A 43,155-nucleotide genomic window follows, 5' to 3' on the forward strand; every position below is an offset into this window, starting at 1 on the left:
GGAGAGGGGCCGGGGGTGAGGGCTATCTCTTTGGGAGAGGGGCCGGGGGTGAGGGCTATCTCTTTGGGAGAGGGGCCGGGGGTGAGGGTCATCCCTTTGGGAGAGGGGCTGGGGGTGAGGGGTTTCGGCTAAGCTTGGCGCTGCAGGAGCAGAGGGGGGTCAGCCGTCTGCAAAGGGCGAATGGCAAAGAAACTTTCGTAGATGCAATCGCCAACGTAATTCATTTGCAATTGCAACTTGTCGAGAAATTCGTGTAAGCCCTGCTCCATAATATCGTCAATGGTGAGATAATCCAGCTCAGAGCGCAGCCGTCCCAAAGCCCGCTCACTGGGATCCCGCCAAGTATCAGCAGGGGTTCCAGTAATCTGGTGTAGGGAGCGATCGGCGTGAATGAGACAAAACTGAATGGAGCGGGGAAATTGCCGATCCAAAATCAGGAAAGAGGCCACCTCTCTAGGGTTAATGCGGTGTTGGCGGCTGTATTTTCGATACATTTCATAAGCGCTGGCCGACTTTAGGAGAGCAATCCACTGCAATTCATCCAGGGGCGTGCCCACATCCTGTACAGAAGGCAGCAAAATAAAATACTTAACATCCAGAATGCGAGCCGTTTTGTCGGCCCGTTCCAAAAGGCGGCCGATTTGTCCAAAGTGCCACCCCTCCCCGTGGGTCATGGTGGCATCCATCACCCCAGCAAAGAGATGGCTGGCCAGCTTGACTTCCGTGAAGAAATCGTGGAGCTGGCTCAGATGCGGCCACTGTTGAGCAGCTTCCTTCACCATTAAGTAGAAGCGATTCACCCGCTCCCACATTTCCGAAGAAATGATCTCCCGCACAGAGCGGGCATTTTCCCGTGCCAGCCGCAAGCAGGAAAAAATCGAGTTGGGATAATCCCTATCAAAAGCCAGAAACTGGATCACCGTTTCCTGGGTCGCCTGGCCGTAGCGCTGGTAAAACAGCTCCTGATCCCCAGTGGTGGAGATGATGGGATCCCATTGCTGAGCTGTGCCACTAGGTGAGTCGAGGATGAGGTTTAGGTTGACATCGATAAAACGGGCAATGTTCTCGGCCCGCTCCACGTAGCGGTTGAGCCAGTAGATGGAATCGGCCACGCGACTCAACATGGTGTTGCCTCCTCTGTTGTCCTCAACCCCAACAGACGGAGCAGCCGCCGCAGCTCCACCAGCAGCACTCCTGCCACGCCGGTCAGGATCCAGCCCAGCCAGTCCGCCGCCGTGCCCAAGTAGCGCACCTCCACGCGGTGCTCCCCCGGCGGGATCCGCACTTGCAACAGCCCTGGCCCGTTGTATTCAGCAGCTCTGAACCGTCCATCAATTTGTACCCGCCAGGCGGGGTAGTAAAACGTGCGCAAGACTACAGCTTGCTCCTGACCGGTGGGGTTAAGCGCCCGAAAGCGACGGTAGCCGTAGCGCCACTCTTCCACCTGGAGCCGCGCCGCCGGATCCTCTACCTCGCCTTGCCACTGCAGCAGCGGATCCACCTGTGGGGGCGGCATGGGCAGCGTCGCCTGGCGGGGCCGGTATTCCAGCGCATCCACCAGCGCCAGCCCATCGGGAAAGCGCCAGTGCATGTGCAAGAAAGCAATGCCCGGCCGCTCTTGGGGCTCGTTGGGGAACTGCTTGGCTGCAGCGAGTTCTTGAAAAGTTTGGACAAGCGGCGGATCAAAGCCGGCTTTGGACACCAGTTGCAAGCCCTGCCAGGTTTGGACTGCCATGGCCAGGCCGAGCCCCACCAGCAAAGGGAGCCGCCAGCGCTTGTGCCCCCATCCCCACCCAGCTAGAGATCCCACTAGCCAAGGCACGGTTACCGCCGTCACCGCCATCCAGCGCCAGGAGAACTGAATCCGCCGCAGGGGCAAAACCCACTCGTAGAGCCAAGCCAGCAGATCCGTCATCATCAGCAGCGCCACCAGGCTGGCTCCCAAGCTGTAGAGCAGGGTGGCTCTGGCAAGAGATTCGGCAGCACCACTTTCCTGGCAGGAGAAACTCCTCCCCGACCGGCGGGCCAGCCAAAAAACCAGGATCCCAACCCCTCCCAGAACCGCCGCCATCCAAACCCAGTACCCCACCAGGTTGCTCTCAAACCAGTGCTCTGTCCAGCGCGGCTGCAGCTGCATGAGCCCGCTCACCATCAGGCGATGGTGGGGCGTATACTCCTCGGTAAAGTTGACAAAATCCACCTGGACATGCCGCTGATCCCAGAAGGCCGGCAGCAGATAAAACGCCGTCCACCCCAGCCCCAGCCCAAACCCCAGGTAGCAGCGCCCCACCCTGGGCCAGAAGGGATCCCTTCCCCCCAACACCCAAGGCAGAGGCAGCCAAATCAGGGTCAACACCAGCAAGGTGGGCAGGTGGGACAGCGCCAGCAGGCCGTAGCTCAGGGCTAAAGCCGCAACCGGCCAAAGGGCCTGCAACCGGCAGATCGTCTGCAGCGAGGCCCAGAAAACCCAGGGGGAGACGGCAATGGCCCACACTTCCCCTATGGCTCCCCTTTGGTAGATATCCACCAGCCAATAGGGGCCGGCCATGCTCAGCAGGGCCAAGACCAACGCCAAAGCCCAAGGAAGCACCTGCCGCAGCAGAAGGTACAGCCCCAGACCCAAGACCGCCATCGCTAGGCCCATGCTGGCCACCAGAGAGCCGAGCATGTCCAGCCCCAGGGCTCGAAAGGGCAAGGTGGCCACCATACACAGGGGCGGATAGAAGGCAAAGGTGGGGTTGCCATAGCCAAAGTTGGAATACTCCAGCCAGCGGGGGTAAAACTGCCCGCCGAAAAACTGGCGCTGATACTGGAAGGCCCAATTGAGATTGAAGTGGGTGGAATGGGTGATGGGGTAGCCCCGCTGCAGCATTGGCCAGAGCAGTGCCAGCACCCCGGCCAGCAGCGCGATCCCGATAAGCCCTCCCGGTTGGTGCAACCTCTTCAACATCTCACTGGGACAGGCTATTCTGATCAAACCCAGAAGGCCCGGAACTTCCCCCATACTTGCGCAACAGGCGGATATTCTCGATCACCATCGCCTTTTCCAAGGCCTTGGCCATGTCGTACAGGGTTAGGGCAGCCACTGCAACCGCCGTCAAAGCCTCCATCTCTACTCCGGTGGTGATGCTGGTCAAGGGGAGAGGATGACACAGCGGGATCAGATCGGGGGTGCGCTTGGCGGCCATGATCCCGGCCAGCCGAGCCGCTTCCACCACATTCCCTTTGGGCCCTTGACCGGCCAAAATGACCTCTAAAGTCCTTTCTGACATGCGTACCTGCCCTTGGGCAGTGGCCAAACGGGCAGCCAGGGGCTTGTGTCCCACTTCCACCCTCTGTACCCGACCGGAAGCGTCCAGGTGGGTGAGGGTTGGGCCAACATCAGAGGTCAAATCCGACGGCCACCCCAGCCTCCTGCAATCCTTGAAAGCTGCAACAGCCGGCTCAGGCTCCAGTGAAGTCGTCAAATCAGCAACCAAGCCCTCAACTTGAGAACTGTTAGTAGCGAATCCAAGCATAGGCGGCATCGGAGAGCACCGGCACCTCGGCATAGTGACCGCGCACGTTCTGCACCCAAGCATAAAGGGTGACAGCGATTACCCCAAGCAGGGCAGTGGTGGCCAAAATGCTAACAAGCGCTGCCAAACCAAGGCTGCCAAAGAGCATAGCGAACACCTGCATCAACACTTGCACCAAAAACAGGGCAATGTTGAGCAGCAGCGCCTGCATCGTGTTGAAGCGAACAAAATGGGCGACGCGGCCGTTGCGGATTACGAAAAAGAGTAGGGCAAAAAACAGCCCCATGCCCAGCCAGCCCGTGGCCAGAGGCAGCAAACGCAGCAGCGGACTAAAAATGGGGATCAAACCTGGCAGAGATTGAAACAAGCCAGAGGGCACAAAGCCGAAGGGCAGAGCCGCTACCAACGGCAAAAGGTAGGGAAGGGATCCCCAGAGCCGATCGATGGGAGTGATGTTGCCGCGCCAGGTCATAATCCGTCGATCCCCTTAGTGCAGTGGCCATTGAAGCAAGTTTGCCGGTCGGTGCGCTCTCGGAATCCCTAGATGGGAAGAAGAAAGCGACACCCGAGCTTTGGGCCTATTGTAGTCGATGGATTTTGGCGACTCAACACGCTCGACCGCAAGCCGGCCTCAGCTTTCGAGTGAGCAGAACAAATAATTATTGAGTGGGCAAGTGTTCACGGTGAGCATCCTCCTTCATCCGGGCTGGTATAATCGCTGGCAATTCCTTTCTCCATCACCGGTCTTTTGGGTTCTTTAAGTCTTTTTTCGGCTTCGACCATGAAGATTTCCTCCTTTCCTGTTGCCCGCCTTGTGGGAGCTTTCCTCTGGCAAGCTTGGTCTGGTCTCATCGGCTTTTTCAACGACCGCCTGTTGCCGGAGCGCTACCATGTTCGGCCCGAAGCTTTGCCGGAGGGGCTGGCCCAGCTTTGGGCCCGTTATCTGCGCTACCGGCAAGCATCTCGTCCAGGGGCAATCCAGTTTCGCGGCCTGACGGTGGAGCCTGGACGGGATCTGCACTCGGCTCGTCTTGAAGCTCGTCCGCTCCGCTACCGCGGCTGCCCTGTGGAGACGGTTGCCCGCTGCGGGGATCCCTCTCCTGCCGGCCAACTTCTCACTGAAAAAGCTTTTGTGCCTCCCTACTGGAGACTGCTCAATACATTGCGCTTGAAGTTGAGCCTGGCCGATATCGATCGCTATTCGGTCACCCCGGCTCTGCAGCGGGTTTACCGTGGCCAAGTGTTCTAGCGGTTTATCTCCCTACGGGTGGCTGACCCCACGGTTGAGGCGCTGCCGCTGGTAGATGTTGGGTTGACCAGCTTGTTTCTCCTGAGCAGCGGGGGGAGGAGCTCCAGATACCCGCCACCTTTAGCTAAAAGCCGCAGGAGCCCCGCTCCCTACCGCCTAGCGGTCGGAGTTGGGTAGTTTACAAGTCCTTGAGCTGCAAACAAAAAGGCTCTGAAAGACCAAGAAAAAGCTAAGGTGGTGCGGCAACGCGCCCGCATCGCGAACAGCCGGGGAGATTTTCTGCACCACCTTAGGACTCGATGGGTGCGTGAAAGCCGAGCCATCGAGGTGGAAGAGCAGGCGGTCGGCAATGGGCAGGCATCCCAAGCGGGCTCAATCCATGTTTTTCGGTCGATGCTCGAGCCAATTTTAATCGGGTTGAGCGCTGTGCTCTGGGGCGGTCTCTGGGGCTACGCCACGCTGCTGATCGTGTTGGTGAACTTCAAGGAGCAGGGATCGGTTTACGCCTACCCCATGCAAGTGGTGTTGGATCGCTTTGTGGAATCTTTGGGGCTGGACTGGCTCAAAGCTTTGCATGCCATGCAACTGAAGCCGCTGCGCCAGATCAGCTATGCCCTGTTTGGCGCTGTCACCTTAGGGGTGGTCTGGATGCTTTGGGTGTTGGGGTGAGGCAATGAACGCTGCTCAACTGGTCGCCATTCTCTCTACTGCCATTGCCACCGCTACACCGTTGGTCTTCGCCAGTGTAGGAGAAACCATCACCGAGCGAGCAGGGGTGATCAATCTCTCCGCAGAGGGGACGATCATGCTGGCTGCCATGGTTGGGTTCGCCGTGGCCAAGCTGACGGGAAGCCTGGTGTTGGGCTTTTGGGCTGCCGCTGCTGGGGCCACTTCTGTTCCGAAGGGATCTGCTGCTGTATGCCAGCTATGCGCTGATTGGGGGAACTTGGTTCTTTAGTTTTATCGCACCCGGCCTGGCCTGATGCTGCGGGCCATGGGAGAACAGCCGGCAGCAGCCTTTGCCCGTGGCACCGATGTCATTTTCTGGCGCTATGTCTACAGGATCCCTACTGGGCTTGGCAGGAGCCGCTTTTTCGCTGGATTTCAAGGCCGGCTGGAGCCACCGACACACAGCAGGTTACGGCTGGATTGCTTTGGCCATCGTCATCTTCGGCGGCTGGAACCCCTTGGGGGCCTACCTGTTCGGCATTTTGCAGTCCTTTGCCGGGGTTGCCCAGACCACCATCCGCGCCGTGCCTGCCCAAGTTTTTACGGTGGCTCCCTTTGTGTTGATGATTTTGGTGTTGGTGTTCACCTCCGGGGAATGGTGGGAGTACGGTCTGCGCGGGATCCCACCTCGGCTGCGGCGCTGGATTCAGCAGGCGGCGCGAGCCACTCCGCCGGCAGCCCTGGGACAGCCATTTGAACAAGGCTAGAGACCCGGCTCGGGGAGTCTCTGGTCAACCGGCTCAATTAAGAGAAAATCTAAGGGTGCATCCTAGAAAATAGCGTGCAGCTTTTTGAGACAGGCCTGGATCTCCGCCAGCTCGGAGGGATCCAACTTTTGGAAGCGCTCTTTCAAGTAGGCGATGTGGGCCGGAAAAATTTCCTCAAACAGTTTCTCCCCCGCCTCTGTCAGCACGACCCTGAAGCAGCGGCGGTTCTCTGGCGGCACTTGCCGGCGCACCAGCCCCTTCTGTTCCAGACGATCCACAATGCCGGTCAGTGTCCCTTTGGTAACCAGGGTTTTTTGGGCCAAGACATTCATGGTCATGCCGGGAGTGTTGCCGAGGGTCACCAACACATCAAATTGGGGGGCGGTCAGCCCCATTTGCCGAATGTGAACCCCGGCATAATTTTCAAAGGCTTGGTAGGCCCGCACCAGATCCCGCACCACCCCCAAAAAAGGCTCACGGGCCGCCAGAATTGTTCGCGTCGACGGGACGGAGGAGTCTTCAGGCTTGCGAACCTCGCTTTCCGGAACGTCAGGCAGGGCAGGGTCGACAGGAGTGGGCATAGTTGAAGATCGCTGAAGGGGACTCACCCCCAGAGGAAAGTCTCGGCTCCATGATAGCCGACTGTAGTATAGTTCTAACGCAAATTAACGATGCTTCCGGCAGCAGCTCCAACCGTATCCGCATCCAGGGGCAGGACTGAGCGAGGGTGGAGGCTTTTCCGGCGGGGAGGGTCTCGACGACCTGTCGCTCACAAGGGAGCTGCTGCTGCAGAACCCAGAACTTCGTCCCACTAGCATAAGTAAAAACAGCCTAAACTGCGAGCAGCCCCCATTGATTCTGACTTTGCTATGAGAGGTGTATGACCAGGATCCCACCAAGCCCCAGAGCTGACCGGCAGTTGGCTCAAGCTGCCTACCTGGATCTGCAACTCTTTCGACTTCGGGATCCGGCCTTGTTGGGGAGATTGAGATCCCGGCAGGGTTGCAACCTGCCACAGACTGTCTGGCACCGGCCCTCTAGCTGCTGCGACCGCGGAAGCTGGATACTGATCGCGTAAGCGGGACGAAATGAACGACTTAGCAACCGGATGGCTCGAGCGCAGCAAGCGAGGTGCCCATGTTAAATGCCGCCATCACCCTCACGATCTTCCTTGGCTTTTGGGGAGTCGTGGTCAAGCGCAATCTCATTATGAAGATCCTGGCCATGGATGTCATGAGCACCGGGGTCATCGCCTTCTTCGTGATCTGGGCCGCCCGCAGCGGTGTGTTCACCCCTATCTACAAGCCCTGGCGCGAGCTGGACTATGCCGACCCCGTACCTCAGGGGATCATCCTCACGGCCATCGTCATCGGTCTGTCGGTACAAGCCCTGATGTTGGTGGGGGTGATGAAGTTGTCCCGCAACCATCCCACCCTCGAAGTGGAGAGCATCGAACAGGCGGTCGCGTCAGCGGGACGGAGCACTTTTACCGATGACTGAGCTGACGCTGGTCTGGGTGGCGCTACCCTTTTTGTTTGCCTTTGCCACCTACTTGATGCCCGCCTTGACCCGTCCCAGCTTGGTGGGGATGGCCGCGCTGACGGTGGCCTATGCAGTGTACCAGGGGGGGTTGCCGGGAACAACTGCGGCGCCGTTAGAGCTTCAGTTGCTGGATCACTTCGGGGTGACGCTGCGGATCGACGCCAACGCAGCAGCCATGCTCTTGGCCCATGGACTGATAACGCTGGGGGTGGCGCTGTATCTGGATCGGCGCTTTGTGGGCAGCCGCTTTCTGGCCATGCAGTTGCTGATCGTCCACGGCAGCGCCAACGCCGTCGTCATCAGCGCCGACCTGATCAGTGTCTATGTTGCCCTAGAGGTGCTCAGCATTGGTGTGTTTTTGCTGCTCACCTACGGGCGCCGGGCTGAGTCCCAGCCGACGGCAGGGGATCATCGCGACCGCCAGCTTTGGGTGGGGCTGCGCTACCTGTTCATGAGCAATGTGGCCATGCTCTTCTACTTGATGGGCGCAATCCTGGTCTACGTGCGCACCGGATCCCTGGCGATGAGCAGCTTGGCCATGGCCGCCCCCACGGCTTTGGCGCTGATTGCCGTGGGTCTTTTGGCCAAGGGGGCGGTCTTCGTCGCCGGCCTGTGGCTGCCCCTCACCTACATCACCGCGGATCCCGTTATCGCGGCGGTGCTCAGCGGCTTTACGACCAAAGCAGGTGCCATGGCCTTGGTGCACTGCAGCGAGGCTTCGCCGGCCTTGGCCCAGGGGTTGTCCTACTTGAGCGCCGGCTCAGCCGTTTTTGGGATCCTCCTGGCTTTGATGGCCAGCACGCCCCAGCGCCTTTTGGCCTGGAGCTCGGTCTCGCAGATGGGATTTGTAATTGCCGCCCCTCAGTGGGCAGGTTTGTACGGCCTGGCCCATGGGTTGGCAAAGCCTCTGTTGTTTGTGGGGACGGCGATAACGAGTCGCTGGCGCTGGCCGATGTTGATCTTGGGGGCGGCCTCTCTGGCAGGGGTGCCCGGCAGTTTGGGGTATGCAGCCAAGGCCCTCACCTTGTCGGCTCTGGATCCCTGGCACGAGTGGCTGCTGGTTGGGGTTACCATCGGCACCACCTGTGTGGCTGTGCGAGTGCTGCGGTCGTCTCCTTCTCAAATCAGCGGGAACATCCCCTCCAGTTGGCAAGACCAGGCGGCCTTGGCCCTTTGGGGCGGCGGCTTGCTCTGGGGCTGGCTGCCGGCGGCCTACGACGTCGATAATCTCCTTAAGGCACTGCTCAGCTTGGGTGCCGGGATCCCCCTGGGCTGGTTTTGGGAGCGGATCCCTTGGCAGAGAAGGTCGGTGAATGAGGGGCTGGAGGCTGTGGTGGGCGGCTTGAGTGTGGTGTTGGTGTTGGTTTGGGTTTTGTTAGCTGGGTGGAATTATGGGACGCTACCCTGAGTTGGGCTTACTGGAAATTGGCCTGCGGCTTTTGATTTGGTTCCTGCTGACGGGCAATCTGAGCTGGGACAATGTGGCCATCGGGGTGGCGGCGACGCTGCTGCTGCCTCGTCAGGCCTCTGCGCCGGTGCGGTGGCGGGATTGGGGACGGGTGCTCAAGGAGATTGTTTTCGCCGTTCCGAAAGCTTACTGGGAGGCCTTTGAGATGATCCTCAGGCCCCACACCGTAGAGGAGGTTGTATACAAACAAACTCTCCCCAATCGTTCGGCGGGGCTGGTGTTTCTCGATATCTTTTTGATTACTTTTACGCCCAAAACCATTGTGCTCAATTGCGATGCCCAAGGCACCTACGAAGTGCATCTGCTCAAACCACGGGAGGAGGCGTGAACCTACTGCTGTTTCTGCTGACTTTGACCCTATGCCTGCCGCTGTATGCCGCCTGGCTGAAGGAGGATATTTGGCAGACGATGCTGGCTTTTGCCAGCTTATCCACCAAGACGGCCATCCTGGTTTTGGTGGTATCCGTGGTGCGGGATGACTGGATGATCGGGATCGTGGGGGTCTTGATTTTGTCGGTGGGTAACGCGGCCCTGATGCTGCTGGCCCACGTGCTCAAGCGCTTGGAAATGCTCTAAAGATATTCTTAGTCTGGGGAATATGGAAATCTTAATGGAAGCTCTCAGCTATCTTCTGTTTGGGATCGGGGTGCTGTTTTGGCTGTGGGGAACGGCGCCGCTCCTTGGGGATCGCTCGATTTTGTTTAAGCTGCACGGCCTTTCGGTGTCCGACACCCTGGGATCCATGAGCATCATACTGGGGCTGTTGCTGCGGATCCCAAGGGAGTGGCCTCTGCTGGTGTTGGCGCTGATTTCCTTGGCCATTTGGAACACCATCTTGGGCTATGTGCTGGCGTTTTGCTCGCAGCGCAAGTCCCTATAGGAGGACAGGATGGAAGAGACCTTGTTGCTGGTGATCGCCCTGCTGCTGCCCTTGACGGCAGGCTTGGTGGTGACCCAGACCAATCCCTATCATGCCTTGGTGATGCGCGGCATTCTGGGATCCATCGCTGCTCTGATCTATGCCTTGTTTGGGGCGGCGGATGTGGCGCTCACCGAGGCGCTGGTGGGCACCATGCTTTCCATTACGCTCTATGCCATCGCGGTGCGTTCCTCGTTGAGTATGCGCTTGGGCGTTCTCGAAGGCAGTCCTGTGTTGGAGGCCGGTACCTCAGCAGCACAGCAGTTGTTACAGCAGATGCGCCAAGCACTACAGCGGTACCACATGCGTTTGGAGTTGGCCGTCTATGGGAGTTCAGAGGCCTTGTTGGCTGCCCTTCACAGCCGAGAGGTGCACACCATTGCCCTTGAGCCCGATGAGGAGGTGGCAGAGTATCGCTTGGTAACGCGCGTGCCCCGCCTGCAGGCCATCTTGGCGCAACAAGCCCTGCTTTCTGAGGTCTTCTTGCCATGAGGTGGTTGTATGGGGTGGCGGTGCTGCTGGCAGCATTGCAGCTCGTGGTCGCCGATGCAGGAGCTGTTTTGCCTGCTGTTGAACCTGTATCGACTCTAGCCGGAGAAAGCGGCGTGCCCAATACGGTGACAGGTTTGATCTTGCGCAACCGCCTTTACGACACGGTTTTCGAAGTAGTTGTATTTTCCGCGGCAATTCTGGGCGCGCAATACCTGCTGGCGGATGAGCGACCGACGGCCAATGTAGCTCAATTTACCGACATTCCCTCGATCGTGCTGGCGCGGGTGGGAGCCACCATTTCTGCCCTGATTGGGGTGGAGCTGGCCATTCGGGGTCACCTGACGCCGGGTGGGGGGTTTGCCGCCGGCGTGGCGGGAGGAACGGCAATTGGCTTGGTGGCGATCACCGCCTCTTCGACCTGGATGGAGGCCATCTACAAGCGGTGGCAAGCCGCGATGTGGGAGAAGCTGTCGGTGGTGACGTTTATCGGCGTGGCTGTCATCGCCCTGGCCGGTTGGGAGCTGCCCAAGGGCGAGCTGGGATCCCTTTTCAGCGGTGGCTGGATCCCGATTCTCAATATTTTGGTGGCGATCAAGGTGGCGCTGGGATCCTGGGCGGCAATCTTAATTTTTATTCGCTACCGCGGCTTGCTATAAGAGGGGTTGATGAGAGACACCCCTATCCCGTCACCGACATTGCAGATGAGGATCCAATGTGCCCCACAAGCCTTCCCCCTCTACCAAGACGCAAAAAAAGGGATCCCCTAGCCAAGGGATCCCTTCCAGTTAGTGGTTAGTTATTCAACTTCGCTAGCCAGACTGGGAGGCTGTCGAGGCGATGACAAAGGCCGCGTAGGTCAGTACGTAACCCACCGTGAAGTGGGCCAGACCCACCAACCGACCCTGCACAATCGACATAGCCACCGGCTTATCTTTCCAGCGGATCAGCTTGGCCAAGGGGGTGCGCTCGTGCGCCCAGACCAGGGTCTCGATCAGCTCTTGCCAGTAGCCGCGCCAGGAGATCAAGAACATGAACCCAGTCGCCCAGACCAAGTGGCCGAACAGGAACATCCAGGCCCAAACCGCCAGGTTATTCATTCCGTAGGGGTTGTAGCCGTTGATCAACTGAGCCGAGTTGGCCCAGAGATAATCCCGCAGCCAGCCCATCAGGTAGGTGGAGTTCTCGTTGAACTGGGCGGTGTTGCCGCTCCAGATCCCCAGGTGCTTCCAGTGCCAGTAGAAGGTCACCCAGCCAATGGTGTTCAGCATCCAGAACATGGCCAGGTAGAAGGCATCCCAGGCGGAGATGTCGCAGGTGCCGCCCCGACCCGGCCCGTCGCAGGGGAAGCTGTAGCCGAAGTCTTTTTTGTCCGGCATCAGCTTAGAGCCGCGGGCATCCAACGCCCCTTTGACCAGGATCAACGTCGTGGTGTGCAGGCCGAGAGCAATGGCGTGGTGCACCAGGAAGTCGCCAGGGCCAATGGGCAGGAAGAGGAACCCGTTGGGGTCGTTAATGGCTTGCAGCCAGCCGGGCAGCCACACGTTGCCGTAGTTGGGCCAAGCCGTAGAGGCAATGCTGTTGGGATCGGACAACAGCACGTCCATGCCGTAGATCATCTTGCCGTGGGAAGCTTGAATGAACTGAGCAAACACCGGCTCGATCAGGATCTGCTTCTCCGGCGTGCCAAAGGCTTGCATGACATCGTTGTGGACGTACAGCCCCAGCGTGTGGAAGCCCAAGAACAGCGATACCCAGCTCAGGTGGGAGATGATCGCCTCCTTGTGATCCAGCACCCGCGCCAGCACGTTGTTCTTGTTGGCTTCGGGATCGTAGTCCCGCACCAGGAAGATGGCCCCATGGGCAAAAGCCCCCACCATCAAGAACCCAGCAATGTACTGGTGATGGGTGTAGAGAGCCGCCTCCGTGGTGTGATCCATGGACATGAACACGTAGGGGTTGAGGGCGTACATGTGCTGCGCCACCAGCGAGGTCACCACCCCCAAGCAGGCCAGCGCCAACGCCAACTGGAAGTGCAGGGAGTTGTTGACCGTGTCGTAGAGGCCCTTGTGCCCTTCGCCCAGCAGGCCCCCGAAGGGAGTGCCCTTGGGCGGGTTGTGGGCGCCCAGGATCTCGCGGATGCTGTGGCCGATACCCCAGTTGGTGCGGTACATGTGGCCGGCGACGATGAAGATGACCGCAATGGCCAGGTGGTGGTGGGCCATGTCCGTCAGCCACAGGGACTGCGTGTTGGGGTTAAAGCCGCCCAAGAAGGTGAGGATGGCCGTGCCCGCCCCTTCTGCCGTGCCCCAGACATGGTTGGCCGTATCTGGGTTCTGGGCATACACCCCCCAGTTGAGGGTGAAGAAGGGCTTCAGGCCCGCCGGGTGGGGCAGCGTGGTGAGGAAGTTGTCCCAGCCCACGTGCTGACCGCGCGACTCGGGGATGGCCACGTGCACCAGGTGGCCCGTCCAGGCCAGCGAGCTGACGCCGAACAAGCCGGCCAGGTGGTGGTTGAGGCGGGCTTCAGCGTTCTTGAACCAGCTCAGGCTGGGCCGGAAGCGGGGCTGCAGGTGCAGCCAGCCGGCAAACAGGAACACCGCCGCCAACAACAGCAGGCCGATGGCACCGGTGTAGAGATCGCCGTTGGTGCGCAGGCCGATGGTGTTGAACCAGTAGTAGAGGCCGGAGTAGGCCGCGTTGACAGGGCCACCGCCCCCAGGTTGGGTGAAGGCTTCCACCGCCGCCTTGCCGAACTGGGGATCCCAGATAGCGTGGGCGATGGGGGTGACGCCGGTGGGGTTGGCCACCCATTGCTCGTAGTTGCCTTGCCAGGCGATGTGGAAGACGTTGCCCGAGGCCCACAGGAAGATGATCGCCAGATGGCCGAAGTGGGTGGCAAACAGCTTTTGGTAAAGCCGCTCCTCCGTCATGCCATCGTGGGTCTCGAAGTCATGGGCGGTGGCAATGCCATACCACAGACGTCGAGTGGTGGGATCACTGGCCAGGTCTTGGCTGAATTGCGGAAAACGAGTTGCAGTTGTCATGATTCTCTCTTCCTCCTTGCCTTAGCCGAGTGCGGCAAACCGTGCCAGGAAGAACGCCCACGTGGTGACGATCCCACCCAGCAGGTAGTGGGCCACACCGACCGCCCGACCCTGGATGATGCTCAGGGCGCGGGGTTGAATGGCCGGAGCGACTTTTAGTTTGTTGTGGGCCCAAACGATCGACTCAATCAGCTCCTGCCAGTAGCCACGGCCGCTGAACAGGAACATCAAGCTGAAGGCCCAGACGAAGTGGGCGCCCAAGAAGAGCAGCCCATAGGCCGACAGCGCCGAGCCGTAGGAGTTGATCACCTGCACCGATTGCGCCCACAGGAAGTCCCGCAACCAGCCGTTGATGTTGACGGCGCTGGCTGCAAAGTTGCCGCCCGTGATGTGCTCAATCGTGCCGTCCGGGTTGACGGTGCCCCAGATGTCGCTTTGCATCTTCCAACTGAAGTGGAAGATCACAATCGAGATGGCGTTGTACATCCAGAACAGCCCCAGGAAGACGTGATCCCAGCCGGAGACCTGGCAGGTGCCGCCGCGGCCTGGCCCGTCGCAGGGGAAGCGGAAGCCCAGCTTGGCCTTATCGGGGATCAGTCGGGAAGAGCGGGCAAAGAGCACCCCCTTGAGCAGGATCAACACCGTGATGTGGATGGTCATGGCGTGGATGTGGTGCACCATGAAGTCCGCCGTGCCCAGCACCATCGGCATCATGGACACCTTGCCGCCCACGGCCACCACGTCGCCGCCGAAGATGGGGCTTACCGAAGCGCCCACGTAGGGAGCGGTGCTGGCGATGGCGTTGGTGTGCAGGGATTGAATCCACTGGGCAAAAATGGGCTGCAGTTGGATACCGGTGTCCGAGAACATGTCCTGCGGACGGCCCAGCGCCTGCATGGTGTCGTTGTGGACGTAGAAGCCGAAGGCGTGGAAGCCCAGGAACAGACACACCCAGTTCAGGTGGCTGATGATGGCGTCGCGGTGGCGGATTACCCGATCCAGCACGTTGTTGCGGTTCACCGCCGGGTCATAGTCCCGCACCATGTAGATGGCCCCGTGGGCAGCGCCGCCAACAATGAACAGCCCCCCTATCCACATGTGGTGGGTAAAGAGGGAGATCTGCGTAGCGTAGTCGATGCCCATGTAGGGGTAGGGGTTCATGGCGTACATGTGCTGGGCCACGATGATGCTCAGGGATCCCACCATGGCCAGGTTGATGGCCAGTTGGGCATGCCAGGAGCTGGTCAGCACTTCGTAGAGACCCTTGTGGCCTTCGCCGGTGAAGGGGCCCTTGTGGGCTTCCAGGATCTCTTTAATGGAGTGGCCGATGCCCCAGTTGGTGCGGTACATGTGGCCCGCCACGATAAACAGCACGGCAATGGCCAGGTGGTGGTGGGCCTGATCCGTCAGCCAGAGGGCGCCGGTTTGCGGATCCAAGCCCCCCTTGAAGGTGAGGAACTCCGCGTACTTGCCCCAGTCCAACGTAAAGAAAGGCACCACCCCGCTGAAGAAGCCCCAATCCACACTGGGGAACATCTCCTTCATCAGGGCCGGCTTGAGGATGAACTCGTGGGGCAGAGGGATCTGAGCCGCCGGCACGCCCGCATCCAACATCTTGTTGATGGGGATGGCCACATGAATTTGGTGACCGGCCCAGGCCAGAGAGCCCAGCCCCAGCAGGCCCGCCAGGTGGTGGTTGAGCATCGACTCCACGTTCTGGAACCACTCCAGCTTGGGAGCCCGCTTGTGGTAGTGGAACCAGCCGGCAAACAGGCAGAGGCCAGCCATCACCAAGCCACCAATAGCGGTGCAGAGGAGTTGAAACTCATTGGTGATGCCGGCAGCCCGCCAGAGGTGAAATAGGCCCGACGTGATGCGGATCCCTTCAAAGCCGCCGCCCACATCGCCGTTGAGGATCTCCTGGCCGAAGATGGGCCACACCACTTGGGCGCTGGGCTTGATATTGATCGGATCCGCCAGCCAAGCGGAGTAGTTGGAGAACTGAGCGCCGTGGTAGTACATGCCGCTCAGCCAGACAAAGACCACCGCCAGGTGGCCGAAGTGCGCAGAAAAGATCTTGCGAGAGACGTCTTCTAGGTCGCTGGTGTGACTATCGAAGTCATGAGCAAGAGCGTGGAGGTTCCAGATCCAGGTCGTGGTCTTGGGGCCACGCGCCAGGCTGCGATCGAAGTGTCCCGGCTTGGCCCATTTCTCAAATGAGGTGGGAACCGGATCGATATCAACCGTCACCTTAACCTTTGGCTCTCGCTCCTTGGGTGTAGTTGTCATCAAGAACTCCTCTCTTGCGACAAGGAACGAAGCATTCCCGCCCATCGTCAGGAAACCCCCCAGGGCGGGACTTACCAGGCATTATAGGTCAGGGTTTGTAAACCCCCCGTCGCTTCACAATAATTAAACGAGGGATCCCTTGTCTGATCAGGGTCGGCGTCGATTGGCAATCGTTTTTCCAATTGTAGATGTAAATATATGTAACGAATTTTCACCAACCCAATCTGCTCTGGTGAAATGAACGCTGGGAACTGGGCAACGGGCAGCAAGGGATCCTCTGGGCGGGGATATGTGGTAGAAAGCTGACAGCTTCCTGCGCAGATGTCCTTCTATGACTCTGGAAATTCCCCGTCGCCAGTACGTCAGCAACTACGGCCCCACAGTAGGGGATCGAGTGCGTCTGGCGGATACCGAGCTGATCATCGAGGTGGAGCAGGATTTCACCACCTACGGCGAGGAGATTAAGTTCGGCGGCGGCAAGACCATCCGCGACGGCATGGGGCAATCGCCGACGGCCACCCGCGCCAACGGGGCTCTGGATCTGGTGATCACCAACGCCCTGATCTTGGACTGGTGGGGCATCGTCAAAGCCGATGTGGGCATTCGCGACGGCTACATTGTCGGCATCGGCAAGGCCGGCAACCCCAACATCCAGACGGGGGTGACACCAGGCATGGTGGTTGGCCCCAGCACCGAGGTGATTGCCGGCGAAAACTTGATCCTGACGGCAGGCGGGATCGACGCCCATGTGCATTTCATTTGTCCTCAACTGTGCGAGTTTGCCATCGCTTCGGGAGTGACTACCCTTTTGGGTGGCGGAACCGGGCCGGCCACAGGCAGCAACGCCACCACCTGCACACCGGGGGCCTGGAACTTGGGGAAGATGTTGCAGGCGGCGGAAGGGTTTCCGGTCAACTTGGGCTTTTTTGGCAAGGGGAACGCGGCGTTTCCTGAAGCTCTGCGGGAGCAGGTGGAAGCGGGGGCCTGCGGGCTGAAGATCCACGAAGACTGGGGATCGACGCCGGCGGTGATCGATAGCTGTCTGCAGGTTTCGGATGAATACGACATCCAGACCCTGATCCACACCGATACCTTAAATGAGTCGGCCTTTGTGGAAGATACCATCGCCGCCATCAATGGCCGCACCATTCACACCTTTCATACTGAAGGGGCCGGAGGTGGGCACGCCCCCGACATCATCCGCATTGCTTCCGAGCCCAACGTGCTGCCCAGCTCCACCAATCCCACCCGTCCCTTTACCCGCAACACCATCGAAGAGCACCTGGACATGCTGATGGTGTGCCATCACCTGAGCAAAGAGGTGCCAGAGGACATTGCTTTTGCCGAAAGCCGCATTCGCCCCCAAACCATTGCCGCCGAAGACATCTTGCACGACATGGGGGCCCTCAGCATCATCTCTTCCGACTCCCAGGCCATGGGCCGGGTGGGAGAAGTGATCATTCGCACCTGGCAAACCGCCCACAAAATGAAAGTGCAACGGGGGCCTCTGCCGCAGGATAGCAGCCGCAACGACAACTTTCGGGCCAAGCGTTACGTAGCTAAGTACACCATCTGCCCTGCCATTGCCCAGGGCCTCAGCCACATCATCGGCTCGGTAGAGGTGGGCAAGCTGGCGGATCTGTGCCTGTGGAAGCCGGCTTTCTTTGGGGTTAAGCCGGAGATCGTCCTGAAGGGGGGCTTGATTGCCTATGCCCAAATGGGGGATCCCAACGCCTCGATTCCAACTCCGCAGCCGGTGTACCCTCGGCCTATGTTCGGCAGCTTTGGCCGCGCCCTGAGCGAGACCAGCCTGCTCTTTGTCTCCCAGGCTGCCCTAGACCTGGGGATCCCAGAAAAACTGGGGATCCAACGCCGGGCCGTAGCGGTCAAGAATTGCCGCGAGATCGGCAAGGCGGATTTGAAACTCAACAGCAGCACACCTCACATCGAGGTCAACCCGGAGACCTATGAAGTACGGGCCGATGGAGAATTGCTCACCTGTGAGCCGGCAGAAGTCCTGCCGATGGCGCAACGATACTTTTTGTTCTAGGCTTTTCTCAGCTTGAGGGTCGAGCATCTGGGATACGACTGACAGCGGAACGGATTGGCTAACCCTAGCCGCGTAACCTGAGCATGGGCCACCTTGTTCTTCGCCATCTCAGCAAACGCTTCCACAAGCAAGGGATCCCTGCCCTGAGGGACTTGTCTTTGACAGTGGAGCCAGGGGAGATCTTCGCCCTGCTGGGCCCATCGGGCTGTGGTAAGTCCACCACTCTCAATCTCATCGCCGGCCTGCTGGAGCCGGATCCCTGGCCCCATCCGGGAGAAATTTGGCTGGACGGGATCCTGCTCAACCCTCGGCCACCAGAGCGGCGCGGCGTGACTTTGCTCTCCCAGCACAGCCGTCTGTTTCCCCACCTGAGCGTGGGGGAAAACGTGGCTTTTGGCCTGAAGATGCGGGGTGTTCCCCGGGCAGAGCGAGAGGCAGCGGCCTTGCGCATGTTGGAGCGGGTACAATTGGCCGGGTTTGCTCAGCGCCGGCCCAGTCAGCTTTCGGGCGGACAGGCGCAGCGGGTGGCCCTGGCGCGGGCCTTGGTGATCCGGCCCAAGCTGCTGCTGTTGGATGAGCCTTTATCGGCTTTGGATGCCAACCTGCGCCAAGAGATGCAGGCCTTGATCCGGGAGCTGCAGGCGGAAACGGGTGTGACGACGGTGCTGGTTACCCACGACCAAGTGGAAGCCACGGCCATGGCCCACCGCATTGGCCTGATGTTTGCGGGGCAGTTGCACCAGGTGGGATCCCCGGCGGAGTTTTATCAGCGGCCGCGCTCCGAGCGGGTTGCCCGCTTTTTTGGCGGGGTCAATTTTCTCGATGCTCAGGGGGAAGGTCACCAACTTCGCCTCAGCACCGGGATCCTCTTAAAAAGCGCTGTGCCCCTCCAAGGTCAGGTGCGGCTGACGGTGCGCCCGGAGCAGGTGCAGGTGTTTCCCCAGCCGCCGGGGTTGGCCGAGAATGTTTTCCCGGCCCAGGTGGTGGCGGAGCGCTTTGCGGGCCCTCAGCGCCGGCTGCAGCTCCGAACCGGCTGGGGCAACCTAGAGGCGTGGGTGAACCCCCACCAGATGTTTGCGCCCGGGCAGGCGGTGTGGATCCATTTGCCGCCAGAGGCTTTGTGGCCTGTGGAGGGGGAGCCCTCACCCCCGGCCCCTCTCCCAGCCCAAGCGCTCCGCGCCGCTCACGCGACCACCCCCAGCCCCTCTCCCAGCCCTCACCCCCGGCCCCTCTCCCAGGGGGAGAGGGGAGTTAAGTTGAATCTGGAACCTAGACAGAGGTGAGGCCATGCAACCCAAAGGCGTTTTCTGGAAGCGGCGGCAGGTGTTGGCGGGCCTGGGATCCCTAGGGGCTTGGCTGGTTGGGCAAAGCTCTCCTCTGGCGCAAAACACCGGCGAGAACCCAGTGGAGTTGGGATCCCTGAGCTGGGCAGATATCCTGGAGCGGGCGCGGGGCAGCCAGGTGAATTGGGCCATGTGGAGCGGCAGCGAGGCCATCAACGGTTTTGTGGATGGCTGGGTCAAGCGGCAGTTGCAAGAGCGCCATGACATTCGTTTGAACCGGATCCCGCTCACGGATACCGTGGAAGCGGTCAACAAAGTGATTGGAGAGGTGCAGGCCGGGTTGCGCAGCGGCGGCAGCCTTGATCTGATTTGGATCAACGGCAACAATTTCCGCACCCTCAAGCAGGGGAACTTGCTCTACGGCCCCTTTGCCCAGAAACTGCCCAGCCTGCAGTTCTACAACCCTGCCGATATCGCAACGGATTTTGGCCTGCCCACCGAAGGCTATTCTGCCCCCTACACCGGCAACTATTTCCTGATGGCCTACAATGCTGAACGGGTGCCCAATCCGCCCCGGAGCTATGCCGAATTGTTGGCCTGGGCCGAGGCCAATCCAGGCCGGTTCGCCTACGTGGCCCCGCCGGATTTTCACGGTAGCCGCTTTCTGTTGAGCGCCTTCTACGGTGTGACAGGAGGCCATGCCCAATACAGCGGGCCGGAGTTCAATGCCGAGCTTTGGGCGCAACAATCCCCCGCTCTGGTGGACTACCTGAAAAAGCTGGATCCCTTGTTGTGGCGGCGAGGGCAAACCTATCCACCCACCTTTGCCCGCCTGGCGGAACTATTTGCCAACGGCGAGGTGTGGCTGATCCCCACCTTTATCGACCAGGTGATCTTGCGCAAGGGCAACGGCCAGTTTCCCCCCAGCACCACCCCCTATGGAATCCCCGGCACCAGCTTGATCGATCCCTCGTTCACGGCCATTCCCATCAACGCGGCCAACCCTTGGGGGGCAATGGTTTTGGCGGAGCTCTTGGCCAGCCCGGAAGGACAACTGGAAAAGTTCAAGCCGGATGTGTGGGGGGATCTGCCCCTGATCGATATCCGTCGTCTGTCTGCCGAGCTGCAGACCAACTTTGCCCAGCTAGAAGCTGCCGCCGGGATCCCCATTCGCGAGGCCATCGCCGGCGCTGTGCCCATCGTCCACCCCGAATACACGGTGCAACTGGAAGCCCTCTGGCAGCAACAGGTTTTGCCGGGATAGGTGGCCCCTCACCCCCAGCCCCTCTCCCTGGGGGATCCCCTCACCCCCAGCCCCTCTCCCCCAGGGAGAGGGGAGCTTTCGCTTCTCTGTTTCTGCAGGTGAGATGCTGTTCTGGCTTGGGGCAGCCAAACGCGAAAATGCGTCCATCCTTCCAAGCTGCTGACGGAGATCTGGCCCCCCATGTGCTCCACCAGTTGCTTGACCAGGGCCAGCCCCAGGCCGGTGCCGCCGTGCTTCCAGCGATCCGACTGCGGGATGCGGTAGAACTTCTCAAAGATGCGGGGCAGCTCCGATTCCGGGATCTCGCTGCTGTTGCTGCAGACAAAGAGGATCCCTTCTCCTTCCCAGGCCACCTGCAGGTGGATGGATCCCGCGGGGGCGGTGTATTTGACGGCGTTGTGCAGCAGCTCGCGCAAGATGCGGCCCAGAGCCGTGGGATCCGCCTCAAGGGGTGGGATCCCCTCTTCTAGGTGCAGTTGCAAACTTTGGTTTTTGGCCTGGGCCAGGGGCTGAACTGCCGCCACCAGATCCCGCAAATAGCGCGGCAGGAAGATCTCTTCGGGTTGGAGCAGATACTTCTCGGCTGCCAGCCGCTGCATGTCCAGCAGGTCGTTGATGAGATCAATTTGGCGGTTGCATTCCTTGAGGGCGATGGCGAAATAGTGCTGCTGCTTCTCGGGGTTATCGTGGGCTATTTGCAACATTTGTAGGGCCATGCGCACATTGGTCATGGGGGTGCGCAGCTCGTGGGAGACGGTGCTCAAGAAATCGTCCTTGAGCAGGTTGAGCCGCTCCAATTCCTTCACCTGGGCCTGGGCCGCCTCATACAGACGGGCCTGCCGCAGAGCCAGAGCAGACAGGTTGGCCACCTGATAGGCCAGTTGTCTCTCCGCTTCGGAAAACTCCTGCTGCCGCTCCAACAGCAGCAGCCCCAGCCGCTCTTGCTTGTCCCAAAGGGAGCAAGCCAAAAGCTGTACCCAGTGCCCCCCTCGCTCCTTTTGACAACAGCAGTGGACTTCCCAGGGCTGGTCAAGAAACGCATGGGAGTGCAGCAGGTGCCTCAGCTCGGGATCGTTGAGGTAGGCGGGATCCGCCTTCTCCGGAAACGAGCAAGCCGGGATCCAAGAGGATCCATCGGCACTGGTCAAGAAAATATGACAGCCGGTTAGGTTGAGGGCCTCGGCCAGGCTCTTGACCACCTCTTCCAGGATCTCCCCCTCCTTGAGGCTGGCCACCATCTGGCCGCTGAGGGAGCGCAGCACCGCCTCAAAGCGCAAAGACTGCTCCAGCTTGGCAGTACGCAGCGCCACCTGGGCTTCCAGCTCGCGGTTGAGGGCTTCTAGCTGCTGTTGGATCCGCTTTTGCTCGGTGATCTCCCGCCCCACCGACAGGATCTCCACCAGTTGGCCCTGGCTGTCGAAAATGCCCTGATCCACCCAGCTCACCCAGCGGGATTGGCCATCTTCGCCGGGGTACTCCCGCTCGCTGCGGTGGTAAGGGTGCTCAGGCGTCAGAGCCGCAAGGGACTGCAGCACCGCGGCTTGCTCTTCTTCCGGGAGCAGATCCCGCCAAGGTCGGCCCAACACTTCTTCTGGGGAACAGCCAAAAAAGCGCAAGAGCGCAGGGTTGCCGTAGGTAATTCTCCCATCGGGCTGAAAGCGGCAGATCAGCTCCGTCTGCTGCTCCACCACAGCGCGGTACTGCTGCTGCTGTTGCCAGAGGCGATCCAGCAAAGCTTGTTGGTTGGTGGCCGCCTGCTGCCAAGCCTTGGCCAGGGTCTGCACCTCTTGGATAGGGCCGGGATCCACAGGGGGCCAGGCCGGGATCCCAGTGTGCACAAATTGCTCCGCTATTTGGGTAAGGCGGCGCAGCGGACGAGAGATGGCTTCCCTGAGGAGGATCCCGGCTGCCAAAAAGCCCAGCAGCAGCCCACCCCCCAACAGGGCCGCCTGCCGAGCACTGGCATAGACAGGGGCTAAAAGGGCGCCCTCCGGGATCCCGTAGACGAAATAAAAGCCCGGCCCCCATTGATCCTGAATGGCCGTCACCTGCACCCAGTAAGGGATCCCGTCCACCCTGAGGCGCAGCAAACCTTCAGAGTCCGCCGTTGCCCAGGATCCCACCTGCTCTTGCACAGCCAGCAGCAGCGGCTGGGGAGACAGCTCCTCCCTGCCGGCCACCACCTGGCCCTCTTCATCCAGCAACCAGCTCACCCCTGGATACGCCAAGCTGGCCTGCAGATCCTCCAGAAAAGCCTGCAGTTGCTGAGCCGAGAGAGTAGCCACCAAGCTGCCGTAAACCCGCCCCTCCGCCTCGGCCAAGGGCAGCGCTGTCAGGATCAGCCGCTCCGGCCTCTGATTGGGAAACTCGACAAAAAAGTTGCTCACCACCCAGGTACGGCGGGCCCCTTCCTGTTGCAGGATCCCGGGAAACCAAGACAGCCGCCGCAAATCCACAAAGCCCAACTGCCGCGTCAAGCCGGTGGGATCCCCGCTTTCCGGATCCCGCTGGCAGCCCTGGACGGATCCCGGCTTCAGGCCTGGCGTGTGGTAGGTCCAGATCGACCCACCGGTGTGGCGGCGGGCGGTTACAAACCCCCCCTCCGCTGAGACAAAGCCGATATAGCTCAGCTCGGGAAACCGCTGCAACTGGCGGGCAAAATAGGCCTCAAGCCTCTCCAGATCTTGCGGCTGAAGCGCGGCCAAATTGGGCAGTAGCTCCCACTGGACTGCCCCTTGATTGAGGGCATTGATCTGAAGGGGGGCTTGGAGATAGCGCCTGAGGTGCTCTTCAGTGCGATGGTTAACCTCACTCTTCAGGTGCTCGGCCAACTGCAGCGCCATCTGCCGCCCAGCCCGCCAGGAGAGATAGCCCACCCCGCCTGCCCCCCCAGCCACTGCCAACAGCAGCGGCAACAGCAGCGCCACCTGCAAAGGAACCGCTCGAGAAGTGAGGAAGGGCAGGCGCATTGGAGAAGAAGAGGAAAACAGCATGGGATCCCTAGGCTTGGGGCGGCTCCAGAGCTCGCTGCAAAGCGCCGAGGAGAATTTCGGCACCAATGGCCAATAGCGCCACCGGGATTGCTCCCACCAACAGGATAGCGTTGTCGTAGAGGGCAAACCCCAGCGTGATGAAGCTGCCCAGCCCGCCCGCCCCGATAAAGGCCGCCAACGTGGCGCTGGCAATGACCTCGATAGTAGCAGTTTTAACACCGGCCAAGATCACCGGCAACGCCAAGGGGATCTCCACATGGCGTAGCACCTGCGCCGGCGTCATGCCCATCCCCAAGGCAGCTTCGCGTAGAGCCGGATCGAGGCTGCGGAAGGCCACATCCGTGCTGATTAAAATGGGGGGCAAGGCCAAGATCGTCAGGGCAATCGCCGCCGACTGAAAGCCAAGGCCAAAGTAGGGAATGGCCAAAAACAAAATCGCCAAGCTGGGGATCACCCGCAAGCTGCCGAAGGCATTGATCACCACGAGGGAAACCACCTGCGAGCGGGAGCTGCCAAAACCCAAGGGCAGGCCCACCAGCAACGCGATCCCCAGCGGCACCGCCACCAGTTGTAGGTGCTGGAGGAAAGCTTGAACTAGCAGGTCGCTGTTGCTGTAGGCGTAACTTAAAGAGCTGGCCAAAAGACTCATCGAGGGTGGGTAGGTGGCAGCAAGCTCCAAGATAACTCCCCTCTCCCTCTGGGAGAGGGGCTGGGGGTGAGGGCTGGGAGAGGGGCTGGGGGTGAGGGCTGGGAGAGGGGCTGGGGGTGAGGGGATCCCCTTAGTCCTCTGGGGGCAGCTTGAGGATCTGCCGCTGGCGCATCCCCTGCCAGCGCTGGATAAGGTCGCTGTCGATGCCGAACTGATCCAGCGCCTTCACCACGACAAAATCCACCAAATCCAAGAGGGTGCGCGGCTGGTGGTACCAGGCCGGAATGGCCGGGACAATGCGCACCCCTGCTTCCGCCAGAGTGGTCAAGTTGCGCAGGTGGATCAGGCTAAAGGGGGTTTCCCGCGGCACAATGACCAGACGGCGACCTTCTTTAAGCTGCACGTCGGCCGCCCGCTCCAGCAGATCTGAGCTCAGGCCGGCAGCCAACTTAGCCACCGTCCCCATGCTGCACGGGATCACCAGCATCCCCTGGGTGCGATAAGAGCCACTGGCGATGGTTGCCCCCACCTCCTGCCAACGGTGGCAGACCAGGGATCCGCCCTCGCTTTCGGCCTGCTGCCGCCAAAATTGCGCCTGCTGCCGGGGATCCACCGGCAACAGCACCCCTTGCTCTCCCTGCCACACCTGATAGGCCGCCTTGGAGACCACCACTTCGACGCGGTAATCCAGGCTGAGCAGGACGTGCAAAGCCCGCACAGCATAAAGCATCCCAGAGGCGCCTGAGACGCCAAGGATGATGGGCAGAGAGGATGTCAAGGGCCGCCGCAGAACGTCTTCTGCTCAAGTCTAGCGAGGAGAGCTCTCCCTGATCTCACTCTTGGGGCTGGGCGATGTCGAACTCGGCATCGTAGTCGAAGTCCTCGTCTTCCTCAACCCAGTCTTCTCCCAGCCTGTCGTCTGTGGCCAACTTCTCTTCCTCCAAGCGGCCCTTGGTTGCGTACTCCTCGTCCTCTAGGCCCAGAGCGGCTCGCTCTGCCCGCCGCCGCAAGCGTTCCAAAGCCTCCGGCGTGATGAAGGGATAGGGCAGCCCCTGCGCTTGCGCCTCCTCTAGCGCCGCCCGGTAGCTCTCCACTTCTTTAATATCGATTTTCCAGCCGGTGAGACGGGCGGCCAGGCGCACATTCTGACCCTCTTTGCCGATGGCCAGGCTGAGCTGGTCGCCGGTCACCAACACGTGGGCCTGTTGGATTTCCGGATCCACCAGCCGCACCTCCACCACCTTGGCCGGGCTGAGGGCGTTGGCGATGTAGGTGGCGGGATCCGGCGACCAGCGGATGACATCGATTTTCTCGTTGCGCAGCTCGGCTACCACCGCCTGAATGCGGGATCCCCTTGCGCCAATACAGGCCCCCACCGGATCCACGTCTCGCTCCACCGTATCGACGGCGATCTTGGTGCGCGGCCCCACGTTGCGGGAAGGGGGGTTGGCCTCCCGCGCCACCGCCACGATGCGCACAATATCCTCTTCGATCTCCGGCACCTCGTTGGCAAACAGGTTGACCACCAAGCCGGCATCGGCCCGGGAAACCAAAAGCTGCGGCCCCCGCCGGGATCCCTGGTAAACCTGTTTGAGGTAGACCTTCATCACCGTGTTGGGGGTGTAGCGATCGCTGGCCAACTGCTCCTTCTTAGGCAGCTCGGCCTCCACCTCTGGCTGGCCGAAACCGCTGGAAACAGCCATGATCACCTTCTGCCGCTCCATGCGCAGCACCCGTGCCTGCAGTACGGTTTTTTCCAGATCGCGGAACTCTTCCTGAATCAGACGGCGCTGCTGATCCCGTAACTTTTGCGCCAGCACCTGCTTGGTTTGGATGGCCGCCATGCGGCCAAATTCCGCCTGTTGTGGGGTAACGTCACTCATGACCTGCCAGCCCACTTCGGCTTCTGGATAGTCCTGCTGCACGTCGTACAGGGAGATCTCGTGATCCGGATCCTGCACCTGCTCCACGATGGCTTTGGTGGCCAAAACGCGAAAGCCCCCTGCTTCCACATCCAACTCCACATCGAAGTTGCGGAAGTGATCTTCTTCAAAAACGACATCTCGCTGGATGGTTTTGCGGTAGCGTTCGTAGCCTTTGAGCAGCGCCTCTCGCAGGGCATCGGTGACCACATGGCGGGGCAGGTTGCGCTCCCGCGAGATCATCTCCACCATTTCTGCCAAACCGGGCAGAGGCACCATCGACATAAACTGTTGTCCTCCTAATGCAACTTGAGCTGGGATGAAACTGCTATCACTGTTGCTCCGCAATCCTGACGGGAAATGCATCGTCGCATAGCAGGTAGCTCCGACGCGAAGACAGGGCAACACACTTCGCGGCCGAACGTCCTCTCTATCCCCATTCCTCTACTCGGTTTCTGCCTCTGAGAGGACAACGCGCTGGACTGAGGCGCGGGGCAACTGGACTCGTCGCCCTTTGAGGGAGAGGGCAACGTTCTCCTCATCCCGACCCAGTAGGTGTCCTGACCAGACGGTTTTGCCCTTGTAGGGCGGATCCACCGTCACCTGCACCGCAAATCCTTTGAAAACCACAAAGTCGCGGTCGCTGGTGAGCAGGTTGGTGATGCCGGGGCTGGAGACCTCCAGCACATAATGGCCGGGGATCAGATCCACCCGATCCAGCTCCACCTCCAAGGCCTGGCTCATGGTTTCGCAATCGGCATGGCTGGTTTCTTGATCCGGATCCAGCGGACGGATATCCACCCGCAAGACCGGTGGATACTGATTGGTGTGAAAAACCATCTGCACCAATTGATACCCCAGTCGAGCGGCCACAGGACGGGCCAAGCTCTCCAACTGTGGAATAAGAGGGTGAACCATAACCAACTTGTCGCCAACCTATGTTGCAGCCAGAGCCGAACCCACTTGGGCCGGCACCGGCAACAGGGGCGCTCAGCCCCCTCAAAAAGCAAAAAAGTGGGCGCTGCCCACTCCCCGTTGTCATTGCGGAGATTGCCTGGGAGCTGCCTGGAGCCGGTGCAGACTCTGGGCGTGCTTCCCTTCAATCCATTTTAAAAGATCTCGTCTGGTTTTGTCATGGGGATCCTGACTTGCGTTTTGCCCACGCGATCGGCACCAGATCCACAAAAGGCAACATCTATAATGTGGACAACTGCGGATTTGCTCGACTATTCAGCCGCGTTTTGTGGGGTTACCTATGACTGTTGCCTTTTCCTACCCGATCTTCGGCCCCAGCATTCAGTGTCCCCACTGTCGGCAAACGATTGCGGCCCTCACGCTGACCGATACTTACCTCTGCCCTCGCCACGGCGCCTTTGAGGCGGATGCTGAGCAAGAGGAGCTGGTACATCTGCAATCCGGACGGCGCTGGCGTTTTTGGGAAGGCCGCTGGTTTCGTCAGCACACCCACGCCGATGGGATCCGCTTCGAGATTCATGAAGAATTGGATCGGCTGCGCATGCAAGGGATGCGAGCCACACAGGTGATCGTGGCCGAGCGCTACCGCCCCTTGCTCACCCCCTACCTGGAGCAGGGATCCCATCGCCGTCCCGGCCCACCCCGCCTCTACGGCCTGCCGGTTAGCTTCAGCTCCCAGCTTCCTGAAGGAGCCGGTGGATCACCGCAGCGCTGGCGAGTGATCAACTTCGAGCTGATCTGCGAGCTGGATCCGGCCATGCGCCAGCCGCAATCCCGGCTGCAGTTCTGCGATTAGAAGGACAAACGGCCAGGGAGCTGTTGCGGTGAGCATCAAGCCCCCTCGGCTCTGAGATTTTTCTCCGGATCGGGGAGAGCTATGCCTTGATAGGTGTAGCCTCATAAACTACCCCACCGCATAGGCGGGTGAGGTTTTAGCGCTACGCGCGGCTGACGCGAATGGTAGGCCCTGCAGTTGGCAAGCCAACCACGAACCCCTAGGTCGGTTTACAGCGGCCCCCAAAAGCGCAATCACAAAGGACTCCGTCCCGCCAGCGCGAAACGCCGCAAAACGGCTGACCGCCCCCATGAAGGTGGGCCCCTCCACGATCACCACATCCCCCGGCTCCACAAAGACCTGGGGCAAGAGGCCGAGGATCTGCCCAGAGCGATGGCCGATCAGCAGGTTTTCCGGTTGGGCCTCCACCCCTCTAGCCGGCATCAACTGCAGCACCACCTCAATCAACCCGGCAAACGTGCCGCCATAATTGAGGGCATTGTCCCCATCCTCTGCCAACACCTCCGCCGTGGCCCGTGCCAAGTCGGTCTTGGGAAACAAACGCGAGTTCAAAGGCAGAACTGCTCACCACCGGCACCGCCCCTAGATCTCCGCGCCAAGAGGCGGGGGGATCAAAGCCTGCGCCCGTTGGGCAAACAGGGTCTGCAACAGAGGCTGAGCTGCTGCGTTCGCAAAAGCGTCGCGTAGCGATGATGAGGTCTGGGTCATAGCAAGCAAGACAAAAAGAAAAATGCAGACTAGCCTAGGCCAATGATTGCCACGATAACAAGAAAGAACTGCCCAGCAGCAGGGATCCCAAAACCCGCCGCCAGCCCCGGTAGGGGATCTCCGCCAAGACGCCGCCGGCGCTCAGGCACAGGAAGGGGAGCCCCACCAATCCCCAGCGAGCACTTTGCTGCAGGCTGTTCACTTGGGGATCCCAAAACCACGTCGCCAGCATCCCCATCCAGAGGACATGGCCCAGGCCGGCCAAGCTGAGCAAGGCTTGTTGCCGTTCCGCCCAGGGCCAGCCCAACCGCACCAAGCTCAACCCCAACGGCAGCATCAAAGTCGCCAAAACGGCCAAGCCACCTTGGGAGCTGAGGCGATAGGCAACCCTTGCAGAAGGATCAGCCGGTAGATCGACCCGTCCCAGCCAAGAAAGGGCCATCACCAGCAGCAGCAAAAGCAGCCAAAGTGCCCCTCGCGAACGCAGCGGCTGCCGCGACCACTGCTGGCTCGTCCACAGCCCCGCCCAGAGCAAAGCCAAGGGCCAAATCTTATAGGACAGGGCACAAGCTAGGGCCAGACCCCACCGGCGCAAGGCAGATCCCGGCCCAACGCCGCAACTGCACAGCCACACCCAGGTGCTCAAAATCTCGCTGCCCGGCTCCAACCCTTGGGTCAGCACCCAGGGGCTGAGTCCCCACAGCCCGGCACTCCAGAAGTTGCCCCAGCTCCAGCACAACAGCAGGATGGCCAAACAAGCCATGACCGAGAAGATCCGCAACAGCTCTCCAGCCGGGATCCCCGTTCCCTGAGCCAGCCAGGGCACTAGGCCATCCGCAAACCAGTGGTAGAGGGGCAGTTCCGGCTGACCGGATGGCAAGGATCCCTCAGAGCCGCTCACGGGCACAACGCGCCACCACTGCAGCGGAGACGGTTGCCCCCAGGAGCGGAGCCGCTGTCCCAAGAGCAGGCCCATCCCGCCCCAAAGCAGCCAGTGGCCTATGCAACCAAAACCGACCAGACGTCGGCGGCGATGTTTGTCCGTGTTGGACGACCGCAGTCGGGAAAATGAGCCGCGGGGCAGCCGTTTGCCCTGGCGAGGTTTGGCGGGGGGAAACTTCATAGGTATGCCCTATTGTGTTCCTGAACGGAATGGTCATTCGACCAGCAGCAGAACATCCAATGCCTCTCCCTCTGGGAGGAGAAAGTGTCCTTGTGTGCCTTGCAAAACTCCCCGCCTACAGAGAAGGTCTAGTCAACTCTAGATCGCCCGTCAAGGGGCAACCCGACTGCTGCCAGCGACGGATGGCCTGAGCGGTGAGCCCCTCGGTTACATCGCGAATCGGGATCCCCGCTCCGGTTACCTGCAGACGCACCAACTGCCAGGGATCCCCAGACCTAGCCCGCAGCACATAGGCCTCGTAGGCCAGTTGCAGGGTTTCGCTGCGCCGACCGGCCAAGGGGTTGCCCTGGGGGTGTTGGGGCAAGACCAAGCGGCGCTCCAACGTGGTGAAATACAGTCGAAAAGCCTCTGCAGCCGTTGTGGTGTCCGAGAAAACCTGAGCCAGCTCCTGAGGAGGGAGCATTTCAACCTCCGGCTTCCCCACAAGCACAACCTGAAACTCAGAGCGGGAGCGGCTCAAGGCCAGATTGAGGAACAGAGGCAACTGCTCCGTTAGAGCCTCAGCCCAAACCTGAGGAGCAGCCAGACAGGCTTCTCCGCTTGCCGGGGCGGCAGGAAGGCTGCACAGGCCCAAAGCCACCGATAAACCCACTCCCAGCCAACACCCCCTGCCGTTCGCGTTGGCGGACTGGACAGGTGGCCTATGGCGTCGTTGCCTCACAGCACCACTCAGCCAACAGCGGGCGAATCCCTCAACCTTCTCACCCAGAAGCATCCCACAAGGCTTGGAAGCGCCGCAAGGCCGCCACCGGATCCGGAGCAGCAAGGATGGGGCGACCCACCACCAGGTAGTCGGCTCCTGCCCGCAGAGCTTGGTCGGGCGTGCAGATGCGCTGTTGATCATCCCCACCATCCCCCACCCTGGCGTCGCTCAGACGGATCCCTGGAGTAACCAGCAGAACCTCCGGCCCCAAAGCCTGGCGCAGCCGCCCCACTTCCTGCGGGGAGCAGACCAGCCCCTTCACACCTTGATCCAGGGCCAGTCGGGCCAATTGTAAAACGTAGTCGCCAGGATCCCGTTCAATGCCCAGCTCCTGCCGCACCTGGTCGGGGCCGAGGCTGGTTAAGAGGGTCACTGCCAACAGCCGACAGGAACTGCCCTGGGCGGCGGCCACGGCTGCCCGCAACATAGCACTGCCACCGCAAGCATGGACGGTGAGCAGATCCACCCCATAGCCGACGGCCACCTCCGTAGCCCGTCCCACCGTGTGGGGAATGTCGTGCAGCTTCAAATCCAGAAAAATGCGCTTGCCCCTTTCCTTGAGAGCCTGGAGGATAGAGGAACCCGCAGCAGAGAACAACTCCAGGCCCACCTTCCACCACAGCACCTGCGGCAAAGCGTCCACCCACCCCACAGCCTGCTCCCAAGAAGAGGTATCCAGGGCAACAATCAGGCGGTCACCCTTCATCGCGACTCATTCCAGGGCTCACGTTCCGGGGCTCGTAGTGGGGGCAACCTTCACAGGGGCCGTGCGGATTGACGGCACAGCGCAACTCTGGAGAATGGGCATTGTAGCGACAGGTGGGATCCCCGATGGAGTCGGGCGGCGAAGCCACGTAGGTATAAACAACCAGGCCACCAAATCCTATCGGGCTGACGAAGAAACGGCTGCTGCTGAAAGATTCGCCCACAGAAGGGTTGAAGGTTTCCTCGCAAGGTTCTGGCTCCAGTTCCTCCTCCAGATTCCAGAGCGCTTCCCACTGCCGCAGGGTTTCTTGGAGAGGCACGGCCAGGTGTTCCGTCAGTTCTGTCAGGGCTGTTTCCAAAGCGGCGAGGCTTTCTTCCGCCGCTTGGGTGAAGGCTGCCACCCATTCCTCCAATAGCTTCTCAAAATCCATGCAGCAGCGACCTAGAGGCTCCTTCTTTACCTTACTGCCAACCTGGGCGATCTTTAACTTCCTCTTAACTTCCTCCCTGGCAGACGGCATCCACCAGAGCTTGGTTGACCAATGGAAACAGCTCCGCCAACTCTTCTGTAGATAGGTTGCCGGTACAGACATTGGCGCGAATATGCCATTCAGCCCACATCTGCGGCGAGGGAGCAGCGGGATCCCGGCCTTCCTCAGAACCTGAACCGCCCACAGAGGCCCGAGGGCGGCTGCGTCCCGACCCAAGGTTTAGTTGCAGCACGCTGTCACGGTTGATGCCGGTCAGAGAGGTTTGGGCTCTTGCCCCTTGGGTCGAAACGAGTGTGAGGGCCAAGACCATCCCAGACAATCCGCAAAGGGCGGCACTACGAAACATGGGATCCTCGCCGGTTAGTGAAAAAGCTATAGGGCTCTGTCTTGAGCGGAATTATAGCCACTGTTGTTCCCGTTCTTCTGGGCAGAGCCGACTGGAGCATGCTGACAGCCGCAGGCCAATGCCCGACCACTGCACGCAATGACGGCCCTGCTCATCCTTCAGGGATCCATCGCGGCGGTAGGAAAAGAAATCTTGGGGTTGGCTGAGGGTGCAATGGGGGCTGACGGCAATCTGTTCAGAGGGGATCCCTTGGGCTTGGGCTTGGGCACAATTGACCCAGCGCAGATCCAAACGAACTTTGCCGGGCAGAGGATCCGGCAACAGGGCGGCGCGGGTGTCCAGCCCCAGAGGCAGGCTTTTCAGCACCTGCTCGGCCACTTCTTCTGACACCTGATAGACCGACCCCGAAATAGAAGGCCCGATGGCAACGCGAATCGCGGCGGCAGGGATCCCCGCCCGGAGAAACTCCCGCAGCACCTTGGACAAAATCCCCCCAGCAGTTCCTCTCCAGCCGGCATGAACGGCCGCCACCCATCCTCGACTGGCCAGCAAAATCGGCACACAGTCAGCGGTGCATACCCAGGCAGAATCCCCTTGGCGGCGGGCAATGACTGCATCCGCCTGAGAACGGGTAGAGATCCCTTGACCGGGTCTTTTTTGCCTGAGGGTTTCCGTGCCCTCATCTGCCCAAATCCAGTTGCAGCCGTGCACCTGATGGCCCCACGTGGCCCGTTCAGGGGGCAGTTGCAGCCGGGCGGCCAACTGGGACGGGAGGTGAGGATGGCCTTGGCGAGAGCCAAAAGCGTGAGGCCACTCTGCCAAAAGCTGACACTCCAGCCAGCGCCATCTCCCTGCCTGCCGCCAAACCCACACGGCAGAGCCAATCATTGGCGGGAGCCATGAGACTTTCGTCGTGGGTGGAGATGGCCCAACCGCTCTTCCAGGCACATTTTCAGCTCGGCAGGGTTAAACAGCATCGGCAAAAAATGAATGCTCTGGGTTTCCCGGAAAAAGAACAAAACCGGCAGCGGCGGCCAGAAAATTTGCCAATCCTGCCACTCGCTATAGGGGAACTCGCGGATGCGTTTGGGGCCGCTGTAGACCTGCAGCGCCGTCCTGGTAAAGGCCAGCCCAATCAAAGAGGTCTGCACCATCAAAAACAGGCCAAACAGGCCCACCCCCAGCCCCGCCCAAAAAGAAAGCCAAAACAACGGCACTGCCAAGGCCAGCACCGACAGGCTGAGGCGAAAATCCGGGGTTAACAGGTGGGCAGAATTGGGTCTTGTCATGCCCCGCTTCTCCTGGATTAAGGATCCCAGCCCCATTCTAGGCTGCCTCGGCAACCCTTCGGATCAGAACTGGCAAGACAACTCTTATGCACCGCTCATGCACAAACAGGCCCGCGGGAAAACCGGCATAATACGGATATAGGCAGGGGTGTTGCTAACTTAACTTATACTTTGATACAACCTACAACTTGTCGGGCCATGCCTCCAGAGCCTCTCCTTCCGATGCCAGAGGAACCAACCACGCGGATCCCCCCAGAGGTCTACGAGCGCGGCTCCCAGGCCGAGCTGACTGCGGCCTTTCTGACGGTGATCAGCGGTGCCAATGTGGGCATGACCTTTCCTATGGCAAGTGGGGGAGTTTTGGGGCGCAGCCACCAAGCAGATATTCAGCTATCCGACCACGCCGTCTCCCGGCAGCACTGTCGGCTGGAGAGAGAAGGCGAGGGGTATGTTCTCACCGATCTAGAGAGCCTCAACGGTACCTACGTCAACGGCAAACGCATCAGCCGCATTCTTCTGAAAGATGGAGATCGCATTCAAGTGGGGGCCACCACCCTCAAGTTTGCCCACTACGACGCGGCAGAAGCAGCGTTCTTTTCGCAAATGGCCACTGCCGCCCTCTACGACCCGCTGACCGGCTTGCACAACCGCCGTTTTTTCCTGGAGCAACTGGAGCTGGAGATCCCTTTTGCGCTTCGCCATCACATTCCCCTCCACGTGCTCTATCTGGACTTGGATGGGTTCAAGCAAATCAACGATCGCTGGGGGCACTGGGTTGGGGATCAAACCTTGATCCGGGTGGCACGACAATTGCAGGCCCAAGTTCGTCGCGAGGATCTGCTGGCCCGGCTGGGGGGCGATGAATTTGCCCTCTTGGTACGCGGGATCCCGAACCCCCAAATCTTGGGGTTGACAGAACGCCTGCGGCGGGCCGTCCAGTCGCTGTCGGTGCAGGTAGGGGCGGAGACCGCCCACCTGAGCTGCAGCGTAGGCATCGCCTCTCTGCTGGAGCTGGGAGAACGAGCCGACCCGCAAAGTCTGCTGACTGCTGCCGACAAGGCTCTCTACCGAGCTAAGTCTGAGGGTGGCAACCGAGAGCTTTTCCGGTAGCTCAAGGCCAGCCGTTGCAGTTAAGTTTACGACCCCTCTACCAGGCTGGCGTAGGCTTCAGCGCTCATGGTGTCTTCGAGATCTTCGGGGTTGGCGATGCGCACCTTGATCAGCCAGCCATCGCCATAGGGATCGTCGGCAATGCTCTCCGGGCTATCCACCACTGCCGTATTGACGGCCACCACTTCTCCCGACAGGGGGGCATAGAGATCTTCGACCGCCTTGACCGACTCGACCGAGCCAAAGCTCTCGCCTTTTTCAATCTCGGTGCCTTCTTCGGGCAGGCCGACGAAAACAATGTCCCCAAGCTGATCGACGGCATAAGCTGTGATCCCGATCACCGCAATATCATCCTCGACATGGATGTACTCGTGGGTGTCCACGTAGCGCAGGTGGGATGGATATTCCAGGGCCATGCCGGTTCTCCCGTAGAATTCAGTGGATTATTCTAGGGTGAACCCTTGGAGATGGTAAAGGGCGGATCCCCAGCCCGGCCATTCCCCCGCTGGCTAGAGAAACTCCATCAGCAGTCGATTCACGGTTTGCGGCGCCTCTTGCTGTGCCCAGTGGCCGCATTCGGGGATGTACTCCTTGCGCAGGCCGTTGGGGAAAAAGGGATCCATCCCCTCGGTCAGCTCGCGGCTGAGGGCAAAGTCTTCTTCGCCCCAGATGAGCAGGGTGGGGGCGAGGATCTGCCGCATGGGCTGCAAAAACAGGTTCTGCAAGGTGGGCAGGTTAAAAAGCTGGCGGTAGTAGTTGAGGGCAGAGGTGAGCACCTTGGGTTTGGCGAGGGCCTCTTGGTAGAGCTGCAGATCGTGGCGGGTGAAGGCGCTTTTGCGCACCGAGGTTTCTTGGAAAATGCGCCGCACCCAATCTCCCAAATCCCACTGCAGCACCCACTCTGGCAGCCAAGGCAACTGAAAAAAGAACAGATACCAGCTGCGCCGCAGTTGATCCAAGTTGCTCAAGAACTCCCGCCGAAAGCAGGCTGGGTGGGGAGAATTGAGAACGGCCAGCTTGCGGATCTCGTGCGGGAAAAATTGCGCCCAGTGCCAGGCAATGGCTCCCCCCCAGTCGTGGGCCACGACCACCGCCTTCTGGGCCCCAAAGTGATGCAACAGGCCGCGGACATCCTCGGTGAGGGTATCCAGGTCGTAGCCGTGATCCGGTTTGTCGGAGTCGTTGTAGCCGCGCAGGTCAGGGGCCACCACGCGAAATCGCTGCGCCAACACCGGGATCTGGTGGCGCCAGGAGTACCAAAACTCCGGGAAACCGTGTAACAAGATCGCCAGCTCCCCTTCCCCCTGGGTGACATAGTGCAGTTGAATGCCATTGGTCAGGGCATAGCCGTGCCGCCAACTCCCCATCTTGGCAGCCACCTCAGCAGGAAGGCGTTGGATCCCTGCTTCTGTCATCTCCTTTGTTCTCGATTCTGAACCCATGATTTGGTATCCACTCATACTAACCTTTGCCCTTGCTCTTCCTCCCAACGGTGAAGACTTTTTTAGAGGGGTTAGCCAGAGGCACCCTAGGAGAGAGGCTACGGCTGGAGAGGTGCGATGAAGACAGAAGTCCAACGCCCGACCTCTCCCCAGAGCATCGCCATTCTGGGGGCGGGAGCCTGGGGAAGCACACTGGCTCTGCTGGCCCAAGCCCAAGGGCACCGGGTGCAGGTTTGGGATCGGCGCAAGGGTCTGGATCTCGAAGAAGTGCTACCGGGATCCCAAATGCTCATCTCGGCAGTCTCCATGGCGGGGGTGCGCCCTGTGGTGGAAGCGGTGCGCCAGGTGGGGATCCCTCCCCAAGCGATTGTGGTCTCGGCCACCAAAGGGCTGGATCCGCTGCAGCTTCTGACCCCTGCCCAAATTTGGGGGGCCACTTTCCCAGAGCAGCCCCTGGTGGTGCTTTCAGGGCCCAACCTTGCGGCGGAAATCCGTCAGGGCTTGCCGGCAGCGGCAGTGGTGGCCAGCCGGGAACCCTGGGCAGCCGTGCAGGTACAACAGGCCCTGGCTTCGGAGCGGTTTCGCCTTTACACCAGCAGCGATCCCTTGGGGGTGGAGCTGGGGGGCACCTTGAAAAATGTTATCGCCATCGCTGTTGGAGTGTGTGACGGCTTGCAACTGGGGGCCAATGCCCGTGCGGCTCTGGTCACCCGCGGCCTGGCAGAGATGATCCGGGTGGGATCCAAGCTGGGGGCGCGACCTGAGACCTTCAACGGCCTGTCGGGGCTGGGAGATCTGCTGGCCACCTGCCACAGCCCTCTGAGCCGCAACTACCGGGTGGGCTACGGATTGGGCCAGGGTAGTCCTTTGTCCCAGGTTTTGGCCGCCATCGAGGGCACCGCCGAAGGGGTTTACACCGCCCCTGTTGTGGTCAAGATCGCCGCCCAACACGGGATCCCGGTGCCCATTACCCAAGAGGTTCACCGGTTGCTGCAGGGGCAGACCACTCCCACTGCCGCCCTGGCCAGGCTGATGGAGCGACAACTGACCTCGGAATAGGCCCCTCACCCCCTGCCCCTCTCCCAGCCCTCACCCCCTGCCCCTCTCCCAGAGGGAGAGGGGAGTTAGGGATAGACGGAGAGAAACGTTTCATTGCTATTTGATAATGACCATAAGCGCAAATCTGCGGATGAGGAAGGAGGTTCTGCACCGTATCAGGATTTCTGCAGAGGGTTGGGGTGCCAGAATGAGCCATTTGGCGGAGTTTTTTTCCTCAGAGTTTTCCTATGCTGCCTTTATAGCTTCTCTGTCCGTTCCCGCATCAACTGGGCTCTCGGTTGAAGCTGACAGCCAGCCCGACAGGTTGGGGGAGACTATCGTTTGCTTGTCTACGAAGCCACATGTCCAAACGCATCTTGGTGATTGAAGACGAACCCTCTATCCGCACCTATCTGCAGAAGGTGTTGCAGCGGGCTGGGTACGACACGGTGGCGGCCACCGATGGCGAGGAAGGCCTACAGATGGTGCGCGCGCTTATGCCGGATTTGGTGTTGTGCGATGTGGTCATGCCCAAGCTGAACGGCTATGGCGTGTTAGATGCCTTGCGATGGGATCAGTCCACGGCCCACATCCCCTTCGTCTTTCTCTCCTCCAAAACCTCCCAAGAAGCCATTGAACAAGGGCTACGGCTCGGCTCTGACGCCTACCTAACCAAGCCCATCGACCAAACCCACCTGTTGAGAGCGATTGCCGCCCAACTGACCTAGAGGCTGTAAATCTGCCCATCTACGAGCAGATGGGTGATGCCTTTTTTTTGCAATTGGGTGCGCACAATGTCCAGAATGTAGCCGGGAAACTGGATCACCCGATAGGGGGGGTAGGTGTTGCTGCCGCGGCGGCTCATTTCGGAAAAGCGACGGGCCACCTTGTGGTTGTCGAAAATGGGCAGCGTATTGGCGTTATCGATCCCTTCGACGGGCACAGATCCGGGGCCAAAGAATTCCTTGAGGGGGCGAGTGGTCAGCTCCTGGTAGCGGTCAACAACGACATAACAGGTTTCCGGCGGGGTGAGCTCTTCCAGGGGTAACACCTGAACTTGATAGCCGGGATCGGTGAGGTGGTCTGCTTCCAGCTCGTCTTTTGGGAAATAGTCGGAGTCGTCCTCGTCTTCGAGGTCACTGTCTTCTTCGGTTTCCTCCTCGTCGTCGATATCCTCTAGATCTTCCTGAAGCTCAGCCGCCAACTGCAGTTCTGGCAAAGACTCTTCTATCCCGCCGATGGGTGCGTCGTTTGTGTTCGGCTCTTCACCATTGGGGGGTGTGGCGGCTGCGGGGGGATCCCCAGATGGAGACAGCGGCAAGAGCTGCTGCTCCAAAGCTGCGATCTGGCCAACGGCCACTTTTTCCTCTATGTCTTTGCGGCGGGCAGCCGAGCGTTTGAGCTGAATCAACCGCTGGTACTCATCGGCAGCGATATTTTCCTTCAACACGCGGGTGATGGTGGTGACGCTCACTTGAAATTGCTCGGCCAATTCGACGGCGGTCGCTGCTGAGCCGCGGTAGGCGCTGACAATTTGCTGTTGTTCTTGCTCCGAAAGCTTGCTGCGAGCCATCCCAATTCACCCCATCCACGAACTGAAAAAATAGCCATGACGAGGATCCCTAACCAGCGGCGACCCGGCTGAGGTCGGCAGCCAACTGTTCTCGCTCTAGCCCTTTGCCGATCAACACAATTTTGGACAGGCGAGGCTCTTCCACATCCCAGTCCCGTTCCAAGAAGAGGGTTTGCCGCTGGCCTACCTGATGAAAGATAACCCGCTGCGGCTCGTCCACAACCCACAGCACCCCTTTGGCGCGAAAAATCGTCTCCGGCAAGTCTTGTAGCCAGTCGCGAAAAGCCATCAAATCCAGCGGCTGCTGCAGTTGAAAGCTCACCGATTGGATCCCGTCTTCTGCGAGGTGATGGCTAGGGTGGGCCTCGGCTTCCAAATCGGGAAGTTTGGGATCCCACCCTTCTGGACGGAAGGCATGCACATCCAAAATGCGGGTCAGGGGGACTTGGGCATGGGTGGTGAGCAGGCAAGGGGCATCGGGGTTGTAGCGGCGCAGATCGGCAAGGATCTGCTCTTGTTCGATAGGGGTGATCAAGTCCACCTTGTTGAGCAGCAGGATGTCAGCACTGCTGATCTGGTGGGCGGCGGTTTGCGAGCGCCGGAAGTTGTGCCAGTATTCGGCCCCATCCACCAGGGTCACCACGCCATCGAGGCGCAAGTCCTCATGAAAAGTCTCTTGCACAAACAGCTCCGTCACCTGCCTGGGATCCGCCACCCCGCTGGTTTCCACCACCAGGTAGTCCAACGCCTGGGCCTGCTGCAGCAGCTCTCGGGCTGCCCGTTCAAAATCTGCCCGCACCGTGCAACAGAGGCAACCATTACTCAGCTGCATCAGCCCCTCTTCGGGCAGGTTGACCAGCTCGCCATCGATGGAAATTTCGCCAAACTCGTTGAGAATAACCCCAATGCGCAGCCCATGCTTTTCCTGCAGGATGCGCTTGAGCAGGGTGGTCTTACCACTGCCCAAAAAGCCCGTCAAGACGGTAACCGGAAGCTGAGCTTTCATCGCCAGTTCAGTAAACAAGCCAACCCATCCTTGCTCAAGTTCCCCACAGGCCTTACCAGCTTAGCTTCAGGCCCAATTGCAGGATCCCACCCAACGGCAAATTCAACAGCCTTCCTTGCCCAACTGCTGGGATTCCGGGGATCCCTGCAAACGCAGCAACTCAATCGGCAGGCCATCGGGATCGGCGATGAAGGCTACCTCATAAGTTTGATGGCCGATCTGCTGGAGCTGGGGCGGGAGCAGCAGGGTAAGGGGGACTTGCGCTTGTAGATGTTCTAAATAGCCGGCCAGGGATCCCCATTCAGGGCCGATCTCCAAAGAGGGATGGTAGTAGCCCACATAGTGGGGATCCCCAAAGGGATCGGGAGCCGGCTGGGGCTGGGGCACCTGCATCAGCTCTAGGCGCCCCCAGGGACCACGCATCCAGCAGGCCAACGTGATCCCGGCAGTGAAGCGTTCTTCCACAGCCAAGCCCAGCCCCTCGTAAAAGGCGATGGAGCGGAAAATATCGGCAGTGCGAATGGAAAAATGATGCAGTTTCATGGTCGTACAAAGAGCCAGGTGGGGGCAGATCCCTGGAATCAATCGCCGATGACCGCTAGTCAAGCGCAGATAGACTTGCTAGGCTCCAGAGAAGTAGGCCATCTATTTTAAGCACCTCTTGTGGTGTACGCTGGCCCTGGCAACCTCAGCCAATTGCTGCCAACAACAACATCATCATGCCTAAGCTGGTCATTGTCGAATCTCCCACCAAAGCCCGCACCATCCGTGGATTCTTGCCCGCAGGGTACGAAGTTCAGGCCTCGATGGGACATGTGCGGGATCTCCCCGATTCGGCATCTGAAATCCCAGAAGAATTGAAGGGTGAAGAGTGGAGCCGCCTGGGGGTCAATGTCCACGCCGACTTCGAGCCCCTCTACGTGATCCCCAAAGACAAGAAGAAAGTGGTCAAGGAACTGAAGGAAGCCCTCAAGAAAGCCGACGAGCTGATCCTGGCCACCGACGAGGATCGCGAAGGGGAAAGCATTAGCTGGCATTTGCAACAGGTGCTGCAACCCAAGGTGCCCACCCGCCGCATGGTGTTTCACGAGATCACCCGCGAGGCCATTCAAGAGGCGCTGCAAAACTGCCGCCAGGTGGACGAGCAACTGGTGCGTGCCCAGGAGACCCGCCGCATCTTGGATCGCCTGGTGGGCTACACCCTGTCGCCGCTGCTGTGGAAAAAAATTGCCCCCAAACTCTCAGCAGGGCGGGTGCAGTCGGTGGCGGTCAAGCTCTTGGTGGATCGGGAGCGGGAGCGGCGCGCCTTCAAAAAAGCCTCCTACTGGGATCTGAAGGCGGAGCTGCAATCGAGCACTTCCCCGCAGGAGCGGCAGAGCGTCTTTCCAGCAGAGCTGGTGAGCCTGGCCGGCAAGCGCCTGGCCGGCGGGCAAGACTTCGATCCCAGCACCGGGCAGCTCATGGCCGGGCGGGATGTGGTGCTGTTGGATCAAGCCCAGGCCGAGGCCCTACGGGATCGCCTGCTGGGGAAAGCTTGGGTCGTCAGCTCGGTCGAAGAGCGCCCCTCCACCCGCAAGCCCGCCCCTCCTTTTACCACCTCCACGCTGCAGCAGGAGGCCAACCGCAAGCTACACCTGTCCGCCCAGCAGACGATGCGCATCGCCCAAAAGCTCTACGAAGAGGGCTACATCACCTACATGCGCACCGACTCGGTACACCTGTCGGAACAGGCCATCCGCGCCGCCCGCGCCTGCGTGGAGTCGATGTACGGCAAGGAGTACCTCAGCCCCGAACCGCGCCAGTACACCACCAAAACCAAAGGGGCGCAAGAAGCCCACGAGGCCATTCGTCCCGCCGGGTCGGAGTTTCGCCTGCCCAGCCAAACCCTGCTCACAGGGCAGGAGCTGGCCCTCTACGACCTGATCTGGAAGCGCACCGTCGCCAGCCAAATGGCCGAAGCACGACAGACCCACACCATCGTGCTCATCGCGGTGGACGATGCGGTGTTTCGGGCCAGCGGCAAGCGCATCGATTTTCCCGGCTTCTTCCGCGCCTATGTGGAGGGATCCGACGACCCGGAGGCGGCTCTGGAAGATCGGGAGGTGCATCTGCCCCGCTTGCGGCAGGGGGATCCCCTCCGCTGCCGGAAGCTCGAACCCGTCGGCCACGAGACCCAGCCACCCGCCCGCTATACGGAAGCTTCCCTGGTCAAGGTGTTGGAAAGCGAGGGCATTGGCCGTCCCAGCACCTACGCCACCATCTTGAACACGATCATGAGCCGTGGCTACGTGAGGTCGATGGGGAATGCCCTCGTGCCCACCTACACCGCTTTTGCAGTGACCGAGCTGCTGGAAAAATACTTTCCCAACTTGGTGAATACCCGCTTCACCGCCGAGATGGAGCAAACCCTCGATGACATCGCTTCTGGCCAGGCAGACTGGTTGCCCTATTTGCGCCATTTCTTTCTGGGAGAGCAGGGCCTAGAAGGCCAGGTGAAGGCGCGCGAGCTGGAAATCGACTCTGGCCTGGCCCGCTCCATTCACCTGGAGAACCTGCCCGTCAAGATCGGCATCGGCCCCTACGGCCCTTATGTAGCAGTAGAGACTGAATCGGGAGAGGTGCGCGCCAACCTGCCGGAGGAGATTCCCCCCGCCGATCTCAGCGCCGAACATGTAGCGGAGCTGATCAAGCGCAAACAGGAGGGCCCCAAGCCCATCACCTTCCACCCGGAAACCCAAGAGCCGGTCTACGTGATTCCCCAGGGTCCCTACGGCCCCTATGTGCAATTGGGGGAGGTGTCGGAGGAGAACAAGAAGCCCAAGCGCACCTCCCTGCCCAAAGGGCTAAAGCCGGAGCAGGTCACCCCTGAGATTGCCCTGGGGTTGCTCAGCCTGCCCCGCACGTTGGGGGAGCACCCGGAATCGGGGAAAAAGGTGCAAGCAGGGATTGGCCGCTTCGGCCCCTACGTGGTCTGCGACGGCGATTTCCGCTCGTTGCCCGCCGATGAGGATGTGCTGACCATCAGCCTAGAGCGGGCGCTGGAGCTGCTGGCCCAGCCCAAAAAAGGCCGTGGGCGCGGCTCGGCCAAACCCCTGCGCGAGCTGGGATCCCATCCTGAGGACGGCGAGCCGGTCAATCTGCACGACGGCCCCTACGGGCTGTATGTCAAACACGGCAAGGTCAATGCTTCTTTGCCCAAGGAGCTCCCTGCCGAAGCGGTCACCCTGGAAATGGCCCTGCAGGTGTTGGCCGAAAAAGAAGGTTCTGCTGCCGATGGCAAGAAAAAAAGCCGCTCAACCGGCAAAGCCGACTCCGCTGCAAGCAAAACCCAAGCGAAGACTGCTTCCAGCGTTACAGGCCAGCAGGCCGAGGCGGCTGGCCTGCGGAAGCGGCGCGGAGCACAAGCAGCTTCCACCGGCGGTGGGATGGCCAAGGAGCCCCAGGCGAATGGTTCAGCTCCGTCTAGATCCCGTTCCACCATTTTGAAGGTCACTCCCAAAGCTCTTTCCTGAGGACAGCTTCTCAAGCTGGGATGGCACCAGATCCCCTGCTTGTGGTGGATCTAAGGAGTCGGTATCTGCGCCGCTACCCTCACCCCCGTCCCCTCTCCCAGAGGCACCCTCACCCCCGTCCCCTCTCCCAGAGGCACCCTCACCCCCGTCCCCTCTCCCA

The 43,155-nt window shown here is 60.4% G+C and carries 43 protein-coding genes and 1 pseudogene; 19 read left to right on the plus strand and 25 right to left on the minus strand.

Annotated elements, in window-relative coordinates:
• Positions 1 to 128: 128 nt before the first annotated feature.
• From NW826_RS09860 to NW826_RS09875, 4 genes are all read right to left on the minus strand, one after another.
• Positions 129 to 1,124 carry an alpha-E domain-containing protein gene (locus NW826_RS09860; protein ID WP_414335413.1) on the minus strand — a complete coding sequence of 332 codons (996 nt, stop codon included), beginning with the start codon at positions 1,122 to 1,124 and terminating at the stop codon, positions 129 to 131.
• Positions 1,118 to 2,950: a hypothetical protein gene (locus NW826_RS09865; protein ID WP_414510033.1), complete on the minus strand. Its 1,833-nt coding sequence runs from the start codon at positions 2,948 to 2,950 to the stop codon at positions 1,118 to 1,120. The genes NW826_RS09860 and NW826_RS09865 overlap by 7 nt, the downstream gene beginning before the upstream one ends.
• Before the next feature lies 1 nt (position 2,951).
• Positions 2,952 to 3,392 carry a cyclic pyranopterin monophosphate synthase gene (locus tag NW826_RS09870; protein ID WP_414510034.1) on the minus strand — a complete coding sequence of 147 codons (441 nt, stop codon included), beginning with the start codon at positions 3,390 to 3,392 and terminating at the stop codon, positions 2,952 to 2,954.
• Between the two features lie 106 nt (positions 3,393 to 3,498).
• Positions 3,499 to 3,990, minus strand: coding sequence for a Tic20 family protein (locus tag NW826_RS09875; protein ID WP_414510035.1), 492 nt, complete (start codon positions 3,988 to 3,990; stop codon positions 3,499 to 3,501).
• Between the two features lie 309 nt (positions 3,991 to 4,299).
• Here NW826_RS09875 and NW826_RS09880 point away from each other — a divergent pair, with 309 nt between their 5' ends.
• From NW826_RS09880 to NW826_RS09895, 4 genes are all read left to right on the plus strand, one after another.
• On the plus strand, positions 4,300 to 4,767 hold the full coding sequence (locus tag NW826_RS09880) for a hypothetical protein (protein ID WP_414510036.1): 468 nt from the start codon (positions 4,300 to 4,302) through the stop codon (positions 4,765 to 4,767).
• A gap of 234 nt (positions 4,768 to 5,001) precedes the next feature.
• Positions 5,002 to 5,436 (plus strand): hypothetical protein, encoded by a 435-nt coding sequence (locus tag NW826_RS09885; RefSeq protein ID WP_414335422.1) that lies wholly within the window; start codon positions 5,002 to 5,004, stop codon positions 5,434 to 5,436.
• Positions 5,437 to 5,440: 4 nt separating this feature from the next.
• Positions 5,441 to 5,725 carry an ABC transporter permease subunit gene (locus NW826_RS09890; protein WP_414510037.1) on the plus strand — a complete coding sequence of 95 codons (285 nt, stop codon included), beginning with the start codon at positions 5,441 to 5,443 and terminating at the stop codon, positions 5,723 to 5,725.
• Positions 5,726 to 5,819: 94 nt separating this feature from the next.
• Positions 5,820 to 6,203 carry an ABC transporter permease subunit gene (locus NW826_RS09895; RefSeq protein ID WP_414510038.1) on the plus strand — a complete coding sequence of 128 codons (384 nt, stop codon included), beginning with the start codon at positions 5,820 to 5,822 and terminating at the stop codon, positions 6,201 to 6,203.
• 62 nt (positions 6,204 to 6,265) lie between these two features.
• On the opposite strand, the gene NW826_RS09900 is transcribed toward NW826_RS09895, so the two are convergent.
• Positions 6,266 to 6,784, minus strand: coding sequence for a MarR family winged helix-turn-helix transcriptional regulator (locus tag NW826_RS09900; protein ID WP_414335425.1), 519 nt, complete (start codon positions 6,782 to 6,784; stop codon positions 6,266 to 6,268).
• 556 nt (positions 6,785 to 7,340) lie between these two features.
• Here NW826_RS09900 and NW826_RS09905 point away from each other — a divergent pair.
• The 7 genes from NW826_RS09905 to NW826_RS09935 are packed head-to-tail and all read left to right on the plus strand — an operon-like array spanning position 7,341 to position 11,280.
• The gene (locus NW826_RS09905; protein ID WP_414335437.1) at positions 7,341 to 7,703 is read left to right on the plus strand and encodes a cation:proton antiporter subunit C; all 363 of its coding nucleotides are present in this window, start codon (positions 7,341 to 7,343) and stop codon (positions 7,701 to 7,703) included.
• Complete coding sequence (locus tag NW826_RS09910; protein ID WP_414510039.1) at positions 7,696 to 9,153, plus strand: cation:proton antiporter; 1,458 nt, start codon at positions 7,696 to 7,698, stop codon at positions 9,151 to 9,153. The genes NW826_RS09905 and NW826_RS09910 overlap by 8 nt, the downstream gene beginning before the upstream one ends.
• Positions 9,137 to 9,541 carry a Na+/H+ antiporter subunit E gene (locus tag NW826_RS09915; RefSeq protein ID WP_414335429.1) on the plus strand — a complete coding sequence of 135 codons (405 nt, stop codon included), beginning with the start codon at positions 9,137 to 9,139 and terminating at the stop codon, positions 9,539 to 9,541. The genes NW826_RS09910 and NW826_RS09915 overlap by 17 nt, the downstream gene beginning before the upstream one ends.
• Positions 9,538 to 9,789, plus strand: a complete 252-nt coding sequence (locus NW826_RS09920; RefSeq protein ID WP_011430584.1) for a hypothetical protein — start codon at positions 9,538 to 9,540, stop codon at positions 9,787 to 9,789. Before NW826_RS09915 ends, NW826_RS09920 begins: the two co-directional genes overlap by 4 nt.
• A 22-nt stretch (positions 9,790 to 9,811) precedes the next feature.
• The gene (locus tag NW826_RS09925; protein WP_414335431.1) at positions 9,812 to 10,093 is read left to right on the plus strand and encodes a monovalent cation/H(+) antiporter subunit G; all 282 of its coding nucleotides are present in this window, start codon (positions 9,812 to 9,814) and stop codon (positions 10,091 to 10,093) included.
• Between the two features lie 9 nt (positions 10,094 to 10,102).
• Positions 10,103 to 10,624, plus strand: a complete 522-nt coding sequence (locus NW826_RS09930; protein ID WP_414335433.1) for a DUF4040 domain-containing protein — start codon at positions 10,103 to 10,105, stop codon at positions 10,622 to 10,624.
• On the plus strand, positions 10,621 to 11,280 hold the full coding sequence (locus tag NW826_RS09935; protein ID WP_414336986.1) for a Na(+)/H(+) antiporter subunit B: 660 nt from the start codon (positions 10,621 to 10,623) through the stop codon (positions 11,278 to 11,280). The genes NW826_RS09930 and NW826_RS09935 overlap by 4 nt, the downstream gene beginning before the upstream one ends.
• Positions 11,281 to 11,433: 153 nt before the next feature.
• On the opposite strand, the gene psaB is transcribed toward NW826_RS09935, so the two are convergent.
• Together psaB and psaA are read right to left on the minus strand one after the other, a co-directional pair.
• On the minus strand, positions 11,434 to 13,668 hold the full coding sequence (gene psaB, locus NW826_RS09940) for a photosystem I core protein PsaB (protein ID WP_414510040.1): 2,235 nt from the start codon (positions 13,666 to 13,668) through the stop codon (positions 11,434 to 11,436).
• A 21-nt stretch (positions 13,669 to 13,689) separates the two neighbouring features.
• Positions 13,690 to 15,957 (minus strand): photosystem I core protein PsaA, encoded by a 2,268-nt coding sequence (gene psaA, locus NW826_RS09945; RefSeq protein ID WP_414510041.1) that lies wholly within the window; start codon positions 15,955 to 15,957, stop codon positions 13,690 to 13,692.
• Between the two features lie 331 nt (positions 15,958 to 16,288).
• Between psaA and ureC the strand changes: the two genes are divergently transcribed.
• The 3 genes from ureC to NW826_RS09960 all read left to right on the plus strand — a co-directional run bounded on the left by ureC (position 16,289) and on the right by NW826_RS09960 (position 20,554).
• Positions 16,289 to 18,007, plus strand: coding sequence for an urease subunit alpha (gene ureC, locus NW826_RS09950; RefSeq protein WP_414335744.1), 1,719 nt, complete (start codon positions 16,289 to 16,291; stop codon positions 18,005 to 18,007).
• 83 nt (positions 18,008 to 18,090) lie between these two features.
• A complete protein-coding gene (locus NW826_RS09955; protein ID WP_414510042.1) occupies positions 18,091 to 19,290 on the plus strand; it encodes an ABC transporter ATP-binding protein in 1,200 nt (399 codons plus the stop codon).
• Between the two features lie 4 nt (positions 19,291 to 19,294).
• Positions 19,295 to 20,554: an ABC transporter substrate-binding protein gene (locus tag NW826_RS09960; protein WP_414335982.1), complete on the plus strand. Its 1,260-nt coding sequence runs from the start codon at positions 19,295 to 19,297 to the stop codon at positions 20,552 to 20,554.
• A gap of 8 nt (positions 20,555 to 20,562) precedes the next feature.
• Here NW826_RS09960 and NW826_RS09965 read toward each other — a convergent pair whose 3' ends face one another.
• The 5 genes from NW826_RS09965 to rimP form a co-directional block, all read right to left on the minus strand.
• On the minus strand, positions 20,563 to 23,547 hold the full coding sequence (locus tag NW826_RS09965; RefSeq protein WP_414510043.1) for an ATP-binding protein: 2,985 nt from the start codon (positions 23,545 to 23,547) through the stop codon (positions 20,563 to 20,565).
• A gap of 7 nt (positions 23,548 to 23,554) precedes the next feature.
• Positions 23,555 to 24,226, minus strand: a complete 672-nt coding sequence (locus NW826_RS09970; RefSeq protein ID WP_414367895.1) for an ABC transporter permease — start codon at positions 24,224 to 24,226, stop codon at positions 23,555 to 23,557.
• Between the two features lie 100 nt (positions 24,227 to 24,326).
• Positions 24,327 to 24,974, minus strand: coding sequence for a flavin prenyltransferase UbiX (locus NW826_RS09975; protein WP_414335627.1), 648 nt, complete (start codon positions 24,972 to 24,974; stop codon positions 24,327 to 24,329).
• 55 nt (positions 24,975 to 25,029) lie between these two features.
• A complete protein-coding gene (gene nusA / locus NW826_RS09980) occupies positions 25,030 to 26,403 on the minus strand; it encodes a transcription termination factor NusA (protein WP_414335625.1) in 1,374 nt (457 codons plus the stop codon).
• 159 nt (positions 26,404 to 26,562) lie between these two features.
• A complete protein-coding gene (gene rimP / locus NW826_RS09985; RefSeq protein ID WP_414335623.1) occupies positions 26,563 to 27,036 on the minus strand; it encodes a ribosome maturation factor RimP in 474 nt (157 codons plus the stop codon).
• Positions 27,037 to 27,373: 337 nt separating this feature from the next.
• Here rimP and NW826_RS09990 point away from each other — a divergent pair, with 337 nt between their 5' ends.
• Entirely contained in the window at positions 27,374 to 27,889 is a 516-nt protein-coding gene (locus tag NW826_RS09990; protein WP_414510044.1) for a TIGR02652 family protein, read from the plus strand.
• Positions 27,890 to 27,997: 108 nt separating this feature from the next.
• Here NW826_RS09990 and NW826_RS09995 read toward each other — a convergent pair.
• From NW826_RS09995 to NW826_RS10030, 8 genes and pseudogenes are all read right to left on the minus strand, one after another.
• A pseudogene (locus NW826_RS09995) lies at positions 27,998 to 28,126 on the minus strand (RNA-guided endonuclease TnpB family protein); the annotation flags it as partial.
• 505 nt (positions 28,127 to 28,631) lie between these two features.
• Positions 28,632 to 29,573, minus strand: coding sequence for a hypothetical protein (locus tag NW826_RS10000; RefSeq protein WP_414335620.1), 942 nt, complete (start codon positions 29,571 to 29,573; stop codon positions 28,632 to 28,634).
• Positions 29,574 to 29,835: 262 nt separating this feature from the next.
• A complete protein-coding gene (locus NW826_RS10005) occupies positions 29,836 to 30,360 on the minus strand; it encodes a hypothetical protein (protein ID WP_414510045.1) in 525 nt (174 codons plus the stop codon).
• Between the two features lie 121 nt (positions 30,361 to 30,481).
• A complete protein-coding gene (gene pyrF / locus NW826_RS10010) occupies positions 30,482 to 31,189 on the minus strand; it encodes an orotidine-5'-phosphate decarboxylase (protein ID WP_414510046.1) in 708 nt (235 codons plus the stop codon).
• A complete protein-coding gene (locus NW826_RS10015) occupies positions 31,179 to 31,619 on the minus strand; it encodes a DUF6464 family protein (protein ID WP_414335615.1) in 441 nt (146 codons plus the stop codon). Before NW826_RS10015 ends, pyrF begins: the two co-directional genes overlap by 11 nt.
• Positions 31,620 to 31,683: 64 nt before the next feature.
• Positions 31,684 to 31,983 (minus strand): hypothetical protein, encoded by a 300-nt coding sequence (locus NW826_RS10020; protein WP_414510047.1) that lies wholly within the window; start codon positions 31,981 to 31,983, stop codon positions 31,684 to 31,686.
• A 93-nt stretch (positions 31,984 to 32,076) separates the two neighbouring features.
• Positions 32,077 to 32,913: a peptidoglycan editing factor PgeF gene (gene pgeF / locus NW826_RS10025; protein ID WP_414510048.1), complete on the minus strand. Its 837-nt coding sequence runs from the start codon at positions 32,911 to 32,913 to the stop codon at positions 32,077 to 32,079.
• Positions 32,910 to 33,314 (minus strand): DUF3119 family protein, encoded by a 405-nt coding sequence (locus NW826_RS10030; RefSeq protein WP_414335610.1) that lies wholly within the window; start codon positions 33,312 to 33,314, stop codon positions 32,910 to 32,912. Before NW826_RS10030 ends, pgeF begins: the two co-directional genes overlap by 4 nt.
• Positions 33,315 to 33,536: 222 nt before the next feature.
• On the opposite strand from NW826_RS10030, the gene NW826_RS10035 reads away from it, so the two are divergent.
• Entirely contained in the window at positions 33,537 to 34,424 is an 888-nt protein-coding gene (locus NW826_RS10035; protein ID WP_414510049.1) for a diguanylate cyclase domain-containing protein, read from the plus strand.
• Positions 34,425 to 34,450: 26 nt separating this feature from the next.
• On the opposite strand, the gene gcvH is transcribed toward NW826_RS10035, so the two are convergent.
• Both gcvH and NW826_RS10045 read right to left on the minus strand, forming a co-directional pair.
• A complete protein-coding gene (gene gcvH, locus NW826_RS10040) occupies positions 34,451 to 34,840 on the minus strand; it encodes a glycine cleavage system protein GcvH (RefSeq protein ID WP_414336960.1) in 390 nt (129 codons plus the stop codon).
• 93 nt (positions 34,841 to 34,933) lie between these two features.
• Positions 34,934 to 35,839 (minus strand): alpha/beta fold hydrolase, encoded by a 906-nt coding sequence (locus NW826_RS10045; RefSeq protein WP_414334162.1) that lies wholly within the window; start codon positions 35,837 to 35,839, stop codon positions 34,934 to 34,936.
• Positions 35,840 to 35,983: 144 nt separating this feature from the next.
• Between NW826_RS10045 and NW826_RS10050 the strand changes: the two genes are divergently transcribed.
• Both NW826_RS10050 and NW826_RS10055 read left to right on the plus strand, forming a co-directional pair.
• Positions 35,984 to 36,925: an NAD(P)H-dependent glycerol-3-phosphate dehydrogenase gene (locus tag NW826_RS10050; protein WP_414510050.1), complete on the plus strand. Its 942-nt coding sequence runs from the start codon at positions 35,984 to 35,986 to the stop codon at positions 36,923 to 36,925.
• 341 nt (positions 36,926 to 37,266) lie between these two features.
• Complete coding sequence (locus NW826_RS10055) at positions 37,267 to 37,632, plus strand: response regulator (protein ID WP_414334158.1); 366 nt, start codon at positions 37,267 to 37,269, stop codon at positions 37,630 to 37,632.
• On the opposite strand, the gene NW826_RS10060 is transcribed toward NW826_RS10055, so the two are convergent.
• The 3 genes from NW826_RS10060 to NW826_RS10070 all read right to left on the minus strand — a co-directional run bounded on the left by NW826_RS10060 (position 37,629) and on the right by NW826_RS10070 (position 40,026).
• Positions 37,629 to 38,477 carry a hypothetical protein gene (locus NW826_RS10060; RefSeq protein WP_414510051.1) on the minus strand — a complete coding sequence of 283 codons (849 nt, stop codon included), beginning with the start codon at positions 38,475 to 38,477 and terminating at the stop codon, positions 37,629 to 37,631. The two genes, NW826_RS10055 and NW826_RS10060, sit on opposite strands and share 4 nt — an antisense overlap.
• Positions 38,478 to 38,526: 49 nt before the next feature.
• Positions 38,527 to 39,501 carry a CobW family GTP-binding protein gene (locus NW826_RS10065; protein WP_414334155.1) on the minus strand — a complete coding sequence of 325 codons (975 nt, stop codon included), beginning with the start codon at positions 39,499 to 39,501 and terminating at the stop codon, positions 38,527 to 38,529.
• A gap of 84 nt (positions 39,502 to 39,585) precedes the next feature.
• Positions 39,586 to 40,026 carry a VOC family protein gene (locus tag NW826_RS10070; protein WP_414334153.1) on the minus strand — a complete coding sequence of 147 codons (441 nt, stop codon included), beginning with the start codon at positions 40,024 to 40,026 and terminating at the stop codon, positions 39,586 to 39,588.
• 176 nt (positions 40,027 to 40,202) lie between these two features.
• Between NW826_RS10070 and topA the strand changes: the two genes are divergently transcribed.
• On the plus strand, positions 40,203 to 42,995 hold the full coding sequence (gene topA / locus NW826_RS10075; protein ID WP_414510052.1) for a type I DNA topoisomerase: 2,793 nt from the start codon (positions 40,203 to 40,205) through the stop codon (positions 42,993 to 42,995).
• The last annotated feature ends 160 nt before the right edge of the window (positions 42,996 to 43,155 follow it).

It is taken from the genome of Synechococcus sp. OH20, assembly GCF_047502685.1.
Lineage (GTDB): Bacteria > Cyanobacteriota > Cyanobacteriia > Thermostichales > Thermostichaceae > Thermostichus.

Coding starts and splice junctions, on each gene's coding strand:
- NW826_RS10030 (WP_414335610.1), bottom strand. CDS start 33,314: ATGACAAGACCCAATTCTGCCCACCTGTTAACCCCGGATTTTCGCCTC.
- pgeF (WP_414510048.1), bottom strand. CDS start 32,913: ATGATTGGCTCTGCCGTGTGGGTTTGGCGGCAGGCAGGGAGATGGCGC.
- NW826_RS10055 (WP_414334158.1), top strand. CDS start 37,267: ATGTCCAAACGCATCTTGGTGATTGAAGACGAACCCTCTATCCGCACC.
- psaB (WP_414510040.1), bottom strand. CDS start 13,668: ATGACAACTGCAACTCGTTTTCCGCAATTCAGCCAAGACCTGGCCAGT.
- NW826_RS10070 (WP_414334153.1), bottom strand. CDS start 40,026: ATGAAACTGCATCATTTTTCCATTCGCACTGCCGATATTTTCCGCTCC.
- NW826_RS09935 (WP_414336986.1), top strand. CDS start 10,621: ATGAGGTGGTTGTATGGGGTGGCGGTGCTGCTGGCAGCATTGCAGCTC.
- NW826_RS09860 (WP_414335413.1), bottom strand. CDS start 1,124: ATGTTGAGTCGCGTGGCCGATTCCATCTACTGGCTCAACCGCTACGTG.
- NW826_RS09930 (WP_414335433.1), top strand. CDS start 10,103: ATGGAAGAGACCTTGTTGCTGGTGATCGCCCTGCTGCTGCCCTTGACG.
- NW826_RS09965 (WP_414510043.1), bottom strand. CDS start 23,547: ATGCTGTTTTCCTCTTCTTCTCCAATGCGCCTGCCCTTCCTCACTTCT.
- NW826_RS09875 (WP_414510035.1), bottom strand. CDS start 3,990: ATGACCTGGCGCGGCAACATCACTCCCATCGATCGGCTCTGGGGATCC.
- NW826_RS10045 (WP_414334162.1), bottom strand. CDS start 35,839: ATGACAGAAGCAGGGATCCAACGCCTTCCTGCTGAGGTGGCTGCCAAG.
- NW826_RS10060 (WP_414510051.1), bottom strand. CDS start 38,477: ATGGCTCGCAGCAAGCTTTCGGAGCAAGAACAACAGCAAATTGTCAGC.
- NW826_RS09915 (WP_414335429.1), top strand. CDS start 9,137: ATGGGACGCTACCCTGAGTTGGGCTTACTGGAAATTGGCCTGCGGCTT.
- topA (WP_414510052.1), top strand. CDS start 40,203: ATGCCTAAGCTGGTCATTGTCGAATCTCCCACCAAAGCCCGCACCATC.
- NW826_RS09910 (WP_414510039.1), top strand. CDS start 7,696: ATGACTGAGCTGACGCTGGTCTGGGTGGCGCTACCCTTTTTGTTTGCC.
- NW826_RS09925 (WP_414335431.1), top strand. CDS start 9,812: ATGGAAATCTTAATGGAAGCTCTCAGCTATCTTCTGTTTGGGATCGGG.
- NW826_RS09960 (WP_414335982.1), top strand. CDS start 19,295: ATGCAACCCAAAGGCGTTTTCTGGAAGCGGCGGCAGGTGTTGGCGGGC.
- NW826_RS10035 (WP_414510049.1), top strand. CDS start 33,537: ATGCCAGAGGAACCAACCACGCGGATCCCCCCAGAGGTCTACGAGCGC.
- psaA (WP_414510041.1), bottom strand. CDS start 15,957: ATGACAACTACACCCAAGGAGCGAGAGCCAAAGGTTAAGGTGACGGTT.
- NW826_RS10050 (WP_414510050.1), top strand. CDS start 35,984: ATGAAGACAGAAGTCCAACGCCCGACCTCTCCCCAGAGCATCGCCATT.
- pyrF (WP_414510046.1), bottom strand. CDS start 31,189: ATGAAGGGTGACCGCCTGATTGTTGCCCTGGATACCTCTTCTTGGGAG.
- NW826_RS09905 (WP_414335437.1), top strand. CDS start 7,341: ATGTTAAATGCCGCCATCACCCTCACGATCTTCCTTGGCTTTTGGGGA.
- NW826_RS09900 (WP_414335425.1), bottom strand. CDS start 6,784: ATGCCCACTCCTGTCGACCCTGCCCTGCCTGACGTTCCGGAAAGCGAG.
- ureC (WP_414335744.1), top strand. CDS start 16,289: ATGACTCTGGAAATTCCCCGTCGCCAGTACGTCAGCAACTACGGCCCC.
- NW826_RS10000 (WP_414335620.1), bottom strand. CDS start 29,573: ATGGGCCTGCTCTTGGGACAGCGGCTCCGCTCCTGGGGGCAACCGTCT.
- rimP (WP_414335623.1), bottom strand. CDS start 27,036: ATGGTTCACCCTCTTATTCCACAGTTGGAGAGCTTGGCCCGTCCTGTG.
- NW826_RS09955 (WP_414510042.1), top strand. CDS start 18,091: ATGGGCCACCTTGTTCTTCGCCATCTCAGCAAACGCTTCCACAAGCAA.
- NW826_RS09990 (WP_414510044.1), top strand. CDS start 27,374: ATGACTGTTGCCTTTTCCTACCCGATCTTCGGCCCCAGCATTCAGTGT.
- NW826_RS09880 (WP_414510036.1), top strand. CDS start 4,300: ATGAAGATTTCCTCCTTTCCTGTTGCCCGCCTTGTGGGAGCTTTCCTC.
- NW826_RS09890 (WP_414510037.1), top strand. CDS start 5,441: ATGAACGCTGCTCAACTGGTCGCCATTCTCTCTACTGCCATTGCCACC.
- gcvH (WP_414336960.1), bottom strand. CDS start 34,840: ATGGCCCTGGAATATCCATCCCACCTGCGCTACGTGGACACCCACGAG.
- NW826_RS10015 (WP_414335615.1), bottom strand. CDS start 31,619: ATGGATTTTGAGAAGCTATTGGAGGAATGGGTGGCAGCCTTCACCCAA.
- NW826_RS09895 (WP_414510038.1), top strand. CDS start 5,820: ATGTCTACAGGATCCCTACTGGGCTTGGCAGGAGCCGCTTTTTCGCTG.
- nusA (WP_414335625.1), bottom strand. CDS start 26,403: ATGTCGATGGTGCCTCTGCCCGGTTTGGCAGAAATGGTGGAGATGATC.
- NW826_RS09865 (WP_414510033.1), bottom strand. CDS start 2,950: ATGTTGAAGAGGTTGCACCAACCGGGAGGGCTTATCGGGATCGCGCTG.